The following is a 54,729-nucleotide window of genomic DNA, read 5'->3' on the forward strand; positions in this document are numbered from 1 at the left end:
AAATCGGGGGGACGTCGGTGGCACGAGACATTTTGCTGCGCGCGGTCATGGGTACGAGTGACGATTTTGACAGCCGCTATTTGAGTCAGATGGACAGTGATGAAACTCGCCAGTCTGCGTTGCAGTTTCTTTCGGACCACAACGTAGTGACACCCGATGGCATGCTTTATGAGGTGTTTGCTTCGGATGCTGACCGTGCAAACTCTTCACTGGGAGCGTTCGACCTGATGAAGGACGAAAACGCCTATGCTGATGTGATGCATGCGATGAATCCCACAAACGATCCAAGTACCGCTAAAGCGCTGACTGATTACTTTGATGAGATCAGTTTTGATGAAAGTTTCAAGGATTGGAGGAACAAGGATGCATTGAACTTCCTTTCGTTCCAAGGTCAGATAGCTTTGGCGGGTGGCAGTGGTGGTTTGGCCGGTGGCGTTCCCTTTTTGGGAGCAGCGAATGCGGTACGGAACACCAAAACAGTTGGGTCTATCGCCGGATACGCGCTGGCCTCCCGCGGAGGTGCGGCTGCCATCAGTGGCGCGACCGACGTGGTATCCCAACTTCTTCAAGGAGACAAGTTTCGTTGGACGAATGTGGGTGTGGCCACTGCGGGGGGGCGCCTTGGGTGTGGGCGGTGGATTGAGGTGGAATATGGCGGTTGGCGCTGGAGGCGGTTTCGTGCAATCCGAAGCGAACAACTTGCTTTATGGAGATAAAAATAATGTATTTTTTGACACAGTTTTTTCTGGATTTACTAACGGCTTGGGGTATCTGGGTGGCGATGGGGCGACGAAATTTATCGATAAAAAAATGCCCAGATCTCTTGTTCCATCTATTGTAGGAAATACCGTGGGACCAATTATATCTGAGGGTGTCGGAGAGGTGGTTAATGATCCTGGTCATGAAATTAAGAATAAAGAAGATAACCATATTAAAGGCGATAAGTAATGATCAGGTCGCTTAAGATATTTTTTGTTGGTTTCTCTTTTTTCCTTTTTGTATTCTTGGCAATAATCCTTCTTTCTTTCATCCAATGCTGGATAATTGGATTGAAGTTTAGTTTAAGTGTTGCTCTAACCCATGGCGTAAGAGGAGGGGTGCTCGCTGGCGTGGTCGTAATGATTATTTTCTCCATCGGATGGCCTCGGTCTCGGACCTAGCAGGCTGTTGAGAATGACCCTCCCAGCCTCGCTTTCATAGCCTTGCTCTATGAAGCACGCCGAAACAGGGGTCAGTGTGAACTATCCGACGAATGCATTACGCCCGCACTTAATACCTGAGGAAATCCCCCGGCTCTGCCGGGGGACTCCCAGGGTTTGACCTATACAGCGGTCGTCGTGAATCTGAAATCTCGACCAAGAGATGAGGATTCACGATGAAAGAGTATCAGAGCCTTAGCCACACCCGTTGGGACTGCAAGTATCACGTGGTGAAGAAACAGGGGTCAGTGTGGACTTTCCGACGAAGGCATGCGGTGGGATCCGACAGACCCGTGCGCGCCCACGCGGCAATCTCGGCTGGATTTTTCCATATGGACCGCCAGATGCCTCGCCAACCGAGACTCGATCTTGCCGGGGTACCACAGCATGTTGTGCAGCGAGGCAATGATCGCCAGCCTTGCTTTTTTCAGGACGTCGATCATGTCCGCTACCTGGATGAGCTGCCCGAGGTTTGCCTTCGTGAAAAGTGCGCTGTGCATGCGTACGTGCTGATCACCAACCACGTGCATCTGTTGATGACGCCTTCGACGCAGGGACAGGTGGCACGGGTGATGCAACCGCTAGGGCGGCGCTACGTGCGTTATGTCAATGGCCGCTATCGCCGTACCGGCACGCTGTGGGAAGGCCGTTACAAAGCATGCCTGGTCGATAGCGAGACCTACCGGTTGCGCTGCTATCGCTACATGAAAACAGGGTCAGTGCGAGTTGGCCCCTCTTTTTGTGGGCGAGGCCATGGATGATTACATCAACAGCAATGCCGGCTACCAGTCGGGCATGTCGGTCGAAACGTCTGTCCTGTTGGCGGCGCCAAGGTGAAGTATCAAACGGAACGGCAATGTGCACTTTCCGCGCCCCGACGTCCCCAAGCTATTTGCTTGCATTCGTGCTCGCGGAGCCGTCGCTGACCGTGATGTCGGAGCTGCCGCGGCTCTGGTAGCCCTCGGTCGCCAGCACCTGGTAATCAGGGGTGCCCAGGGTCAGCCCTTTGCTTGCCCAGAACTTGACGTGGTTGGCGAAGGTGATGGTGCCGGAAATGGCGCCGAAGCCCTTCTTGGGATTGCGCACGCTGAAATACTGGTAGAAGGTCTGGGTGCCGTCGATGGACGGCTGCTGGACGCGCTGGCAGCGGCGCACGTTGTAGGTGGCGCCATCGCTCTGGAAGCTGCCGTAGTCGGTGCCGCCTTCGCAGTTGGCCGGGTTGTACGAGCCGTAACTTTCGATCACGTAGTATTCGATCAGCGGGCTCCGGGTCCAGCCGTAGAGCGCCAGGTACGAGTTCTGGCTGTCATCCACGCCGAAGGTGCCCGAGTAATGGACCACCCGGTGGGTGCTGCCGGTTTCCCAGCCCTTGCCGCCGACCCAGTTATTGGTGCTTTTGGTCCACCGGGAGGTATAGCGACCGCCAGCCTTCAGGCCGAACGAGGCGTCGCCGGAGTCCTTCCAGAACGAGTAGTAGAACCCGTCGTGGGTTCCCGTCGCATTCGATGTGAGGGTTTGCGCGCTCGCACCCAGCGCCAGGCCAACCCCGATCATCCCGGTTAGAACGCTCTTGCCGATGTTGCGCCATTTCATGGCTGGATCTCCGCAATTTGTGAACCAGGGAGCGGCCTGCACTTTCGCAGCCGTGTCGCCTGAGGAGGTGCAACCAGGGAGGTTCGGCATCAGGCAACCGTTTCATCCACGGCCGCCAACCGGGCCGCGGCGCTCAAGACGGCCAGTATGGATGCGGTGGCCATGTTCGGATGCATGCCGACACCGAAGCGCGAACCGGCTACGTCAGGTCTTGCCATCTCCACGACGGCCAGCGCGGAGGCGCCCGCGCCGGCATCCAGGCTGCGTTCTTCGTAACTGTCGACGCGAAGCGGAATGCCCAGCGCGGCCACCGTGGCGGCGATGGGACCGTTTCCGGTTGCCTGGTAGGTCTGCATCACGCCGTCGGCCTCGGCCAATTCCAACGCGATACCCTGACCCTCGGGCGCGTCGAAGAGTCGGTGGGAGCGGTAGATGAAGCCGGGCTGTTCCTTCAGTGGAGAGAGATACGTCCGCTCGAATATTTCCCAGATCTGCGCGCTGCTCAGCTCGGCCTCGCTGGCATCGGCCAAGGCCTGCACGATGGCGCTGAATTCGACCTGCATGCGGCGTGGCATGACGATGCCATGGTCGCGCTGCAGCAGGTAGCTGATGCCGCCTTTGCCCGACTGGCTGTTGACCCGCACGATGCTGTCGTAGGTGCGGCCCAGGTCCTTCGGGTCGATCGGCAGATAGGGGACGCGCCAGAGTGCGTCGTCCTTCTGCGCGGCGAAACCCTTGGCGATGGCGTCCTGGTGCGAACCGGAGAACGCGGTGAATACCAGGTCGCCCACGTAGGGATGACGCGGGTGGATCGGCAGGGCGGTGCTTTCTTCGGCGATGCGGGCGACGGCGGTGATGTCGGAGAAATCCAGCCCCGGGGAAACGCCCTGCGTGTACAGGTTCAGCGCCAGGGTCACCACGTCCACGTTGCCGCTGCGTTCGCCGTTGCCGAACAGGCAGCCTTCCACGCGCTGCGCGCCGGCCATCATGGCCAGCTCGGCGCAGGCGACGCCGGTGCCGCGGTCGTTGTGCGGGTGCACGGAGAGCACGATGTGCTCGCGCCGGTCCAGCCGCCGATGCATCCACTCGACCTGGTCGGCGAAGATGTTGGGCGTGGCCACCTCGACGGTGGTGGGCAGGTTGATGATCATCGGCCGCTGCGGGCCGGCATCCCACGCCTTGATCGCCGCGTTGCACACCGCCAGCGAGACATCCAGCTCGGCCATGCTGAAGGTTTCGGGCGAATACTGCAGCACCCACTCGGTCTGCGGCTGCTGCGCCGTGAGCATCTTGAGGTAGCCGATGCGCTGCTCCACCATCTCCACGATCTGCGGCAGGCTCATGCCGAACACGATCTCGCGCCAGGCCGGCGCGATGGCGTTGTACAGATGCACGATCGCGCGCCGCGCGCCCTGCACGCTGCGCACGGTGGTTTCGATCAGGTCCTCGCGCAGCTGGGTGATGACCATCGGCGTGACGTCGTCCGGAATCAGGCCGTCATCGATCAGGTGGCGCACGATCTCGAAGTCGGTGGTCGAGGCGGAGGGAAAGCCGACCTCGATCTCCTTGAACCCGATGCGCACCAGCTCCCGGAACAGGCGCAACTTGCGCTCGCGGTTCATCGGCTCGAACAGCGCCTGGTTGCCATCGCGCAGGTCGGTGGAAAGCCAGACCGGCGGCCGGGTCAGCGTACGCGAAGGCCATTGCCGATCCGCCAGGTCAATGGCGGGGAACGCACGATAGCGGGTGCCGGGATTTGCCAACATGATGAAGCCTCGAACAGGGTGAATGACCGGATCCGGTGTTTCGACAAATACGTCAGCGTCGGGATCAGGGCGAAGCAGCAGGGCTGCGCAAGCCGATGCGCCGGAATCGCCGGCATGGACTCGCGCCAACATTCCATCGGAGATTCGAAGAATACACGCCGCTCAGCGCAGAACGGTTGGTCCTTGGGAATATAGGCTTGTTCGATATGGCCATCCATAAAATAATGGACAACCGCTCTATCGAAATGGACACCGCCCGCCGATGGGATTTGCGTCACCGCAGGATGGCAGCCGGGCGCTGGACCTGAGCGACCACGAGTCATCGGGCTTGCCGGTGACGGGCGTTGTCGAAACGTACCCAGCGCATCATGTGGTGCCTTCGCACCATCACGGTCGGGCCCATCTGCTGTATGCGGCCGAGGGCGTCATGCTGGTGCAGGCTTCCACCGGTCAATGGCTGGTGCCGCCGACTGCGGCGGTGTGGCTGCGCCCGCATGTGGAACATCGGCTGGTCATGCACACGCCGGTGCGCGTCTACGGCATTTTCGTGGACGAGGAGGTGGCCGATGGCCTGCCTTTCATGGATGGCGTGCTGCACGTTTCGGCCCTGCTGAAAGCGCTGATCGTCGAGCTGGCGCAGCCGATAGCGGGCCGTTCCGATTCGCGGCGCGAGACACTGCTGTCGGCGCTGTTCCTGGAAGAACTGGGCGGCCAGCGCCCGCTGCCTTTTCACTTGCCGTGGCCGGTCGACGGCCCGATGCAGCAGGTGTGCGCCAGCCTGGTCAGGGACCCGGCCCAGGTCTTCTCCGCCGACGACTGGGCGGCATCGCTGGCCATGAGTTCCAAGACGTTTCACCGCCATTTTCGCAAAGGCACCGGCATGACCTTCGGCCGCTGGCGCCAGCAGCTGCGGCTGATGTCATCGATCACCACGCTCCTCGGTGGCGCGCCCATCACGCAGGTCGCGTTGAGCAGCGGCTACGAAAGCCACAGCGCGTACGCGGCAGCGTTCAAGAAGCACTTCGGTGTCCCGCCATCGAAGTTTCTCTCGACGGTTTACCGCCCGTAACCCCGCCACACCCACTCCAGTGCCGCGGGCAAGGTCTGTTCGCGCACCTTGCGGTCGCAATGGCCCGAATTGCGCGCGAACACGTACTGATACTGGTAGCCCTTGTCGTTCAGCACGGTGGCCATGCGGTGGTTGGCCGTGACCCAGTCGTGCATGCCGTCGCGCATGATGTTGGGATTGAACAGGTCGCGATCGCCAACATCCATCCACAGCCGGATGGGTTTGGTGGCGCTCTTTGCGATCAGGCCGTCCTTGCCGTGATAACCCCATGCGCCATCGGGCGTTTGCAGGTTGAACGGCCACTGCTGGTTCACGAACGTGCCCGAGTAGCTGATGACGCGGTGGTACCACTGCGGGTGATACCAGGCCATGGTGAAGGCGGCCGCGGCGCCGGAGCTGCAGCCCATCGTGGCACGGCCATCCGGGTCGTTGGTCAGCTTCAAGCCGTAGCGTTTCTCGACCTGCGGCAACACTTCCGCCTGGATGAACTCGGCGAACTTGCCGGACAGGGTGTCGTACTCGAGGCCGCGTTCGCTGCCCTGCGCGTCGCCGCCACCGTTCTGGATCATCACGGCGATCATCACCGGCACGCGCTTGTCGGCGATGAGGTTGTCGAGGACGTGGGGCAGCATCATGTCGGGCGCGCCGAGCTTCGGCCCGTCGTGCGTGACGATGAAGGGCGCCGCGGTGCCGCGCCGGTACTGCTGCGGAATGTAGACGGTGATGGTGCGCTGGTACGGCGCGGCATGGGTGGTGACGATCAGGGCCTTCGGGTTCGCGGGGTTGATGGTGCCGAACACGTCGCGACCGATGCCCGGGTAGAACCTGCTGTCCTTCGAATCCATGACGAACTGCTGTACCGTCCCGCGCGGCACACCCGGGCGCACCGCCAGCTCGGGTGCCGGCACGTAGTCGGGGCCGATCACGAAATTGCCATTTGCATCCACCGGTGCATTGGCTCCGCGGCCGTCGACCACCGTGAAAGGCGGTGCGCCGGGCGCGTCGAACAGGCGGGTCGGTGGCGGCGCAGGCGCGGCATCCACGGCATTCGCGGCCATGGGGCAGAGCATGGCGAACAGGGCGCCGATGGCGGTGACACGGACGAAGCTCGGCGTTCTCATGGATTCCTCATCGCTTGCGTTGCGGCGGAAACGGGGGTCATCCCGCGTGGTCGCCTGGGAGCTTTCGGCGCAGGGGTGCGGCCGCTCAGCCTTGTTCCATATAGCCCAGCCCGGCCATCCAGCGGGCCAGCAGCTCGGGCCAGATGCTCAGCAACGGCTCGTGCTGGCCAAGGCTGCTGCCGTGTTTGCCCGTGCGGAACACGTGCAGTTCGGCCGGCACATGCTGCCGATGCAGCGCCAGGTAATACGCGATGCTGTTTTCCGGCGGCACCAGGGTGTCGGCGTCGGTGACATAGATGAAGGCCGGCGGCGTCTCGGCGGTGACCTGCGTCTCGTTGGACAGCTCGTGCACCAGCGCCGGTGACGGGTGCAGGCCGATCAGGTGTTGCCGTGAATCCAGATGGGTGAAGGCCTCGTCCATGGTGATGACGGGATAGGCCAGTATCGTGAAATCCGGTCGCGCCGACGCCTGCCCCACGGCGTCGTGCAACAGCGCCGTGGTCGGGTCGTAATGGGTGGAGACGGTGGCGGCCACATGTCCGCCGGCAGAGAACCCCATGATGCCGATGTGCTGCGGGTCCAGCTGATAGGTCTTCGCGTGCTCGCGCACCCAGCGCACCGCGCGGCGGCCATCGTCGATCGGCTGCGGGTAATGGTGGCCGTCGCCATGGCGATACTGCAGCACGAACGCCGCCACATGGTGCTGGTTGAACCACTGCGCGACGAGCACGCCCTCCCAGTCCAGCGTCATCGCGTGATACGCGCCGCCCGGGCAGATCACCACCGCCGTTTTCGTGGGATTGGACGCGGGGATATAGGCCGTCAACGCCGGCAGTTGTCCCTGCCTCGCACCGTCGGGCAGCGCGCCGCCGGGCCACAACGGCACCGCCGTACCGGTCGCGTGGGCGGCCGTAGCCATCGAGAGCAGCGCAAGCAAAGCCAGGCAAAGCGACGGAAGGCGCATCGGCGTTGTCTCCTGAAGGCCGGAAAAAAGCATAGCAGTGGCCGGCGGCCTGGCGAGCCGGTTCGCGATCAAATGAAGGCGAAAAAAAGGGAGGGCGATCAGTCCGTGGACTGACCAGCCTCCCCGCGGGAAACGGTGGAGCCGGAACGGCCAGGTTGCCTACCGTGCCGGCCGGTTGCCCTCGACCAGGGTGTCGGCGGCGTTGGCCAGGTAGATGTAGTACGCGCCCAGGTCGGTGACGTATTCGTTCTCGCCCCAGAAGAAGGGCCAGTTTTCCTTGTTCTCCGGGAAGTCGGGTTTCACGATCAGCACGCCCGGCACCACGCCGCCGGCGATGAAGCTGAAGTCGGCGCGGTTATGGCCGTAGGCCACTTCCTTCGATCGCGCGCCGACGGCCGACACGAACGACAGGTTCGAGCCGGGGTGGGTGCCGTAGAGATAATCCAGCCCGCGGAACACGCCCTTGTCGTCGACGATGTCCGGGAACGCCTTGTGCAGCGCGTAATCGGTGATGGCCAGACGCACGACGGCGCCGTTGCCGGCCCAGCCGCCGTCCGTGATCGGCACGCCGTACGGGTTGGCCTGGCTGATCGACGCGCGCTGTTTCGCATACGCGCGGACGGCCGTTTCGAGCTGGCCGCGGTAAGCAGCCGGCATGTGCGGCAGCGCGCGCACGGCTTCAGTGGCGTTGAAGACGAAATGCTCGGCGACCCACGGCCACAGGGCGTTGATGCGTGCGGCGTACTTCGCGTCGCCGGTGGCGATCAGCAGCTCGACGGCCGCGTTGAATTCCTCGCCCTCCAGCGGGCCGCCGGTGGTGTTGCCGTGGCGGTAGAGATCCGGTGCATGCGACTGTTCCTGCGCCCACACCTTCTGCGCGACGGCCAGCGATTTCTTCGCCAGCGCCGGGTCCATGTCGTGCAAGGCGCGCGAGGCGGCGGCCAGTGCCCCGATCGAGCCGTAGTTGAGCGCACTCGATTTGCTGGTGAACGCCCAGCGGTCATCCGGCGTGCCGCTGCGGTCGCCCTCGACCTCGCCCTCCTTCAGCGACGGGTCGTAGACCAGGCCATCCGTCTTGGTCACCGCATCACCCAGGTGGCGGTACTGGACCAGATCCGGCTCGACGATGCCGTGGATGGCATGGCCGACCGCATCGAACTGGGCGACCAGTTGCACGGTGCCGTGCTTGATCTGCTGCAGGATATCGGGGACGCCATCGGGACGATGCATGTCGACGCGGCGGGTGGCCCAGTTGACGCTGGTGGTGTCGCGGTCGGGGTGGAAATCCTCCCAGGCGTGGACCAGCGTGCGCACGATCGCGTATTGCGTCTGCGTGCGGATGTCGTAGTCACCCGCATCCAGCCAGCCGCCCACGTTCAGGCCGGGAATGTGCTGGCCGGGTTTGAACGCGGTGTCGGTCGTGGGGCCCTGGGCGTAGAGGTCGAAATGCTCGTGGTTGACCGGTGCCTGCCGCGCGTCGTCGCGGTGCGGGTCGCCGTGCCACACGCGATAGGCCTCGGTCACCCGCATGTGGTCCATCTGCTGGGGGAGGTAGATGTCCAGCGTGGGATGCCAGGCCGCCGAGAAAACGTCCTTGGCGATGGGGAACGGCGCGGTGCGCTGGCCGTCGTAGTCGATGACGTAAAGGCCGGGCTGGGTCACGCTGCTGAAATCGAAGCGGGCGTAGCCGTAGCGCAGGTAGTTACCCCAGGGCTTGGGCGCGGCGCTGAACACGGCCGTTTCCTTGCCATCGGGCGTGACGCGCAGCAGCCGCGCCTCGCCACTCATCGGCGCCTTCGGGTCGTGTTCCAGCACGGCGATCTTCGGCTGAGCGGGCGCGTAGCCCACCTGCGAGTGGCCGATCACGGTGGGGCGTATCCAGTTCGGGTTGGTGCTGCCGGACAGCGTCCATTGCAGCACCGTGCCGGTCTTGCCGGTGGGAATCATCTGGCGCAACACGAACCAGCCGTTCTGCGCCTGGTTGCGTCCGTCGAAGAAGCTCATCGTGCCGTTGGCGGCGCTGACCGTCACCCGCTGCTGCGGGTCGGTCGGCGCCAGCACGAAGCGCTGTCCGCTGGCCATGGGCAGCGGCTCGGCGCGCTGGCCCTCGGTCGGCTGCGTCATGGCGCTTTCGGGGTAGAGCGGGAACGGATGCGCGACGCCATCGGCGAAATAGCTGTGGTGGAAATACGTGGCGGGCAGGAACTCCAGGTTGAACCCCGCCTTGCCGTCCAGCGCCGCCGGCAGCGGCTTGTCCAGGATCACGCTGATGACGACCTTGTCGCCGTCCTTGCTCGCGTGGATGCGGTAGTCGAAGTGGTAATCCGGATAAGACAGGTAGGTGTCGATCGTGCCCTTGGCCTGATCCACCTTGCGGCTCACCAGTTTGCCGATCGGGTCCCACTGGTCGGGCGTGGCTGACAGCCGGATATCGCCGTTGGTGGCCGTGCGCTGGTCGTGGTGGATGATTTCCACGCCGCTCATCTTGGCGTCGCTGAACAGGCCGTCGTACCAGTTGCTGTACACCAGCACGTCGAAACCGCGGGACGCGAAGTAGCCCTTGTCGTTCAAGGTCAGGGTTTGGCCGTCCGTTTCAGCGGGCTGCGCCAGCGCTGGAAGCGCGGCGAAGGCGGTCAAGGCGCTGGTCGCCAGCAGGAGCAACCGCGCACGAGGGATCAGGTTGGATCGGTGGATGGGCATACGGTTCCCCCAGAATGTTAGCGGTAACCGTAGCAGTGTCAGGGGCGGTTCGGAAGAGCCGAAAGCGCCGGGCGATGGCATGGTGCAGCGCACCGTGCGGCAAGTCGCACCGCACAAGGATTGGTGCGCTGCGTCGACGATCAGCCGGCGGCGTCGACATCCTTTTTTCCGGCCCGGAACGGAAACACCTGCTGCTTCACGAAGCCATCGGGCATGTAGTCACCGACCACGCCATAGCGCTCGGGAAACTTGTTCTTCGACTTCACCGCGGTGCCGAACAGGTAATCGAGGAAGGCGTAATGCGCGGCGTAGTTCCGGTCGATCGCCTCATCGTCCGAAGCGTGGTGCCAGTGGTGGAAATCCGGCGTCACCAGCAGGTACTTCAACGGCCCCCACGGCAGGTGCACGTTGGCGTGGTTGAACACCGCCTGGAAACCCACGATCAGGATGTAGCCGTTCATTGCCGCCTCGGAAAAGCCGAGGATGTACAGCGGCGCCAGCACGCAGACGCGGGTGACGACCAGCTCCAGCATGTGCTGGCGCGAGCCGGCCAGCCAGTCCATCGTCTTCACGCTGTGGTGCACGGCGTGGAAGCGCCACAGGAACGGCACCTCGTGGTACGCGCGATGCGTCCAGTACTGCGCCAGGTCCGCCACCAGCACGCACAGCAGCAACTGCGGCAGGAACGGGATGTGCTGCACGGTCTGCTGGAAATCGCTGCTGACCAGCCAGCCGAACAGGTGGTGCAGCAGGAAGTTCACCGTCAGCAGCGCCAGCCCCACGATGAAATGATTCACCGCGAAATGCTTCAGGTCGGTCTGCCACTCCTTGCGGAAAATCGCCTGGCCCTTGTACAGCGGGAACAGCTTCTCGATCACCACGAAGATCAGCGTGGAACCGAGCAGGTCCAGGATGAACCAGTCCAGCCCGATGTACGGCGTGTGGTCGGGAAACGCACCCACTTGCACCCGCGAACCGCCCAGCGCCACCGCCGCAATCACCAGCACGAACGCCATGATGTTGAGGTTGCGCTGGCGGCCCAGGATCACATTGCCCAGCGACATCCCACCGGCCACCAGCAGCCCCACCAGCAACACCTGGCGCAACACGTCGACGGAATACTTGTGGCGCAGGTCCGGCGTGGTCAGGTATTGCGGAAAGTGGAAGGCCGCCACCGCCAGCAGGCACAGAAAACCCAGCGACAGCGCGATCACCCCGCTGATCTTGCCCAGCCCCGGCTTCAGCTCGCCGTCGCGGTGCAGCAGTTCCCGCGTTTCAGCCACCGGTTGGACGACGCGCCCCATCGCGTCGCGGGCCGCATCGCGCTTCGAATGTTTGCTCATGGTGATCCTTCACTGAAAGCGCCGGCTGGCGTCGGCGCATGGTAATCGAACAGCCGCCCGCGGGTTTTCGATGCTGCCGTTGCGGGCCGGCAAGGTCGTTTTCGATGCCCCCGCAGAAGGCGGCCATGGCGCGGCTCCGGCGCGGACGGCCATTTCCATGCGACGATTGACGGGTACCTGTCGCGTCACACCCGCTCCACTCACCGTCAATCCGGGTCGCGGATGCTTTCCATCGAAAGCGTCCGCCAAGGCCCGCGCTTTGCCCGGAAAGCGGTTTGGTGGGAGTCGTCGCGATAAAGCTGCGGTCGCGGAAGCGGCCGAAACGCGGTTGCACCTTCAAGGCATCAAGCATCGGGAGACGTCAGCGTGGCGCAAACAGAGCACCAGTTAGCCAGTGTGAGAATCGGCCTGAAGGAGAAGATCGGCTACGGCATCGGCGATGTCGGCTTCAACTTCTACTGGGCCAATATCTCCGCGTTCCTGCTGATCTTCTATACCGACACCATGGGACTGCCCGCCGCCGCGGTCGGCACGATGATCCTGATCACCAAGATCATCGACGCCTTTACCGATCCGGCGATGGGCGCCATCGCCGATCGCACCAAGTCGCGCTTCGGCAAGTTCCGTCCCTACCTGCTGTTTGCCGCCGTGCCGATGGCGGCGGCCGGCGTGCTGACCTACACCACGCCCGATCTGGGCGAGGGCGGCAAACTGATCTGGGCGTATGGCACCTATTCGCTGATGATGCTGATGTACACCATCCTCAGCACGCCTTATTCCGCGCTGTCCGGCGTCATCACCGCCAACAGCCAGGACCGCACCACGCTGATCAGCTTCCGCTTCATCGCCGCCTTCACCGGCACCACGCTGGTGAACTACTTCACGCTGGACATGGTGAAGTGGTTTGGCCATGGCGACGACAAGCTCGGCTGGCAGCTGACCATGGCGGCGTACGGCGTGGCCGCGGCCATCATGTTCATCACGGTGTTTTTCACCACCCGCGAGCGCATCTCGCCGCCGCGGGAACAGAAGTCCGCGGTGATGGGCGACATCAGGGACCTGCTGGACAACCGCCCCTGGCTGGTCCTGTTCGCGCTGGCGCTGATCATCATGACCACGATCGTGATGCGCGCCGGGGCCTCGGTCTACTACATGAAGTACTACGTGGGGCAGGCGGACCTGACCGGCGCCTTCCTGGCCGTCTATTCCATCGCGCTGGCCATCGGCGCCGCCTGCACACCGCTGATGACCCGCTTCATCGACAAGAAAAAGCTGATGATGCTGTTGATGGCCGCCGTCGGCGTGCTCAGTTGCGTGATGGTGTTCGTGCCGAAGGACGCGATCTGGCTGATGTTCGGCATCAATACGCTGATCGGCTTCTTCCTCGGGCCCAAGTCGCCGCTGGCTTTCTCGATGTTCGCCGACACGGCCGATTACACCGAATGGAAAACCGGCCGTCGCGCCACCGCGATGACGTTTGCCGCGGCCACGTTCTCGCAGAAACTGGGCGGCGCGATCGCGTCGGCGGTCATTGCGTGGATGCTGGCGGCGATGGGCTACGTGGCGAACGAAGCCCAGTCGGGTGCGTCGCAGCTGGGCATCGTGCTGCTGCTGACGGTCATTCCCGGCGCCATCGCACTGATCGCCGCGTTCGTCATGCGTCTGTACACGCTGGACGACGAAACGCTGGCGCGCGTGCAGACGGAATTGCTGGCGCGCAAATCCAAGGTTTGACTCTTCATTGATCAGCGGAGCGGTTCCACATGCTTAACCCCAGCGCCGATGGCGAACGTTTCGAATTGCACAGCGCGGTGGCGATGCCGCGCGCGGCCGGCTTCCTGTGGAACCGGCGCATGATGATGCAGATGAATTGCCGCGGTTATGCCGTGGCGCAGTTCATGCAGCCGGAGCCGGCCAAATACGCGCATGCGCCGAACCTCGAAGCGAAGACATTCATGCAGCCGGAGCAGCCGTACTACGCGCATCATCCGGGGCGCTTCTTCTACATCAAGGACGAAGATTCTGGCGAGGTCTTCTCGGCGCCGTACGAGCCGGTGCGCGCCACGCCGGAAAGCTTCACGTTTTCCGCGGGCAAGGGCGACATCGCGTGGCGTGTCGTCTGCGCGGGCATCGAGGTCGGGATGACGGTATCGCTGCCGGTGAACGACGTGGTGGAGCTGTGGACGCTCACGGTGCGCAACGTGTCCGGCCGCGCGCGCAAGCTGAGCATCTACCCGTACTTTCCGATCGGCTACATGTCGTGGATGAACCAGTCGGCGGAGTACCGCGCCGACCTGGGCGGCGTGGTGGCCAGCAGCGTCGCGCCGTATCAAAAGGTGGCCGATTATTTCAAGCAGAAGGACTTCAAGGACAAGACGTTCTTCCTGCACGAACGCGCGCCCGACGCGTGGGAGGCGAAGCAGGAAACCTTCGAGGGCGAGGGTGGCCTGCATCATCCCAGCGGCGTGCAGCAGGAGACGCTGGACGGCGGCGACGCGCGCTACGAAACCCCGGCGGCGGTGCTGCAGTATCGCCACGGCTTTGCGCCGGACGAATCGCAGCAGTACCGCTTCATTTTCGGACCGGCCTTCGACGACGCGGAAATCCGCGCGTTGCGCGAGAAGTATCTGAGCGAGGCGGGTTTTGCCGATGCCCAGCGCGAGTACGCGGATTACGTGAGCCAGGCGCGTGGCTGCATCCAGATCGACACGCCCGATGCGGCCCTGGACAACTTCGTGAACCACTGGCTGCCGCGCCAGATGTTCTACCACGCCGACGTCAACCGGCTCAGCACCGACCCGCAGACCCGCAACTATCTGCAGGACAACATGGGCATGAGCTACATCCGCCCGGCGGTGACGCGCGGGGCCTTCCTGCATGCGTTGAGCCAGCAGGAGGAAAGCGGCGCCATGCCCGACGGCATCCTGTTGATCGAAGGCGCCGAGCTGAAATACATCAACCAGATCCCGCACACCGACCATTGCGTGTGGCTGCCGGTCTGCCTGCAGGCCTACCTCGATGAAACCGGCGACTACGCGCTGCTGGACGAGCCGGTCACCGGCGTTGACGGCCGCACCCTGAGCGTGTTCGAGCGCATCAGCGCCGCGATGCGCTGGTTGCTGGACGTGCGCGACGAGCGCGGCCTGAGCCTGATCGCCCAGGGCGACTGGTGCGACCCGATGAACATGGTCGGCTACAAGGGCAAGGGCGTTTCCGGCTGGTTGTCGGTGGCCACCAGCTACGCCCTGAAACTGTGGGCCGCCGTGTGCGACATGCGGCAGCAGCCCGAGCTGGCGCAATCGTTCCGCGAAGGTGCGCAGCAGCTCAATGACGCCGTGAACGGCCAGCTGTGGGATGGCGAATGGTTTGCCCGCGGCATCACCGACGACGGCGTGATCTTCGGCACCGCCAAGGATGCCGAGGGCCGCATCTTCCTCAACCCGCAAAGCTGGGCGATCCTGGCCGGCACCGCCGATGAAGCGCAGCGCGGGAAGATGCTGCACGCCATCGAGCAGCAGCTCGAAACGCCGTATGGCGTGATGATGTTCGCCCCCGCGTATACCGCCATGCGCGACGACGTGGGCCGCGTGACCCAGAAATATCCGGGTTCGGCGGAGAACGGCGCGGTCTACAACCACGCGGCGATCTTCTACATCTACAGCCTCTACGACATCACCGAATCCGAGCGCGCCTACCGTCTGCTGCGGCAGATGATCCCCGGCCCGGATGGCGACGACTACCTGCGGCGCGGCCAGTTGCCGGTGTTCATCCCCAACTACTACCGCGGCGCGTATTACCAGTTTCCGCGTACGGCCGGCCGCTCCAGCCAGCTGTTCAACACGGGCACGGTGTCATGGGTCTACCGCTGCCTGGTCGAAGGCCTGTTCGGTTTGCAGGGCCAGGCCGACGGCTTGCGCATCGCGCCGCAGTTGCCCGCGGACTGGCCGTCGGCGCAGGTGGTGCGTACGTTCCGCGGCGCGGAATTCGTGATCGGGATGGCGCGTGAGGCAGGGCGAAAGGAGACGTCCATCGTCGTGGACGGCAAGCCACTGGACGGTGCCGTCATTCGCGCTATCGAGGCCGGCCGGCGGTATCAGGTTTCGGTGCTTCTGCCCGCCTGAGTTTCGCTTGCAGGACGCCTGTGGGAGCGACTTCAGTCGCGATGCTCTGGCTTGGTTTTTTTGGGCCTCAGAGCAGGAGCATCGCGACTGAAGTCGCTCCCACAGTCAGCTGTTGGCATCGGCCTGTTGGTGATGGCCCGCATATTGCAGCGCACCATGGCCCCGGCGGCCGGACCGCATTCTGCGGATCCGGCGGGAGCCCGGGGCAGCTGGAAAAGCGGGAGTCGCAACGATGAAACGAACCAGGCAACTGATCCACCTTGGTGCAGCAGCGCTGGCCCTTTGCACCGCACCGACCCTCATGGCGGCCGAAAGCGCCACCATCGGCAATGTCACCGTCGTCAATGATTACCTGTTCCGCGGCCTCTCGCAGAGCGATCGCGACCCGGCCTTGCAGGCCGGCCTGGAATACGACCATGCCAGCGGCTGGTACGTGGGCGGCTGGGGCAGCAGCATCAGCTGGCTGTCCGATACCTCCGCGCCAGGTGCGAAGGTATCCAGCAGTGTGGAACTGGACGTCTATACCGGCTACCGCACCAAGGTCGGCGACGACTGGACGGTCGACGGCGGCCTCTACGAGTACTACTACCCGGGCAGCTACCCGCACGGCTACACCCGGCCGCACACGCTGGAGGCCTACGCCGCGGTGGGCTGGCGCACGCTGACGCTGAAATATTCGCAGACGCTGGGCAACGCGTTCGGGGTGGCGGACAGCCGCAACAGCAGCTACGTGGATCTTTCCTGGAACTGGGAGTTCACCCCGGGCTGGCTGGTCAACGCCCATGCCGGCCGCCAGCGGATCGCCGGCACGAGCGCCGCCAGCTACAGCGACTGGAAGCTTGGCCTCACCCGCAACTTCGACCACGGCTACGCGGTGGCGCTGGGTTATTACGACACCAACGCGCGGCGGTCGGTCTACACCAACGCGCCGGGCCACTACCTGGGCCGGGCCACGGCCGTGGTCAGCGCCAGCAAGGCGTTCTGAATCGGGGACGCCGCGCCACGTCGACATCGGCGTGGAACGGCGTCGGCAGCAGCACGTGCACCAAGCTGGTGAAATGAGGCACCATGCTGCACCGTTAAGGGACTTTGCCGTCGGCGCCAAGGCGCGCGAAGCCCCACGGCATGCGGTTTTCCCGCTACCGTCCGTTGGCACACCGTTTGCTAAAGCCCATCCGTCCATTCCATTCGAGGTTGCTCCATGACTGCTCAGAAAGTGCTCGACCTGATCCAGGAACACGATGTCGAATTCGTCGACCTCCGTTTTGCCGACATGCTCGGCGTGCATCACCACGTCACGTTCCCGGCGCATCAGATCGATGAGTCCACCTTCGAAGACGGCAAGATGTTCGACGGCTCCTCGATCACGGGCTGGAAGGGCATCAACGAGTCGGACATGATCCTCATGCCCGACCCGGACACCGCACACCTGGACCCGTTCAGCGCGCATGTGCAGCTGATCGTGCATTGCGACGTGCTGGAGCCCAGCACCATGCAGGCCTACGGCCGCGACCCGCGCTCGATCGCCAAGCGCGGCGAGGCGTTCCTGAAATCCACCGGCATCGCCGACACCGCGTTCTTCGGGCCGGAGCCGGAATTCTTCATCTTCGACTCGGTGCGTTTCCAGAACGACCCGGGCCGCGTGTTCTACGAAATCGGCTCCGAGGAAGCGGCCTGGTCCTCGCGCTACAAGTACGACGGCAACAACACCGGCCACCGTCCGGGCGTGAAGGGCGGCTATTTCCCGGTCAGCCCGGTCGATTCGCTGGGCGACCTGCGCGCCGACATGTGCAAGGTGCTGGAGTCGCTGGGCCAGGTGGTCGAAGTGCATCACCACGAAGTGGCGAACGCGGGCCAGTGCGAGATCGGCGTCAAGTTCAACACGCTGGTGAAGAAGGCCGACGAGCTGATCACGATGAAGTACGTGGTCAAGAACGTGGCGCACCAGAACGGCAAGACCGTCACCTTCATGCCCAAGCCGCTGGTCGGCGACAACGGCAGCGGCATGCACGTGCATCAGTCGCTGTCGAAGAACGGCGAAAACCTGTTCGCCGGCGACCTGTACGGCGGCCTGTCGCAGACGGCGCTGTGGTACATCGGCGGCATCTTCAAGCACGCCAAGGCGATCAACGCCTTCTCCAATTCCACCACCAACAGCTACAAGCGCCTGGTGCCGGGTTTCGAGGCGCCGGTGATGCTGGCCTATTCGGCCCGCAACCGTTCGGCCAGCTGCCGCATCCCGTACGTGGCCAGCCCCAAGGGCCGCCGCATCGAGGTGCGTTTCCCCGATCCGATGCAGTCGGGCTACCTGGTGTTCACCGCGCTGATGATGGCCGGCCTGGACGGCATCATCAACAAGATCGACCCGGGCGCACCGGCCGACAAGGATCTGTACGACCTGCCGCCGGAAGAAGAGAAGAACATCCCGCAGGTCTGCTCCAGCCTCGACGCCGCGCTGGAAGCGCTGGACAAGGATCGTGACTTCCTGAAGGCCGGTGGCGTGTTTACCGACGACTTCATCGATGCCTACATCGAAGTGAAGATGAAGGAAGTCACCAAGTACCGCGCCAGCACCCACCCGCTGGAGTTCCAGATGTATTACTCGCTGTAACCGCGCTTACATCCAAAGACAACGGGCGCTGCGGCGCCCGTTGTCTTTTCTGTCGTTTCGTTTTGGGGTCGGACAGGCATGCGTCGGCCGCTGTGCCTCACGGCATTCGACAGGCGCTTTCCAGTGAAGGTCAGAGCGTCGAAGCCATCGATCAATGGGGCGCGCCACCCTCGACGAACTCAAGCAATCCCTGCTCGCCCGCGCGGCCGGCGACGGCCTCCGGTCGGGCTGATACCTCGCAGCCGTTGCGACGATGAGCGGCTACAGTGGCGTTATCCCGATCGTCATGAGCCCGGCCAAGGAGCCGCCGATGCAACAGCTGCCCACCCAGTTCGAAGACCACGCAATCCGTCGTGTCTACGACGAAACCAGCGAAACCTGGTGGTTTTCGGTCGTGGACATCGTGCAGGTGCTGACCCAGCAGCCGGATTACCAGTCAGCGCGCAAGTACTGGAACAAGTTGAAGGAGCGGCTGGGCAAAGAAGGCAGTCAACTGGTGACAAATTGTCACCAGTTGAAACTGACAGCCGGTGACGGCAAACAACGCGTCACTGACGTGGCCACCGCCGAAACCCTGCTGCGCCTGGTGCAATCCGTGCCCAGCCCCAAAGCCGAGCCGATCAAGTTGTGGCTGGCCAAGGTCGGTTACGAGCGCATGCAGGAGCTGGCCGACCCGGCCCTGGCGCTGGATCGCGCCCGCGCAACGTGGCAGAAGCATGGTCGCAGCGAGAAATGGATCAACCAGCGCATGATGGGACAGGAAACCCGCGCCAAACTGACCGACTACTGGGCCAGCCATGAGATCAAAGCCGGCCAGGAGTTTGCCATTCTCACCAACTTGATCCACGAGGAGTGGACCGGTCTTGGCGTGAAGGATCACAAGCAGCTCAAGGGGCTGAAGACACAGAACCTGCGCGACCACATGAGCGAGGCCGAGCTGATCTTTACCGCGCTGGCTGAACTGTCCACCCGGCAGATCGCCGAGACGACGCAAGCCACCGGCCTGCCGGCAAACAAGGTCGCGGCGAAAAGCGGCGGCACCATCGCGAAGCGCGCCCGGTTGGAGCTGGAAAGCCAAACCGGCAAGAAAGTGGTGTCTGGAGAAAATTACCTGCCACCACCACGCCAGAGGCGTTTGAAGAAGCCGGACGAGTAGCGTTGCTTTGTCAGGGCTGCTTTCCTGAACTCGTCGAAGACATGTTTGGGGGCCTGGGTGACGTTGCATGCTGTGCTGCCATGGTGGTCGGCGCAGGGCGCACGTTTGCGTTCGCCGTGCCGGTGTTGCCGCTCGGTGCTTTCTACTGGCGTGCGTCGCTCCGGATGGCTGCGTGTAACACTTTCGCCCGCGTTTCATGCGGTCGGCGTAATCTTGGCGATTGCCGTTGGCCGCATTGCGCGGCGCGGCGATCTTCCACGTCCCCGCAGGAACAACGTCATGGCCAACACAAACGCCGCCTCATCGGGCACCTTCAAGATCGGCGGAAGCACCGCCATCCATCGCCTCGGTTTCGGCGCCATGCGCATCACCGGCAAGGGCATCTGGGGGCCGCCGGCGGACAAGGCCGAATGCCTGCGCACGCTGCGGCGGTTGCCCGAGCTGGGCGTCAATTTCATCGACACCGCCGATTCCTACGGGCCCGATGTGTCCGAAGGGCTGATCCGCGAAGCGCTGCATCCGTATCCCGGCATGCTGGTGGCCACCAAGGCCGGGCTGACTCGCAGCGGGCCGGACGAATGGCAGCCGCTGGGCCGCCCCGAATACCTGCGCCAGCAGGCGCTGAAAAGCCTGCGCTGGCTGGGCGTAGAGCAGATCGGCCTGTGGCAGCTGCACCGCATCGACCACAAGGTGCCGCGCGACGAACAGTTCGGGGCGATCAAGGCGCTGCTGGACGAGGGCATCATCGCCCACGCGGGCCTCAGCGAGGTGTCGGTGGATGACGTGGTCGCGGCGTCCGCCGTGTTTCCGGTGGCCACCGTGCAGAACCGCTACAACCTGGTCGATCGCGGCAGCGAGGATGTGCTCGACCATTGCGAAAAACACGGCATCGGCTTTATCCCCTGGTATCCGCTGGCCGCCGGCAGCCTGGCCGGCCGTGGTGGCTTGCTCGATCGCATCGCGAACGCGCATGGCGCCACGCCGAGCCAGGTCGCGCTGGCGTGGTTGCTGCGGCGCAGCCCGGTGATGCTGCCGATTCCCGGCACCTCGAAGGTCAGCCATCTGGAGCAGAACGTGGCCGCGGCCGGCATCACGCTGTCCGACGCGGAATTCGCGGAGCTGGACGCCGGTGGCAAGGCGGAGTTTTCGTCCGCCAAGCCCGACTGATCAGCGGCGTCGGCGCGAGCGCCGCCAGCGCAGCCAGCGGCGCTCCACCCACAGCAGGGTGCGCAACATCGGGCGGCGCAGAAAGGGCAGGTCCTCGGCCAGCAGCAACAGTCCCAGCGGCAGCATCCACAGGCCCAGCACCGGCAAAACGCTGAATATGCCGCCGGCGATCAACAGCAGGCCCACCGGCACGCGGACCCAGCGCGACGAGGGCACGCGCAGCCAGCGTATCGGTCGTGCAATCCACTCGGGCAGCTGGGTTTCCATGCGGTGGAAATGGCGGTTGAGCCGTGTCTCGTCCTTGTCGATCATGCGGCGCGGCCATCGGCGTTCATCATGCCGGCATTGTATGTCGCGACCTGTGCGGCGGCCGCGTGCGGAGGGGATGGCGGGCGTCGCGGTTCATCCGGCAGAGTCTTGCGAGCGCCGCTATTCCTCCTCATCGACCCCGTTGCCGCGTGCCTGGTAGGAAGGGTCCGCCGCATCGCGCACATGACGTGTCGCCTCGCGCAGCCGTGGCTCCAGTCGCGTGACATCCAGCACCACCTTGCCCGAGTGCACGCCGCGCACCGCCGACAGCGGCAGCTCGAAGTCGCCGGCATTCTCGATGTAGATCACCAGCTCCGGTGGCTCCGGCCGGATTTCCCGCACCGAGCCGATACCTTCGCCCCCGTCCGAGACGAAAACCATGTCGCCCAACTGGATGGATTCGTGCATGTCGGAGGCCCTCTTTCGTGGCGTCGATTCACGCTCGCCGCGTGTCCAGCCACAGTGCCCGCTGCAGGGTGAATGCCCGGTATAAGCGGCGCCAAACCGATGTTCCACGTCGGAATTTTCCCTACGGTGCGGTAAGCCGGAACGCCGTATGCCCTAGGCTATTGCACCAAATGTAAACAACACCCACAATGGTGCAATGAGCGACCGCGACTGGCAGGCGTATGCGGAGCAGATGGCGACGGGGCTGGCCCTGGTCGACGCCGATCTGCGCCTGCAATGGCTCAACCCGGCGCTGGCGGAATGGCTGGAGTGGGGGCCGCGCAGTGCGCTTGGCCAGCCACTGGCCGGCTTGCTGGGCGACGCCTCGCGGCAGGCGCAGCGGAGTCTGGCGCAGCAGCGGCCGGTGCAATTGCGCGGGGTGATGCTGACCGCCGTGAGCGGGAGGCAGACCCGGGTCGACATCACCCTGCAGCCGCTCGATGGTGGTTTGTTGCTGGAGGCGCACGCGCTGGCTGAATCACCGTCCGGCCAGTCGCCGCTGTCGGCCACGCTGCGGGGCTTCGCACACGAAATGAAGAACCCGCTGGCCGGCCTGCGCGGTGCGGCACAACTGCTGCAGCGACGCGTCGCCAGCGAGGACCTGCAGGCGCTGGCCGGCCTGATCATCGATGAAGCCGATCGCCTCGGCGCGCTGGCCAGCCGCCTGCTGCACAACGACGGCGCGCCGACGCTGGCGCCGGTGAACATCCACCAGCCGCTGCAGCGCGTCGCCGACCTGCTGCAGGCCGAGCCGCAGCCGCCGCGGTTGCGACTCGATTACGACCCCAGCCTGCCCGACCTGCACGGCGACGCCGACCGCCTGCAGCAGGCGTTGTTGAACCTGGCCCGCAACGCGCTGGAAGCCGGCGCCGGCACGCTCACCCTGCGCACCCGCGCCGAATACGGCCTGCGCCTGGGCGAGGGCGTGGCGCGGATGGCGCTGCGCGTGGACGTGGCCGACGACGGCCCCGGCGTCCCCGCCGCCTTGCGCGACACCTTGTTCGAACCACTGGTGTCCGGCCGCGTCGACGGCACCGGTCTGGGCCTGGCGCTGTCGCGCGAAATCGCCCACGAGCACGGCGGCGAACTGCGCTACACCAGCCGCGCCGGCGACACCGTGTTCTCGCTGTACCTGCCGTTGGAGTCTGGCCATGACTGACTCCCCGACCTGCCGCACACCGCTCCCTCCCCTGCTTTGCAGGGGAGGGCTGGGGAGGGGTTCGCACTTGATCTCCCTCGCTCAGCCGAGCCACCCCCTCCCAACCTCCCCCTGCGCGCAGGGGGAGGAGCAAAAGCGGAGTGCGCCGGGCCGAAACACTCCGCCTCGCCGCACACCGCTCCCTCCCCTGCTTTGCAGGGGAGGGCTGGGGAGGGGTTCGCTCTTGATCTTCTCCGCCCATCGGAGCCACCCCCTCCCAACCTCCCCCTGCGACCGAAGGAAGTCCCTTTGGGGCGCGCAGGGGGAGGAGCAAAAGACAGCGAGGCACGACCATGACTGAAGAAATCTGGATCGTCGACGACGACCGCGGCGTGCGTTTCGTGCTGGCCGAGGTGTTGCGCGACGCGGGCCTGGCGGTGCGCGAGTTCGGCGAGGTGGGCTCGGTCCGCACGGCGCTGCTCGACGCCAGGCCCGCGCTGCTGCTGACCGACGTGCGCATGCCCGGCGAGGATGGCTTGAGCCTGCTGCGCGAGCTGCAGGAGCGGGGCGTGGGGCCGGTGATCGTGATGAGCGCCTTCACCGACGTGGCCACCGCCGCCGCCGCCTACCGCGCCGGCGCGGTGGATTACCTGGCCAAGCCGTTCGACCTCGACCACGCCGTGGCGGTGGTGCAACGCGCGCTGGCCAGCGCCGCCGCACCGGCCGAACTGATCGTCGAAGCGGTGGCGTCCAACCATGCCCTGCTGGGCGAAAGCGCGCCGATGCGCGAAGTCTTCCGGCTGATCGGGCGCGTGGCCGCCAGCGACCTCAACGTGCTGATCACCGGCGAAACCGGCACCGGCAAGGAGCTGGTGGCGCGCGCGCTGCACGAGGAAAGCGCGCGCCGGCAGAAGCCCTTCGTGGCGCTCAACACCGCCGCCATCCCCAGCGAGCTGCTGGAAAGCGAGCTGTTCGGCCACGAGGCTGGCGCGTTCACCGGCGCGCTGCGCCGCGTGGCCGGCCGCTTCGAACAGGCCGAGGGCGGCACGCTGTTCCTGGACGAAATCGGCGACATGCCGCTGGCGTTGCAGACGCGCCTGTTGCGCGTGCTGGCCGGCGGCGAGTTCTACCGCGTGGGCGGACGCGAGCTGATCCGCGGCAACGTGCGCATTGTGGCGGCCACCCACCAGGACCTGTCCGCGCGCGTGGCCGCCGGCCTGTTCCGCGCCGACCTGATGCACCGGTTGGACGTGGTACGCATCGAGCTGCCCGCACTGCGCAACCGGCGCGGCGACATCCCGCTGCTGGCGCGGCATTTCCTGACAGCGATGGCGCAGGATCTGAAACTGCCGCCGAAGCGGTTCTCCAAGGCCGCGCTGAAACTGATCGCGCAACGGGAGTTTCCCGGCAATGTGCGCGAGCTGGAAAACCTGTGCCGGCGCCTGGCGGTGATCGCCCCCGGCAGCGAGATCCTGCCCACCGACCTGGACGGCATGCGCGGCGCCCCCAGCGGCGGCGACTGGACCGACGCCCTGCGCGACTGGGCCGCCGAAGCCCTGGCCGCCGGCGAAGTCGAAATCCACGCCCGCGCCCGCGAAGCACTCGACCAGACCCTGCTGCAGGCCGCACTGCAAGCCTGCGACGGTCACCGCCAGAACGCGGCGCAAGCGCTGGGCGTGGGCCGCAACACGCTGACCCGCAAGCTGGGGACGTCGCGTGCGCGCAAGTCGTCTTGAGGGCGGCTTCCCCGCAAGCACCGTCCCCTCTCCTGTGTCCTCTCCCCCATGGGGAGAGGAGATCACGGTAGCTTCGGGCTTCTGCGCTCATCGCCCCGGAACCCGACAACGCCGTAAAAACGTCTTACCTCAGCACCGAAAGAAACCGTAATCCCCTCTCCCCTGCGGGGAGAGGGCAGGGAGAGGGGGCACACGCCGCGGGGAAGCTCCAAGCGAAGCCGATTGCGCCGCGGGAAAGCTCAACGAAGCTACCCACGGCGCCGAACAGCTTCGCTTCGCCTTCCCCGCAAGCACCGACCCCTCTCCTGTGTCCTCTCCCCAATGGGGAGAGGAGATTACGGTAGCTTCGGGCTTCTGCGTTCATCGACCCAGAACCCGACAACGCCGTAAAAACGCCCTACCTCAGCATCGAAAGAAACCGTAATCCCCTCTCCCCTGCGGGGAGAGGGCAGGGAGAGGGGGCACACGCCGCGGGGAAGCTCCCAACGAAGCCGACTTCACCGCGGGGGAAGCTCAACGAAGCTGTCCGCGCGGCGGGAAAGCTCAAACGAAGCTGCTGCGCCGCTGAAACCGCCAGCTTCTCCGCAAGCACCGCCCCTCTCCTCGGTCCTCTCCCCAAAGGGGAGAGGAAGCAGAGCGTCGCCACAAACACCGCCCCGCTCCTCAATCCTCTCCGCCAACGTGAAGAGGAGGCGGCGCGCCCAGTGTGACCCGCAACCGATGCGTCCCCCCATCATCTACCAGCACCACGGCTTCACGGGCATTCAGCGTTTGGCCGTCCATTTCCACGGCCTGCACACCGCCGCAGACGCGCCGCGGGTTCTCCACGCTGATCTCGTAACGGCTCACATGCTTCTTGCCGCGATGCCGATAGCTGAGCGTGAAGCCGGGCCAGTTTTTGGGTATGCACGGCGCGATGCGCAGCCGATCGCCGCGCAGCTGAAAGCCCAGCAACGCCTCCAGCCCGGCGCGATACAGCCACGCGGCGGAGCCGGTGTACCAGGTCCAGCCGCCGCGGCCGACGTGCGGAGGCTCCGCGTAGACGTCGGCGCAAACGACGTAGGGTTCGACCTTGCAGCGCTGCACGGCCTCGGCGCTGGCGCTGTGGTGGATCGGGTTGAGCAGGCCGAACAGCGCGCCGGCGCGATCGCCGTCGCCCAGGCCGGCCCAAGCGAAGATCGACCAGATCGCGCCGTGCGTGTACTGGCCGCCGTTTTCGCGCACGCCCGGTGGATAGCCCTTGATGTAGCCGGGGTTCTGCGGGCCGCCGTCGAACGGCGGCGTGAACAGTTTCGCCACCTGATCGGCGTGGTCGACCAACAGGCCATCGACCGACTCCATCGCTTGCGTGGCGCGTTCGCGGTCGATCGTGGCCGGGTCGTCCGCGCCGGCCATTACGCTCCACGATTGCGCGATCGTGTCGATGCGGCATTCGTCGTTCTGCGCCGCACCCAATGGCGCACCGTCGTCGTAATAGCCGCGCCAGTACCACGCGCCGTCCCACGCCTGTGCCAGCGCCTGGCGCAAGGCGTCGGCATGCTCGCGCCAGCGGCGGGCGCGTTCCTGGTCGCCGCGGCGTTCGGCGACCGGTGCCAGCGCCGCGATGGTGGCCAGCAGGAACCAGCCCTGCCAGCTGCTTTCGCCATGCCCGTCGGCGCCCACCGCATTCATGCCGTCGTTCCAGTCGCCGGTGCCGATCAGCGGCAGGCCATGCGCGCCGATGGCGAGGCTGCTGTCGATCGCGCGCGCCGCGTGTTCGTACACGGTCGCCGCCTCGTCGCTGCGCCCGGGCAGGAAGAACGCATCGTTCGCACCGTCCTCGATTGCCGGACCGGTGAGCCATGGCAGCGTTTCTTCGAGCAAGCCCTCGTCACCGCTGACGCGCACGTAGTGCATGGCCACGTAGACCAGCCAGAGGCGATCGTCGCTGATGCGGGTGCGGATGCCCTGGCCCTTCGGTGGCAGCCACCAGTGCTGCACGTCGCCCTCGGCGAACTGGCGGCCCGCGGCGCGCAGCAACTGCTCGCGCGCCACATCGGGGCGGCTCACGCACAACGCCATCACGTCCTGCAATTGATCGCGGAAACCGTATGCGCCGCTGGCCTGGTAATAGGCCGTGCGCGCCCACACGCGGCAGGCCAGCACCTGATACAGCAGCCAGTCGTTGAGCAGGATGTCGAGGGCACGATCGGGCGTGCGCACCTGCACCGCGTCGAGCACGTCGCCCCATTGCGCGGCCACGGCGGCCAGCACGTCGTCGATGTCGATACCGCGGTAGCGCTCGATCAGCGTTTGCGCCTCGGCTTCGGCGCTGGCGTCGCCCAGCAGGAACAGCAGGTCTATCCGGGTGTGCGGCGGCAACTCGATGCGTGTCTGCAGCGCGCCGCAGGGGTCCAGCCCCGCACCCACGCGACCGGACAGCGGCGCGCCGTCGTGCAGCGCGGCGGGGTGTTCGACCGTACCCAGTTCGCCCAGGAATTCGCGCCGGTCGCCGCTGATCGATTGCTGCTGCCCGGCCATGTCGAAAAACGCCACCCGTTCGCCGAAGTCCGGCCGCCACGGGTTGCGCGCCAGCATGGCGCCGGTGGCCTCATCACGCGCGGTGATCACGAATGGTGCAGGCGTGGTGCCGTTGGCGCCCAGCGCCCACTGCACGTAACCGGTCACCGCCAATTGCCGCGTGCGCGCCGAGCGGTTGCACAGGCGCAGCCGCGACAGCTTGACCGGATCGGCCGGCGGCACGCATTGCACGAGCTCGGCTTCGATGCCGTGGACGTCGCTGCGGAAGCGGCTCCAGCCCTTGCCGTGAGTGGCGATGTAGTGGGCGCCGGGCACGCGGATCGGCAATGCCGTGGCGCTCCACAGGTCGCCGGTGGCCTGGTCGCGCAGGTAGATCACGTCGTGCGGCATGTCGCTGACCGGATCGTTCGGCCACGGCGTCAACGGGTTCTGCTGGCTGTTCAGCGACCACGCGTAGCCGCCACCCTCGGCCGACACCAGAAAGCCGAACGCGGGGTTGGCGATCACGTTCACCCACGGCGCCGGGGTGGTGCGGCCGTCATCCAGATCGATGCGATAGGCGCGGCCGTCGTCGACGAAGGCGCCGCTGCCGTTGGCGAATTCCGATCGTTCGGCGCTGTCGGCGGACGGTGGTGCGGCCGGGGTGCTGGCACGGATCGGCGGTGGCGCGACGGCGGCGGCCGGTGCGTCGGGCACGTGCGGTGTCGGTTCGGCGGCGTCCAGCACCAGTCGTGCGACGGTCAGCAAGCCCTGGCGAAGTTCCGCGACGAGGGTGTCGTCATGCAACACGAACAGCTGCGTCTTCGGCCCGCCGTCGTCGGTCGCCAACCGCGCCTGCTGCGCCTCGACCAGTGGAGTCAACGCTTGTTGCAACGCGCTGTCGCCGGAGGCGGTATCGAGCAGCACCACGTCCACCGCCAGTCGCTGGCTGCGCCAGAAGGCCTGCGCCTGCAACAGCTCGCGCACGCGCGCCAGCGTGTCGGTGCCGCGCACGTACAGCAGGGCGATCGGCCGGTCGCCGGAAATGCCGGCGGCCCACAACGTGGGCGGGCCGCCGTGACCAAGGGGCAATTGATCGACGGGCGCGCGTTGTGCGGTGTCGGCCACCAGCAGCGCGCTCAACCAGTGGACGCAGTGGGCCGCGCAGGCGGCGTCGATGCCGTGTCGCGCGCGTTCCGCCTCGGCCTGGCGGGCAGCGCCGGCGAACAAGGTGGCGGCGGCGCCGACGTCGGTCAGCCGCGTTGCCAGCGCCAGTGCGCCCTCGCGGGTGTCGGCCAGCGTGGTCCACAGCAACAGGGTCACGCTGCCGCGCGGCGCCAGGGTGAGCGGCTGGCGTAGCGCGAAAACCGGATCGAGCACGCAACCCACCGTGCCGGACAGCGCGGCGCCGGGCGCCATCGCCAGCGCGTGCGCCAGCGTGCGGCCACGTCCGAGAAAGCGTGCGCGGTCGGTTTCGTAGCCGGCGCCGTCCGCGCGCTGGCCTTCGATCTGCAGCGCCTGCGCTGCCCACGCCGCCGGGGGCGCGGCATCGCGGGCGCGGCGGTGGGCCAGCAACAGGCCATGCGCCGCGTCCCATTCGGTCTGCACGAACATCTTCGAAAACGCCGGGTGCGCATCGTCCGCCGCTGCCGCGCCCAGCACCAGTTCGGCATAGCTGGTGAGCGTGAGCGTGCGTGTGCGATCGCCGTGATTGCTCAGCGTGATGCGGCGCAGTTCGGTGTCCGCGTCCGGTGCCACCGCGACCTCCAGCTCGCTGTGCACGCTGTGGTGGCGGCGGCTGAAGCGGGCGTGGCCGATGCCGAATTCCACCGCGTCGTCGGGCGTGCGGCTGGCGCCGGGTTGTTGCGTCAGCGACCACACCTCGCCGCTGTCCTCGTCGCGCAACAACAGGTAGCTGCCCCATGGGTCGCTGACCGGGTCCTCGCGCCAGCGGGTCACGGCCAGGTCGTGCCAGCGGGTGTAGCCGGAACCGTTCGCGCCCAGCATCACGCTGAGCCTGCCGTTGGACAGCAGGCAGCGCTGGCGTGGGTCGATGGTGCGGGAAGAAGGCGACATCGGGATTCCTGTGATGAACAGGTCCACGATGATGCGCCGGCCACAGCATCGACCGCGTCAACCTGCGTTTCATCGCGGTCGGGGGTACCATGCCGTGCTCATCGGCTGGCGATCCGCCGCCGACCTCCTGCAGCGAGACAGGCCTCTTCCCGATCCATGCGTTCGTCCCCGTCCAGCCCACCGCTCCAGCCCGACCCGTTGTTCCAGCAGCTGCAGAGCAAGGCGTTTGCGTACTTCCAGTACGAAACCAATCCGTTGAACGGCCTGGTATCGGACAAGACCGCACCGGACTGGCCGTGCAGCATCACCGCCACCGGGCTGGCGCTCAGCGCGTATCCGGTGGCGGTCGAGCGCGGGTTGATCGGTCACGCAGAGGCGTTGCAGCGGGTGCTGACCACGTTGCGTTTCTTTCGTGACAGCCCGCAGGGGCCGGAACCTGATGCCACCGGCTACCGCGGTTTCTACTACCACTTCCTGCACATGCAGACGGGTCGGCGCGCCTGGCAATGCGAGCTGTCCACGGTGGACAGCGCCTTCCTGTTCGCCGGCATGCTGACCGCGGCCGCGTATTTCAACGACGACAGCGCCGAGCAGAAGGAAGTACGCGACATCGCGCACGCCTTGTACGAACGCGCCGACTGGCGCTGGGCGCAGGCGGCCGATGGCACCATCGGCCACGGTTGGCATCCGGAAAGCGGCTTCATCCCGCACCGCTGGCAGGGCTACGACGAAGGGCTGCTGCTGTACGTGCTGGCGCTGGGTTCACCCACCCATCCGCTGCCGCCCGGCGCGTACGCGGCGTGGGCCAGCACCTATGAGTGGAAGCACTGCTACGACCTCGATTACCTGTATGCGGGGCCGCTGTTCACCCATCAGCTGTCGCATGCGTGGATCGATTTCCGCGGCATCCAGGACGCGTTCATGCGCGACAAGGGCATCGACTATTTCGAGAACAGTCGCCGCGCCACCCTGGTCCAGCAGCGCTACGCCATCGACAACCCGCTGGGTTTCAAGGGTTATGGCGCCAACTGCTGGGGCATCACTGCCAGCGACGGCCCCGGCCCGGCCACGCTGAAGGTCAACGGCATCGAGCGGCACTTCTACGATTACCAGGGCCGCGGCGCGCCGTTCGGCATCGACGACGGCACGCTGGCGCCATGGGCGGTGGTGGCGTCGCTGCCGTTCGCGCCGGAGGTGGTGCTGCCCGCGGTGCACCACTTCATCCACACGCTGCAGCTGCACGATCAGCATCCCTACGGCTTCAAGGCCAGCTTCAACCAGAGCTATGTCGACAAGCCCTGCATGGCGCTGGAGGGTTGGGTGTCACCGTACTTTTTCGGCCTGAATCTGGGGCCGATCCTGCTGATGGTGGAGAATTACCGCAGTGGCCTGCCGTGGCAGCTGATGCGTGGCTGCCGCTACATCATCGATGGCCTGCACCGCGCCGGTTTCAGCGGCGGCTGGCTGGATACCGATCGGCATACGCGATAATGCCTTCCCGGGTGCTGCCGTGTGGCGCGCCCTTTTTTGTTTTCTGTGACGGAGTAGTGCGATGGAACTTGGCATGGTGGGTTTGGGGCGCATGGGCGCGAATATGGCCGAACGGTTGCTGCGTGGCGGCCACAAGGTCACCGGCTTTGACCCCAACGCCGACGCGCGCAAGGCGCTGGAAGGCAAGGGTGCGGCCAGCGCCGATTCGCTGCAGGCCCTGGTGCAGGCGCTGCCAGCGCCGCGCGTGGTGTGGCTGATGGTGCCCGCTGGCGCGATCACCGATGACACCGTCAACACGCTGCTGTCGCTGCTGTCCCCCGGCGACACCGTGATCGACGGCGGCAACTCCAATTACAACGACACCCTGCGTCGCGCCGCGCTGTACCGCGAGCACAAGCTGAACTACGTCGACTGCGGCACCAGCGGCGGCGTGTGGGGCCTGGCCGAGGGCTACAGCATGATGGTCGGCGGCGACGAAGCGGTGGTGAAACGCCTGCAGCCGATCTTCGAGACACTGGCGCCGGCCAAGGATGCCGGCTGGGGCCGCGTGGGTCCGGTGGGTTCCGGCCACTTCACCAAGATGGTTCACAACGGCATCGAGTACGGGATGATGCAGGCCTACGCCGAAGGCTTCTCCATCCTGGAACACAAGCAGGAATTCGGCCTGGACCTGGCGCAGATCGGCGAGATCTGGCGCGAAGGCAGCGTGGTGCGCTCCTGGCTGCTCGACCTCACCACCGACGCGCTGACCAAGAACCCGAAAATGGAAGGCATCGCGCCCTACGTGGCCGATTCCGGCGAAGGCCGCTGGACGGTGGACGAGGCGATCAAGCTCAACGTGCCCGCGCCGGTGATCACCCTGTCGCTGATCGCCCGCCTGCGCTCGCGCGACACCGAGTCGTTCACCGACAAGCTGCTGGCGTCGATGCGCAACGAGTTCGGCGGGCACGCGATCAAGAAGGAATGAGTGTGTCGCTGTGGGAGCGGCTTCAGCCGCGATGCTCTTGCTTTGGAGCACCAGAGCAGGAGCATCGCGACTGAAGTCGCTCCCACAGGCGGCTTACAGCAGATCCGCTTGTGCCGGCGCGTAGCTCAGCTTTCCATCCACGATGCGCGCGGGCGAGGTGTAGGGATGCTCCACGCTGTGGGTGGCGTCCATGATGTGGATGACCTCGATGCCGCGCAGTTTGAGCACGTCGGAAACCAGCGAACGGTGGCAGCGCCACCACACCGCCTCGGCGCACATCATCGCGGTGCGTCGTTGCGCGGCCAGCGCCAGCAGCGCATGCAGGCCTTCGGCGAATTCGTCGGTGGCGGTGTAGTCGGCGTAGCCCTGGAACGAGGCATTGCGCCATGCCGTATTCGGCGAGCCCGGTTGCACCTTGCGGCGGCCACCGAGCTTGGGCATCCACTGATAGGCAACGCCGCAGGTGGGCAGCGATTCGGCCAGCGCTTCGCTGGCGAAATGGGGATAGCGGCGTGAGCCGGGAAAGCGGCGCACATCCGCGATCGCCTCCACCCGATAGGTGCGCAGCAGGTCGGTGAACTCCTCCAGCGTGCGGGTGGAGTGGCCGATGGTCCAGACAGTGGCGGGCGCAACCGCCATGCTCAGTCGATCTTGTGCAACGCGGCGCCCTTGTGCATCGCCACGTGGTCGGTCTTGTCGCTCTTGATCTCGTACTGCGGGTCGTCCTCGCTGCAGCGGCGCATGTGGCCTTTGTATTCCGTGTCGCGCGTGTGCACCTTGGTGATCGTGCCGCTGACGTGGCCAGCCTCGGAATTCCAGCGCACGTGGTCGCCGACTTTGAATGCGTGGGTCATGGGTGTTCCTCCAACGGATACCACGCATGAAAGCAGGTGCGGTTTGATGCGCCCGTGAATGCGTGCGCAGGGCGCGTCGAAAAGCACAGAAGCCTCTCCTCTCCCCATTGGGGAGAGGACACAGGAGAGGGGCCGGTGCTTGCGGGGAAGGCGAAGCGAAGCTGTTCGGCGTCGTGGGGTAGCTTCGTTGGGACTTCCCCCCGGCGTGTGCCCCCTCTCCCTGCCCTCTCCCCGCAGGGGAGAGGGGATTACGGTGCTTTTGTGGGCTGAGGGTTGGCGGCGGTCTGCTCCTGCTTTACCGATAAACGGGGAAACCCGAAGGCGCCGTGATCTCCTCTCCCCATTGGGGAGAGGACACAGGAGAGGGGGCGGTGCTTGCGGGGAAGGCGAAGCGAAGCTGTTCGGCGTCGTGGGTAGCTTCGTTGGGACTTCCCCGCAGCGTGTCCCCCTCTCCCTGCCCTCTCCCCGCAGGGGAGAGGGGATTACGGCTTCTTTCGGCGTTGAGGCGCGGCGCTCGCAAGCCCACGCCATCCCGCATCACTTCGCCAGCAACGCCTTCGCCCGCTTCACCACGTTGTCCACCGTGAAGCCGAACTCGCGCAGCAGCACGTCCGCCGGGGCGGAGGCACCGAAGTGGTCGATGGCCAGCACGTCGCCGTGGTCGCCCACGTAGCGGTGCCAGCCCTGCGAGCAGCCCAGTTCCACCGCCAACCGTGCGCTTACGCCCGGCGGCAGCACTTCATCGCGATAGCCTTGCGGCTGCGCGTCGAACAATTCCCAGCTGGGCATCGACACGCAGCGCACCGCGATGCCGTCGGCCTGCAGCTTGTCGGCGGCGGCCACGATCAGGCCGACTTCCGAACCGGTGCCGATCAGGATCAGCGCGGGCTTGCCGTCTTTCGCGTCGCTCAACACGTACGCGCCCTTGCGCAGGCCGTCGGCGCTGGCGTAGCGCTGGCGATCCAGCGTGGGTACGTTTTGCCGCGTCAGTGCCAGCAGCACGGGAGCTTCGCGCGTTTCCACGGCCACTCTCCACGCCACCGCGGTTTCGTTGGCGTCGGCGGGGCGGATCACCACGAGGTTGGGGATGGCGCGCAGGCTGGCCAGTTGTTCCACCGGCTGGTGGGTGGGGCCGTCTTCGCCCAGCGCCACGCTGTCGTGGGTGAACACGTGCACCACGTGCAGCTTCATCAGCGCGGCCAGGCGGATCGCCGGGCGCATGTAGTCGGAGAAGATCAGGAACGTGGCGTCGAACGGGATGAAGCCGCCGTGCGCGGCCAGGCCGTTGCTGATCGCGGCCATCGCGTGCTCGCGCACGCCGTAGTGGAAGTTGCGCCCCGCGCGGCTCCAGCCGCCGCCGTCGGAGCCTTCGGTATCCTCGCCCGGCACCTGCGCGGGGTTGAAATCGCCCAGGCCCTTGAGCGCGGTGTGGGTCGACGGGTCGAGGTCGGCGGAGCCGCCGCACAAGGCCGGCACCCTGGCCGCGAAGGCGTTCATGATCTTGCCGCCGGCCACGCGGGTGGCCATGCCCTTGGCGTCGGTGGGGAATACGGGGATGTCCGCGTCCCAGCCCGGCGCCAGCTCCGCGCGCAGGCGGCGATCGAGCTCCTTCGCCTGGTCGGGGAAGGCCTTGGCATAGCCGTCCATACGGCTATTCCATTCCGCCTCGACCTTGGCACCGCGCTCCAGCGCCTGCCGGAAATGCGCCAGCGCCGGTTCGGGCACCAGGAAATCGGGCTCGGTGGGCCAGCCCAGGTTTTGCTTGGTTTTCGCCACGTCCTCGTCGCCCAGTGGCGAACCGTGCGCCTTGTAGCTGTCCTGCTCGGGCGAACCGAAGCCGATATGCGTGCGCACCAGGATCAGCGTGGGCCGTTCGGTATCGGCGCAGGCGGCTTTCAGTGCGGCGTCGATCGCAGCCACGTCGTTGCCGTCGGGCACGGTGAGGGTCTGCCAGCCGTAGGCTTCGAAGCGCCTGGCGCGATCCTCGGAAAACGTCATGTCGGTGCCGGCGGACAGCGTCACGTAGTTGTCGTCGTACAGGCACACCAGCTTGCCCAGCTTCAGGTGGCCGGCCAGCGAGGCGGCCTCGCTGGCCACGCCTTCCATCAGGTCGCCGTCGCTGGCGATGGCCCAGGTGCGGTGGTCGATCACCGTGTGCCCGTCGCGGTTGTAGCTGGCGGCCAGCTGCGCCTCGCCGATGGCCATGCCCACTGCATTGGCCAGGCCCTGGCCCAGCGGGCCGGTGGTCACCTCCACGCCCGGCGTGTGGCCGTATTCGGGATGCCCGGCGGTTTTGCTGCCCCACTGGCGGAAGTGCTTGATGTCATCCAGCGACACGCCGTAGCCGGTGGCGTAAAGCAGGCTGTACAGCAGCGCCGAGCCGTGGCCGGCGGACAGCACGAAGCGGTCGCGGTCAGTCCATTGCGGGTTGGCCGGGTTGTACTTCATGTGCCGCGTCCACAGCACGTAGGCCATCGGCGCGGCGCCCAGCGGCAGTCCGGGGTGACCGCTGTCGGCCTTCTGCACCATGTCCACCGACAGGAAGCGAAGCGTGTCGATGCATTGCTGGTCGAGGTCTTTGGACATGGTTTTCTCCGGAAGAGGTGGGGGGCTGGTGGGAGCGACTTCAGTCGCGATGCTCTTGCTTTGGAGCCCCAGAGAAAGAGCATCGCGACTGAAGTCGCTCCCACATACAGTGGGGTTTCAGGCCAGCGCGGCGTCCACGATGTTCTGCGCCTCCGTCAGCAGCGCCTGCAGATGCGCCTCGTCCTTGAAGCTTTCCGCATAAATCTTGTAGATCGCCTCGGTGCCGGACGGCCGCGCCGCGAACCAGCCGCTGGCGGAAACCACCTTGATGCCGCCGATGGCCGCATCGTTGCCGGGCGCGCGATCCAGCACCTGCTCGATCTTTTCGCCGGCCAGTTGATCGGTCTTCAACTGCTCCGGCGACAGCTTCGACAACTTCGCCTTCTGCGCCGGCGTGGCCGCCGCTTCGACGCGGTTGGCGAACGGCTTGCCCAGCTCGTCGGTGAGCCGCGCATACAGCTCACCTGGGTCCTTGCCTTCGCGCGCGGTGATCTCGGCCGAGAGCAGCGCGGGCACCAGGCCGTCCTTGTCGGTGACCCAGGCCGTGCCGTCGCGGCGCAGCAGCGAGGCGCCCGCGCTTTCCTCGCAGCCGAAACCCAGCGAGCCGTCGAACAGGCCCGGCGCGAACCACTTGAAGCCCACCGGCACTTCATACAGTTTGCGATCGAGGCGCTTGGCCACGCGGTCGATCAGCGCGGTGCTGACCACGGTCTTGCCCACGGCGGCCTGCGCGTTCCACTGCGGCCGGTGACGGAACAGGTAGTCGATCAGCACCGACAGGTAGTGGTTGGGCTCCAATAATCCGCTGGAGCGGGTGACGATGCCGTGGCGGTCGTGGTCGGTGTCGCAGGCGAACGCCACGTCGTAGCGGTCCTTCAGCCCGATCAATCGCTGCATCGCGTATTTCGAGGACGGGTCCATGCGGATCTTGCCGTCCCAGTCCACGCTCATGAAGGCGAACTGCGGATCGACCACGTCGCTGACCACGGTGAGGTCGATGCCGTAGCGTTCGGCGATCGGCGCCCAGTAATGCACGCCCGCGCCGCCCAGCGGATCCACGCCCATGCGGATGCCGGCGCCGCGGATCGTGTCGAAATCGATCACGTTGGCCAGGTCGGCCACGTAATGGTTGAGGAAGTCGTGCTCGTGCGTGGTGGCGGCCTTTTGCGCCTGCGCCAGCGGCATCCGCTTCACCTCGCGCAAGCCGCCTTCCAGCAGCGCATTGGCGCGGTTTTCCACCCACTTGGTGATGTCGGTGTCGGCCGGGCCACCGTTGGTCGGGTTGTACTTGAAGCCGCCGTTGTCGGGCGGATTGTGCGACGGCGTGATCACGATGCCGTCGGCCAGGCCCGAGGTGCGGCCCTTGTTGTAGACCAGGATTGCGTGCGAGACCGCCGGCGTGGGGGTGAACTCGCCGCCGGTGGACACCATCGTCTCCACGCCATTGGCGGCCAGCACCTCCAGCGCGTTTTCCAGCGCCGGCTGCGACAGCGCGTGGGTATCGGCGCCGATGAACAGCGGGCCGTCGATACCTTTGGCCTTGCGGTATTCGCAGATCGCCTGGCTGATCGCCAGGATGTGCCACGCATTGAAGCTGTGATCGAACGAGCTGCCGCGATGGCCGGAGGTGCCGAACGCCACGCGCTGGGCCGGCACAGACGGATCGGGTTGCAGGTCCACGTAGGCGGCCAGCAGCTTCGGCACGTCGACGAGTATCGACGCGGGTGCCGGCTTGCCGGCGAGTGGGCTGATCTGCTGGCTCATGGGTCCTCGAAAAATGTTCGTGGAAACGCTCGAATTTGCCACCGGCGAAGCGACGATTGTGTGAGCAGCTGTTGTGGGAGCGACTTCAGTCGCGATGCTCTTGCTTTGAAGCTCCAGAGCAGAAGCATCGCGACTGAAGTCGCTCCCACAGTCGCTTCCGCAAACTTTACGGCTTGCCGTCGCGCAGCTGGCGGTAACGCCGGATCAACGCGTTGGTGGAGCTGTCGTGCGAGAGCTGCGGCAGCTCGGCCGCGGTGAGTTCGGCGATGGTGGCCTTGGCCAGCTGCTTGCCCAGTTCCACGCCCCACTGGTCGAACGAGTCGATATTCCAGATCACGCCCTGCACGAACACGCTGTGCTCGTACAGCGCGATCAGCGACCCCAGCGCGTACGGCGTCAGCTCGGCGGCCAGCAAGGTGCTGCTGGGCCGGTTGCCGTCGAAGGTGCGGTGCGGCACCAGCGCCTCGGCGGTGCCTTCGGCGCGCACTTCGTCGGCGCTCTTGCCGAACGCCAGCGCCTCGCCCTGGGCGATCAGGTTGGCGATCAGCAGATCATGCTGGTCGCCCACCGGGTTGCGTGTCTGGCCGAAACCGATGAAGTCGCACGGCACGATGCGCGTGCCCTGGTGGATCAGCTGGTAGAACGAGTGCTGGCCGTTGGTGCCCGGTTCGCCCCAGTAGATCGGACCGGTGGCGTAATCCACCGCCTGGCCGTCGATGGTGACGCTCTTGCCGTTGCTCTCCATCGTCAGCTGCTGCAGGTAGGCGGGGAAGCGCTTCAGGTACTGCTCGTACGGCAGCACCGCCACGGTGGCCGCGTCCAGGAAGTTGGTGTTCCAGATGCCCAGCAGCGCCATCGTCACCGGCAGGTTGCGTTCGAACGGCGTGTCGCGGAAATGCACGTCCATCGCGTGGAAACCGGCCAGCATGTCGCGGAAGTGCTGCGGGCCGATCGCCAGCATGGTGGACAGGCCGATCGCCGATTCCATCGAGTAGCGACCGCCCACCCAGTCCCAGAAGCCGAACATGTTGGCGGTGTCGATGCCGAACTTCGCCACTTCGTCGGCGTTGGTGGAGACCGCCACGAAGTGCTTGGCCACCGCGCTGTCATCGCCCAGCGCCTGCACGGCCCACTGCCGCGCGGCCTGCGCATTGCTCAGCGTTTCCAGTGTGGTGAAGGTTTTCGAGCAGACGATGAACAGCGTCTCGGCCGCGTCCAGATCGCGCACGGCCTCGGCGAAATCGGTGCCGTCCACGTTGGAGACGAAGCGGAACACCATCTCGCGCTGGCTGTAGTCGCGCAACGCCTCGTACGCCATTACCGGCCCCAGATCCGAGCCGCCGATGCCGATGCTGACCACATTGCGAATGCGCTTGCCGGTATGGCCGCGCCAGCTGCCGTCGCGCACCTGGTCGCTGAACGCGGCCATGCGGTCGAGCACCGCGTGCACGTCGGCCACCACGTCGTGGCCGTCGAACAGGATCTTCTCGCCGACCGGGGCGCGCAGGGCCACGTGCAGCACGGCGCGGTCTTCGGTGGTGTTGATGCGCTCGCCGGCGAACATCGCGGCGGTGCGCTGGCGCACGCCGCGGTCTTCGGCCAGCTGGCGCAGCAGGTCCATGGTGTCGGCGTTGACGCGCTGCTTGGCGTAGTCGAGGTACAGGCCCACATCCTCGATCACCAGCCGTTCGCCGCGCTGCGGATCGGCGGCGAACAGCTCGCGCAGGTGGCGTGAGCCGACCTGCGCCGCGTGCTGTTTCAGCGCCAGCCAGGCAGGACTGCGGGTGAGGTCAGCGCTCATGCCTTGGCGGCGCCGAGGCTGCCCACCTTGTCCGACAGGCGCTGCAGCAACTGGTGCCACGACTTCACGAAGGCCTGCGCGCCATCCTGCTGCAGCTTCAGCGCCAAGGCTTCGATGTCCACGCCAGCCTTGGTGATCTGCGCCAGGGTGGCGTCAGCGTCACCGCCGTCGGTGGGCATCACGCCATGCAACTGGCCGTGGTCGGCCAGGGCCAGCAGGGTTTTCTCCGGCATGGTGTCGATGGTGTCGGGTGCTGCCAGGGCGCTGATGTACAGCGTGTCGGAGGCGCTCGGGTCCTTGGTGCCGGTGCTGGCCAGCAGCAGGCGCTGCGGCTGGGCGCCGGCGGCGGCCAGTTTCTGCCAGCGCGGCGAGGCCAGCAGTTCGCGGTAGGCGCGATAGGTCTGCTGGCACACGGCGATGCCCAGCTTGTTGTGCAGTTCCGGCGGCAGCTGCTTGTTGCTGGCCACGTCCCAGCGGCTGACGAAGACCGACGCCACCGAGCCCACCTTCGGGTCCAGTCCGGCGGCGATGCGGCGCTCGATGCCGCGCATGTACGCCTCGGCCACGGCCAGGTACTGCTGGCAGGAAAACAGCAGGGTCACGTTGATCGGGATACCGGCGAAAATCGCCTCCTCGATCGCCGGCACGCCCTCGGGGGTGCCGGGGATCTTCACGAACAGGTTGGGGCAGTTGCCCTGGTCGTGGATCAGCCGGGCGGCCTCCAGCGAGCCGGCGGTGTCGGCGGCCAGCAGCGGGGAAACCTCCATCGACACCCAGCCGTCGACCTGCTTGGTGGCGTCGAAAACGGGCTTGAACAGCTTGGCGGCGCGGCGCAGGTCTTCCAGCGCCAGCTCGGTGAACAGCGCTTCGCCGGACAGGCCGGCCTGGGACTTGGCCTTGATGCCGTCGTCGTAGGCGTCGCCCTCGGCCATCGCCGCTTCGAAGATGCTGGGGTTGGAGGTGAGGCCGGTTACCGAGAAATCGGCGATGTAGCGGGCCAGCGTGCCGTCGTCCAGCATCGTGCGGGTGATGTTGTCCAGCCACAGACTCTGGCCGAGTTCATGCAATTGTTGTGTCGCTTTCATGCGGACTCCATGGTGCCTTGTTGCGGATTGATCGGATGGGGCATTCATTATGGACGTATGGACGGCTCAACCGGATGGCAAGCTCGTCGATGGCAGATTGATGACCGCCCCGGTGGGCAGGAAACTTCCAAGCTTACGCCCGCGCAGGTCACCGATGCACGCAATGGTGATGTCGGGGGCCGGATCGACGGTGTCGCCGGCGGCATTTTCCGCGTAATGGCCCTGGCGCACGAACACGGTGGTCAGCCGGCTGCCCATGTGCTGTTTCATCCGCGCCAGCAGGTGCGGCTTGTCATCCACCATCACGTAATGCGCCGCCGGGTAGCGCTGCTGCATCGCTACCAGCATGCGGTCCTTGTGCAGGTAGACCATGACGTGGCCGCCCAGCGCCTGCCACAGCCCGGCGCGGTGGATCTTGCGTGGCTGGAACACGATGTCGCCGTCGGACAGCAGCGCCGTGGGGCCCAGCGACTGCAGGTGCGCCACCGTTTCCAGCGCCTGCGGGTACAGCCGCTCGGCGAACGGGTAATCCAGCAGCCAGCCGGACATGTCCAACAGTTGCGGGTCGTTGTCCAGTCCGGCGCGGAAGCATTCCAGCGTGCCCAGGTAATCGGCGTAGCCCAGCTCCTGGCGGCGCTGGTCGTAGATCTTCCAGTAGCGTTCGCGCGCCGCGGCGCCGAACAGGCGCTCCAGCTCGTCGCCCAGGTCGTCGCGAAAGCGGTCGTTGTCCAGCAGGGTGTTGTCCACGTCGCACAGGAAAACGACGGCCGGGGTGGCGTTGTCGGTATCGGTCAGCATGGTTCACTGGTCTCCGCTTGCGGGTCGTGCCAGCCTTCGGCGCTGGCGACGACGTCAGCGGCGGCGGCCGGCCCCCAGGTGCCCGGTTCGTAGGGTGCGACCGGGCTTTCATGATTCAGCACGCGGTCGACCACGGCCCAGGCCGCCTCCACGCATTCATCGCTGGTGAACAGCGAGTTGTCGCCGCGGATCGCGTCGCCCAGCAGCCGTTCGTACGGCGATTTCTCCGGCGTCGTGTCGTGCCGCGCCACCAGTTCCACCGGGTTGCCGCGCATCGCCTCGCCCGGCCGCTTCACCCGCGCGCCCTCGGCAATCACCACCTCCGGGCTAAGCCGGAAGCGGAAGTAATTGGATTCCGGTGCGCGGATATCATCGAAGATCGACATCGGCGGTGTCTTCATGTCGACCATCACCTCGGTGGTGGTGATCGGCAGGCTCTTGCCCGCGCGGATGTAGAACGGCACGCCGGCCCAGCGCCAGGTGTCGATGTACAGGCGCAGTGCCACGAAGGTTTCCACGTCCGAATCGGGCGCCACGCCGTCAACGTCGCGGTAGCCGGTGAACTGGCCGCGCACCACGTCGGCCGGCTGCAGCGGACGCATCGCGCGGAACAAGCGCAGCTTCTCGGCGTTGAGCGAGGCCGGGTCGTTGCCCACCGGCGCGTCCATCGCCAGCAAGGATGTCACCTGCAGCAGGTGGTTCTGCAGCACGTCGCGGATCGCCCCCACGCCCTCGTAGAACGAGCCGCGCCCGTCCACGCCGAACTGCTCGGCCATGGTGATCTGTACGCTGTCCACGTAATGGTGGTTCCACACCGGCTCGAACACGGTGTTGGCGAAGCGGAAATACAGCAGGTTCTGCACCGGCTCCTTGCCCAGGTAATGGTCGATGCGGAAGATCGACGGCTCCGGAAACACCTCGTGCAGCGTGGCGTTGAGCTTGCGCGCCGACGCCAGGTCGCGGCCAAACGGCTTCTCCACCACGATGCGCGCTTCGTCGGCGCAACCGGCCTGCTTCAGGCCGCGCGCCACCACCCCGAACAGCGCGGGCGGTATCGCCAGGTAATGCAGCGGCCGTCGCGCCTCGCCCAGCGCCTGCTTCAACAGCGTGAAGGTGGCCGGGTCGTTGTAGTCGCCGTCGACGTACTGCAGCTTCGCCGCCAGCTTCGCGAACGCGGCCTCGTCCACCGTGCTGCCCTGCGCCTTGGCCGCATGCACCAGGCTGTCGTGGGCGCGCTGGCGCAATTGCTCCAGCGTCCAGCCCGAATGCGCGATGCAGATGATCGGCAGATCCAGCCCGTCGCGCTGGATCATCGACTGCAGCGCGGGGAAGATTTTCTTGTAGGCCAGGTCGCCAGTGGCGCCAAAGAACACGAGGGCATCCGAGCGGGAAATCGGCATAACGGGAACTCACTCCATGCGGGTGGGAATGCAGCCGGCCGGCTGCACGGCGTGGAAAACGCCATCCGCCGATGGTTGCACTCCCGCGGCGGCAACTCCACTGCCGAGCCTGCGCGAGGCGCGGTTAAGGTGGTGCATAGGCCAGGTTGGCGCGTGGCTCGTGGCGTGCGAGTGGGCGACGACCGGGGCGGGGCCGGATCACACGCGGCGCACATGGCATGCCGACCGCACGGGCGCACGGAACACCTGCGCCGAGGGTTACCTTCCCGCGGCGACAACGACGCCACTCAGCCCGAGCAACGCCCGCAGGCTTCTGCTCCTCCCCCTGCTTGCAGGGGGAGGTTGGGAGGGGGTAGCGCTTTTCGCTCTGGCGTGACGAAAGAGCAACCCCTCCCCAGCCCTCCCCTGCGAGCAGGGGGGGAGCGGCTCCCGCGCCGCTTGCTAAGACATGGCGCGACGGCAGGCGAACCGTCGAATCGCCCACGCCAGCAAGCCGGCAACACCTCCCAGGACAAACGCCCAGAACGGGATAAAGATGAAAGCCAGTGCGGAGGTGGAGGAGCCGGTCTTGGCGCCGCCCCAGTCGAACAGCCATGCGAGATGAAACCAGACCACGAAAAGCGTGGCGACAACCGCGAAAGCTGTACGCCCCCACGGGGGCGCGGTACGGGTGCGATGCCCGATCAGGATCATGCACAAGCCCACGATCATGGGCAGTGCATTCCACGCCGCGAACCCGACGGAGTCGCCGCCCTGGACGTAAATGGCCAGCGCAATCGCCAACAGGAATGGGGCCGCCAGAAGCATTGTTTTCATGCGCGTCTTCCGTCAGGCGTCGGGCTAGCAGGTCCAGTAGACACGGTTCACAAGATCGACCACCTCGGGCCCTTCGCTGCAGCCACCGGCTTCGTGCGTGGAACGATCCGCCGCATCCGTGCCGATGACCCACTGCTTGATCGCCACGTTCCACATCAGGGTGCCTTCGGCCACGACGCCGTGCGGAAACACGCGGTTTTCGCCGGGATTGATCAAGACGATGTGATGGCCGCGGATTGTTGCCGTCAAGGAAATGCTCGGCAGGTCGGGCTGTTCGGCGAACCGGTGCCGGAACGTGTATTGGCCTGGCTGGATTGGCAGCGGTGGCGCCGAACCCGCGATGGCGCTGAACGCCGCGAAAAGCGCGAGGCAGGGAAGGTGCCTCATGCGAAGTCCGAAGATCCGATTCATGTGTCCGACTCCGCCGCCTTTGGTGCGCTTAGGCCCTTGCTGTAGAACCCTGACGGATCGAAACAACAAACACGCCGCTGCCCGGAGCCGAGCTTGTCGCAGGCCTCATCCACCCGCTTCTGCCGCGTTTTGGCCTGCTTGGCCGACTCGATCCAGTGGATCCAGTCCACCCGCGCCAGCGTCGTGGTGTCGTCCCAAACCGCCCGGGCTTCCGGGCATGCCGCCAGCGCGTCGTGCAGATCGGATGGCAACGCGGGTTCCGGTTCCTGCGCCACCGGGTTGATCGTCACCGTGACCTTGTCGCCCACCTGCACGCCGGCCGCCTTCCGCAGCGCCTCGCCCACTTTCAGCCAGTGGCTCAATTGGCCATCCGGCTCCAGCGTGGCCTGAAAGGCGCGGCCGTCGAGGGTGCCGGTCACCGTCGTCCGGCCGCGTCGCGGAAGCCGGTCGCTGGCGCTTTTGGGCAGGACCAGAAACGCCCAGGTCGCGTCCTTGCCGGCACTGGCGGGGCCAAGCAGCTCCGCCTCGAACACGGATGTTCCAACTTCTTCACTCATGGGATCGTCCCGCGGACGTCGATGGGATTGACGTCGATGGGATTGGCTGATCACCGGCGTCGGCGCGGCGAAGCTCATGCCGCGACTGCGACAGCACCGTGATGGCGGAGCGGGTGAAAAGCGCCGCAATGGCAATGCCCACCACCATGTCGGGCCACCCCGAATGCGTCAGCAGCACACCGCCGGCGGCGGCGATGACCGCCACGTTGGCCATCAGATCGTTGCGCGAGCACAGCCACACCGAGCTCATGTTGATGTCGTCGGCGCGATGGCTCCACAGCAGGGCGAAACACACACCGTTGGCCAGCAACGCCAGCAGGCCCACGGTGCCCATGGCCTCGAAGGCAGGGACCTGCGGCACGAGCAGCCGATAGACCACCTGGCCAAACGCCGCCAGCGCAAACGCGGCCATGATGAGGCCTTTGATGCGGGCCGCGACCGCCTTCGTCCGCAGGCTCTCGGTCACCGCATAAAGGCTGAAACCGTAGACCAGCGCGTCACCGAGCATGTCCAGCGAATCGGAGACCAGCGCGACCGACCCCGCGGCCAGCCCCGCAACGAACTCGGCGAAAAACATCGCCGCGTTGATCAGCAACACGATCTTCAGCGTCGATGTCTGCCGCCGGCGCAATGCGTCGAGCTGGCATGCCTTGCCGGAGCAGCAATCACTCATGGGGTTTTCCTCCTGGACCGGCGATGGATCCTGTGGACGGCAAACAATGCGATGGCCAGCAGCGCGAACCCGCATGCCGGCAGCGCGAGCAGCGCGGCCTGGGCGTGATGCACGACCAGGTCGTGCGGGTCGAGGTAGCGTCCGTCCTCATTGAACAACTCGCGATAGCGCCAGTAAAGCGCGTAGTAGAAGAATCCGAACAGCATCGACGCCATGGCGCACGCGCCGGACGCGCCAGGCAGGAGTCGCGGCGGAAGGCGTGGTCTGTGCATCGAACGTCGGAACCGTGCCGGCACGCGCATCGCGTCACCGATGGCCTTCGACGTACCGGACAAAGTTGTCCAGGATCGCCTGCCAGCCCTGGCGCTGCATGTCGGCGGGGTGTTCCGTCTCCGCATCGAAAGTGACGCGCACCGTGATGCCCTGCGGCACCGCCACGAACTCGACCAGGCCTACCCGGTCGCCGAACGTGTATTCGATCAAGGCGTGCGGCTCGACCCGGGTGTAGGTACCGGCGAAATCGAAGCCGGCGCTGCCGTCCCTGGCTTCCATGCGCGACGAGAACTCGCCGCCCACGCGCAGGTCGACGTTGGCCCGGGTGGTGTGCCAGTCGTCGGACGCGGCGTTCCACTGCCTGATGTCCTGCGGCGTGGTGTAGGCCGCCCAGACCTTGGCGACGGGCGCGTGGGCGAGGGCTTCAACGGTGAGCTTCATCGTGGGGTTCCTGTTCAATGCAAGCGACGATCGGGTCGTCGCGCGCCACCGAGGCTAGAACATGCCGAGCCGGTTCGGGGAATCCCGCGGGATTTCCTGGCCGACGTCCCACATCTCGGCGATTTTTCCGTCTTCGAAACGAAGGATGTGGACCACGGCGTATTCCAGGTCGACCTGCGCGCGGCGCAGGTGGGACAGCGTCGCGACGCGATCGGCCGACTCCATCGTCTGCCGCACGGTGAACGATTTGTTCGGCTCCGATTGCGCGCTTTGCTCCATCGCCGTCAGCAGCGAATCGCGGTCCCCGGGAAAATAGGCGTTGTGGTGCCGGAAGTTTTCGGCCACGTGGCGGTCGTAGGCCTCCCGCACCCTTCCGGATGCGCACAGGGACAGAAACTCGACGGCGATATCGGTTTTGCTGGGAACGGCCATGGCGTGCTCCTCGTAAAGGCGATTTGAACGGTCAGGCGTGGAACGGTACGCGCGTCCGGGCCTTCGACGCGATGGGTCGCCACCCTTGGCGTACCGACAAGGCCGAACGCCGCGCCTGATGCTGGACCCTCAGTGTCCCGGCGGTGGCGTCACCACGGTATTTTGATCCTGCATGATCAACCAGCGCGCGCCGCGTCTGGTCAGGACGAACGTGCGTATGTGCTGCTCGTTCACGTGCCTGATGCCGTCGGGGCTGGTGAACGTGCTCATGCGGCTGGTCACGGTCGCGACCGCGGCGTCCTTGCCCGCAAACCGCACGTCCAGCTGCTCGATGTTGTCCGAGACGCCCTTCAGAAAGCTGCCGTGTACCTGATGCAGTTCCTTCAGAACCTGCGCGCGGCCGCGCGTCCTGCCGCCATACGGATTGATGTGGTTCCAGTCGTCGGTGGTGAAATCCGCCGCATGGTCGAACCCGTGGGTGTTGAAGGCCGCATAGAAGGCTTGCACCGTCTGCCGCACGGCGGCTTCGGCTTTCAGCGGTTGTGCCGAGGTCGCCATGGATACGGCCAGCAAGACGATTCCAGCGATCAACGCTTTCATGGTGCCTCCGTAGCTCAGTGGCCAGACGCTGCAACGAAGCGGCGGCGAGCCGCCCATCGCACGGAGACTACGCCAGCGCGCGCTCGACTTCCTGCTGAATCTGATTGATGACCTCCGCCAGTTCTGGCATGTGGCCGTACATGTCCAGCTCGCGCGCGGCGATCAGCCCCATGGAGAACGGGCCGGGCCGCTCCTGGCCGGGCTGGCCGGACGCAAACGCCACGCACCAGCGCAACTGCCGGGCGATGCTTTGCGCCGGCGCCCAGCCTTGTGCCGCGAGCGGTTCGACCTGCTCCAGGGCCGACCGGGCCATCGTCAACAGCGGCTCGCGCATGGCCAGCGTCATGCTTGCGGTACGCCGCGTCCCCTGCGGGTATACGGCAGCGCGAACAGGTACAGGCCGGTAAACAGCTGCAGAAAAAGCGGTGGCAGCGGCGAGTAGGTGAGCCACGATGGCGGCTCGCCCGGTGCCAGCGCACGGGCGATGAAGTTGGCGGCCACGGCTGCCGTGAAAACGATGGACAGCCAGCGATGGCTCTGCCGCATCCAGCCGCCCCGGTTCATTGCGCCTCCCGCGACGGCGAGCTTTCGATCATCTTCCATCCATTGCCGGACGGGTCGCGGAAACCGGCATCCACGGTGCCGTAGCGATCCACCGGCTCCTGCATGAACTCGACGCCGCTGGCACTCAGCCGCTCGTACGCCGCACGGCAGTCGTCCACCGCCAGCACCAGGGGCGGCATGGCGCCTTTGGCCACGGCCTCGCACAGCGCTTGCGCGGTGGCCGCATCGTGCATCGGCGGCCCCGGTTTGAACAAGCCGAGCTGGAACGAGGGCTGTTCCGGATGCTGCACGGTGAGCCACCGGTAATCGCCGTTGCGGGCATCCGTGTGCACGCGAAAACCCAGCTTGTCGACATAGAACGCCAGTGCCTCGTCCTGATCCCGCACGTACACGCCCGCTACATTTATGCCTTGATTCATAGAGCCTCCGCTGATTGGATCTATGTTTTACCGTCTGCCTCCCGCCGCCGCTTCTCCAAAACTGCGGTCTTGAGATCCGGGCGATGCGCGGCACGCATCAGGCATTCTGGCGTCTGCTGCCCGTGCGGGGCCGGCCGCTCGCGGGCGCGACGTTCGCCGGGACTTTCGCCGGTGATGTCGCGAAAAATGCGCCCGAATGTGCCCAGGCTGTTCCAGCCGGTCTGGTACGCGATTTCCGTAACCGGCAGATCGGTATCGCGCAGAAGGGCGATGGCGCGCTCGATACGGAGTGTCAGCAGGTAGCGGTGCGGCGGCATGCCGAAGGCCTTTCCGAACTGGCGCGCAAAGTGTGCTTCGGAAACCGCGCTGACCTGCGCCAGCCGGCTGATGGGCCACGGCTCCTGGGGAGCGCCGTCCATCCGATCCTTCGCGCGCAGCAATCGCCGCAATAGTTCGGGACTCTGACTCATCGTGTCTCCGTGCCCGGCGCCGGAGTCGCGCGGCGCTGGCCTTCGCGCGTTACACCGGCATGCCCATGATGTTGTCGTCGTAGCTCTGCCCGCCCACGTCGAACTGGCGGCTGCCCAGTTTGCCGAAACCCATCCGCTCATAAAACCCGATCGCGTCGTCATTGCCCGCATATACGCCAAGCAACAGGCGTGCGGCGTGGCGGGCGCGCGCATGCACCAGGGCTTCGGCCACCAGTTTTTTCCCCGTGCCGCCGCCCTGGAACTTGCCCAGCATGTAGATGCGCTTGATCTCCCGATCCCGTGGGGAGAGATCGGGCAGCGGCAGCCGCGCTGGCGCCACCAGCATGAAGCCGACTGGCGCACGACCCTGCTGCGTCTCGACCAGCCACAGCTGGCAATCGGGATCGGCCAACCAACCTCGATACAACGCCACCGCGTGGGCGCTGGTGCAGTGGGCGATGATGTCCGGGCCGGCCAGCAGGCCCGCAAAGGTTTCCAGGAACGTGGCCTGGCCCACAAGCGCAAGCGCGTGCTCGTCGCCGGGCAGGCAGGGTCTGATCAGTGTCTCGGGCGGCATGGGTCTCCCGCGGTGTCGGATGATAGGGTGAGCAGCCGCGAACCGGCCTGCCGGAATCACGGTCAGGCCTCGTCGTGGGGCCTTGGCGTGCTAACGACGCCCGGCCCGGGCCACGCGGGAAGCACCGATAGCGATGAAAGCGGCCGCGATTCCATAGAAGGCGACCTGCGTGCCGAGGTACGCCGCCAGAAAGAACACGCCACCGGCCGCCATGAAAAGATAGCCACTCCGTTTTGCTCCGCACATGTCGTTCTCCTGTTGAAAGCCCGGCCCGGATCGGGATATGGCTCGAGGCATCCGTGCCGTGCAAATGATGCAGGGATCCCCGGAGCTATGCCGCCGGCTTCAGCCTCAAGGACAGCAGCAACAGAAAGACGGTAGCCAGGGCGGTTGCACCGCCGCCCAGCCAACGATGCAGCACCAGCGAAATGGCGATCGCAGGGATGAACCACAGCGCCACCGACGCGAACCTCACCCCGAGCGTGACGCCCTCACCGCAGTGGGGACAGAGCTTGCGTTTTCCGAAGCGGTTCATCTCTTTCGAGAACACGCTGATCGAGGTATGGCAGTGAGGACATTTCATCAGGGACCTGCTCCATATGGTCTGGGATGGGGACGGATATTGCGCGCGCTGCTCGTGGTCGGGTCGGTGCCATTCAAGGCAATAGTTCCTTGACCGTTTTGCCCGTGGCATCCAGAACGGAAATGCTGGACTCGCCATTCTCCGCGACCTTCATGACGATACGCTTGTTGCCGGCGCCATCGAGGAGTGCCAACGAGGCTTCGCCATCATCGCCGCGCCCGAGCCAGATCCTGCGCCGAACATCGTTGCCGGACGGGCTGTCGGAGATCGCCAGCCCGGCGAAGCGGTCGTCCGAATCGTCGACGCCCAGCAGTTGCACCACCTGGTTGGCTTCATAGCGATCGAATGAAAGGCTGCCGCCAGAATCACGCACCTTTCCATCCTTGTCTTTTCTTCCGCCGAAGATCAGTCCGCCAATTTCGGATCCCTCGTCATTGAGGAAAATGAGACCGGCCTGCGGTCGATCCAGCGGCTTCTCCTTGCCATGTACCAGTACGCCGGGCAGCTTCGCGTGGTTGGAAATAATCAGCCGTGGCGTGCCATCCGGCTCGACGATGTTGATGCGTTGAACCGTTATCTCATCGGCCGTGACGGCATGCTTTCCAGCGCCATAAGCCAGGCCGCCCAGCAGCAATACGGTCAGCAGGCCGGCGTATACGGAAAGAAATCCATTTGTTTTCGACATGGGCGCGTCCTGGTGTGGGGTGTCGGGTGCAGCGAATCGTTGTTGGGCATCACTGGCGCACATAGCGCAAGTGGGTGGCGGCCGGGTCGTCCAGAACGCGGTCGATGCGAAACGCCGGGCCGGGCTCGTGCAGGTTCTCGAACAGGCGCCGCCCGCTGCCGAACAGCACGGGTGCCAGCGCGATTTCCAGCTCGTCGACCACACCGAGGTTCAGGTACTGCTGGATCACGTCCGCCCCACCCGAAATCCGGATATCGCGGCTGCCGGCGGATTCCCTGGCCAGCTCCAGCGCACGCTCCGGCCCGTCGTTGACGAAGTGGAACGTCGTTCCGCCAGGGCGTACCCACGGCTCGCGCTTCTGGTGGGTAAGCACGTAGACCGGCGTGTGGAACGGCGCCTCCTCCGGCCAGGCGCTCTCGCCCTGGTCGAACATGCGCTTGCCCATGATGTTGGCGCCGCTGCGCTCGGCCGTGTGGCGGACCAGATCGTTGACCGGGCCGGTCTCTCCCCCATCGAGCTTGAGCAGCTTCTCGCGGAAGTACCGCTGGTTGAGGATCCAGGCCATCATCGCGCCCCATTTGGCGCCCCAGTTCTTGTACTCGGGCCTGCCCATGGTCATCCCTTCCGGCGCCATGTAGCCATCGAGGCTCAGTCCGATGTTGACGAAAACCTTGCTCATGATTTCCTCGCGGGTTCGCGTGCCGGGCCAGCGTGGACCAGGTCCGGGTTTGTCGCATCGACGCGTCAGCCGATCAGACGCCCGGGCCCACCGGTGAATATTTCAGGAACTCGGGCGTGCGCTCCATGCGGGCGGACAGCGCCACCAGGCCCGGATAGTTCTCCGCAGCCACGATCGGCGCCAGCATGGATTGCGTGAACTGCCAGACGACAGCGGCGGTGATGCTGGCCTGACGGCGCGGCTCCGCAAAAACAGGCTGACGAGTCTGCACCTCGCGCTCCAGGCCGGCGTAGGCTTGCAGCAACTGCCCCTGCACCCGCTGCACCCACGGCTCGTGCTGCGCGGACGATGGTCGCAGCTTGCGCTCATAGACGATCTGCGCGCTCTTCTCGCAGGCCGCCAGGGCCAGGCTGACGGCGCGCATCTCGTGCTGCATGCGCGTTGCATCGCCGAGGCTCCAAAGCGAATCGCCGCCCGTTCGGGTCGCTTCGACGAACTGCAGGATCAGCGAGGAATCCATCAGCACCTCGCCGTCATCGCACACCAGCGTTGGCGCCTTCACGACGGGGTTGACGCGCTGAAACGCCTCGTACGTGCTGAATACCGAGATCGCGTCCTGCTCGAACGGGACGCCCAGAAATTCCAGCGAAATGGCGACGCGCCGCACATAGGGCGAATCGAGCATGCCGATCAGTCGCATCACTTTTCCTCCGTATGGGGTGGCGTCGTGCCTGGCAGGTTGGTGCGGTCGCCGGCCGTCGTGGGCGACGATATGACGAGAAACACCACATCGGCGTCCGAACGGTTGACGAACCGGTGCGGCGTGCCCGGCGGGACATGCAGCCCCCGGCCGGCAGCGAACGTCACCGCCTCATGCTCGAACTCCATCGTCGCCGTGCCGGAAAGCACGTAGAAGAACTGGCGTGCGCGCGAATGAAAATGCGCCGCCTCGCCCGCGCCCGGCGGGACGCGCTCCTGGATCACGCTGAGCGTCGCATCCTTGAGCAGGTGCCAGCCGTCGCAGACGCCGCCCCAGGTGTAGTGTTCCGCCGTGTCGGTGCCCGAAATACGATGATCCATGATGCGGTCCAACAGTGGAGTTGAGCGGCGCCGGAACCGGGCCTTGAACAAGCCGTCAGCGTGCAGCAGCCATGCCGTTACCAGGCGAAGCCTGCGCGCCAGCACAACCCGGGGCGCTCGCGGCGAAGGCCTGGCAGCATCATACTTTTGCGGCGCCACGGCAGGTGATGCAGGCCGTTTGGCAGGTCCTTTCGGATCGCGATGCCCGTGCCCCGCGTCTCCTTGCACTGCGTGTCAACTCGCGGCAACGGCCCCTGCAGCGCTCATGGATGGATTCTCTCGTGCCGCTCCAGCATCAGCACGAACTGCGAAATGCGTTTGGCGCGCGTTTCGGCCTTCCTGGCGGTTTGAATCCGGTACAGAACCGCGTACCGATTCCGGCTGTCGAGCGTGTCAAAGAATGCCTTGGCCCGCGCATTGTCATCCAGCGCGGACTGGAAATCGCCCGGCACCGTGGCCTTGCCGGACGAGTCGTAGGCGGCGTCCCAGCGCCCGTCGAGCTTTGCCCGTTCCATCTCCTTGAGCCCGGCCGGTTTCATCTTCCCGGCCGTGACCAGGGCAAGCGCCTTGTCCCGGTTGATCTTCGACCAGACGCTCTTGTCCGAGCGTCGGGTGAATTTCTGCAGCCAGAATCGATCGTCGTGCGCCTTCTTCTGGCCGTCTATCCATCCAAAGCAAAGTGCAACGGCGATGGCTTCGTCATAGGACACCGACGTCGCGTCGGCGCCTTTCTTTGCGATCTGCAGCCACGCGCCGGGCGAGGAGGCGTGATTTTCATCCAGCCAAGCCGCCCAGTCCGATGGCTGCTCAAAGTGAAGCATCGGCAGGTCGGCAGCAAGCGCGGGTCGGGCTTTCATTCGCGGTGCTTCCCTTGTCCATCTTTCGGTTCGCGAGGGGCTCGCCAGTTTGCTGGATATCGCCCTCGCGTTCGATATGCAGTCTGTAGGCCATGGCCACAGCAAGTGCACACGCTAGGGCGCGGCTGCATAGATATCCGGGACATAACGCTCCATGAGCGTCTGCGGATGCGCTGGCGCCGTAAACCCGAACCGGGCATACAGCCCATGCGCATCCCCGGTGGCGAGGGTGAACCGGCGCAGCCCCTGAAGTTGCGGGTGGACAAAGACCGCGTTCATGAGCGCCTTGCTGTAGCCCTTGCTGCGGTGCTCGGGCAGAACGAAAACGTCCACCAGGTTGGCGAACGTGGCGTAGTCGGAAATGACGCGAGCGAATGCGATCTGTCGCGTGCCGAGAAAGCCGCCAAAACAAAGGGAATGGGCAACGGCCCGCTCGACCACGGCGAAGGGAATGGCCTTGGCCCAGTAAGTCTGCTCCGAGAGAAAGCGGTGGATGAGCGGCAGGTCCAGCTCGGCCGTTTCTGTGGTGATCCGAAGTTCTTCCATAGGGGGTGGAATGCTTGAGGGGTTGATGTCCAGATCGAGCCGCGCGCGCAGGAGCGTGGGCTTGAGTGAATGGTCAGGCCGTGCCCAGATCGAGCGCCAGATGATGGCAATTGAACTGCAGGCCCTTGCGAAGATACAGCCGGTGAGCCGCATGCCGCGTATACCCCGTGTCCAGATGCAGCCCCTGACACCCATTGGCTTTGGCGTGAGCCATCAGCCAGTCCATGAGCGTACCGGCAAAGCCCCGCGACGTTGCCTCGGGCAGCGTCGTCAGGTCGTCTATGTAAAGGACTTTTCCCCACGCCAGGAACTCGGCGAATGGGAAACCGGCGGCGCTCTGAACCATGCCGTCATGCTTCAACGCAACGATCCGGTAGGACTGGGCCTGTTGCCGCCGTACCTGGGACAGGAACGACTGTTCCTGAAGGTGTGGCCGCAGCGCGCTGAAGGCTGGAAAGCACGACAGGATCTCCTCGTCCGAATCGGCCACGAATATCTCGCTAGTCATAGGAAATCCCTCATGCCATGCCCGATGCCTGAATTGAACGTCGACGCAGCCGGTCGCCTGTATGAACGGTCAGGTGTGCACCTTGCGAAATACCCACCAGCCGAGCCCGCCCAGCGTCAGGACCCACAGCGTAACAACGAGTACCGCCATGACGCGGCTAGTTGGCCGGCGGGAAGCGGCCAAAGCCTGTTCTTTTGCGGACGCCGCGACATCGGCGGGAATCAGGCGAACCACCAGCGCCAGTCCGAGCGGGACGATGATCAGGTCGTCCAGATAGCCCAATACCGGAATGAAATCCGGGATGAGGTCGATGGGACTGAGTGCATACGCCGCCACCGCCAGGGCGAGCAGCCGGACAAACCACGGCGTGCGAGGGTCGCGGGCAGCGTAGTAAACCACCATGGTCTGATGTTTGAGGCGCTTCGCCCATTTCCTGATCGACATCATCGGCATGTAGTCCCAACGCGGGAATCAGGCGGCGGCAGAGCCGTCCACCGTGGCTGTGCGGTTAGGCTGATCGCGTATACCGGGCGATAGCGGAGTTTTGCACTGGATCACCGCGGGCCTCGCCTTGGACGAACACTACCCCGGATAAACGCGGGCCGCGATGCGCTACCACAGCCATCGGGCCAGGCGCATCAGGAGGTCGCAGAGCCAGCCAAAGACGTTCGGGGCGAGGCGAGGAAAAGCGAAGGACAGAATGACAAACCCGGCGATGGCTCCGCCCAGCGCCCAGACGGGTAGTGCACTGTCCGAGAGGGGAGCGATCTGGCTGTTGATGAGCAGCCAGAGCAGGCCCATGAGAGGCGCGGAGAAGAACAGCGACCCGGCGGCCGCCGCCGCGCGGCCACCAAGGGTGAGATCCGAATCGGTGCTTCGATGTGCCTTGGTATGCGACATGCGATCTGACGCTGGAGTTGGGTGGCGGCAAAGCCGGAGCGTTCCTGCGCAAAACGGGACGCCGGTGGGGCTAGTTGTCGCCGAGCAAGCGGCAGCTGCCGCCACCGATGGTGCCCGCAGACCACGAGCCGGCGCCGCAAGCGTCAAGCGAGACAAGGAATGCTATGTCAGGCGTCACCGCGAAGGAAATCCGACCGCCCGAATCCGCGCCGATCAAGTCGGCCCTGAACTCGGCATGCCTGAACTTCTGCAGGAAAGTCGCGATCGGCGAAGCAAGCCGGGATGGCAAAGCCATGAGCACAACGTCACGCGCACCAGAAGCAAAGATGGCCTCGCTCCCGGCGACGAGCAGGAAACCCTGATCCTGGTTTCCGTGGTCGCATAACACAATCGTTGGCATGGATGGCTGACCCCCTGAATAACGTGCGTCATGACGTGGCGCCCACCTGGACGGACCATCAGGCGCCATCGTCGATGATGACCGGTGTGCCATGGCTGCCTTCCGCTACGGCACCAGGCCAACGAAACGGGCGTATGCGGCCATCATCGAATTCCAATGCGCCAGCCGACCAGCCGACGCTGGGTTCACGCGGCCGCGAGGCCGTCCGCCTTGAACGAGATGTTGGAGCGCACCAGAAGCACCAGCGCGACAACGGCGAACAGGTTAACGCCGACGGCGAACTCCGTTACGTCCGTGCCCAGGAAGAATTGCCCATTGGCTCCCAGGTTGGCGCTGAAGCCCAGTCGACTGGAGCCGCCACCAAACTGCATGGCTACCCCCAGCTCGGCACCGGTGAACCACTGGTATTTGAACCCGGGGAGAGCAAGCACCGGGATCTGCGACGCGAAAAGAACAGGCGCCCACTTGCGACCGTAAGGGATGCTCTGATCTATTCC

At 65.5% G+C, this 54,729-nt stretch carries 55 protein-coding genes and 2 pseudogenes; 16 read left to right on the plus strand and 41 right to left on the minus strand.

Going from position 1 to position 54,729, the window contains the following annotated elements; all coding sequences use genetic code 11:
* The 4 genes and pseudogenes from UU9_RS08995 to UU9_RS17520 form a co-directional block, all read left to right on the plus strand.
* Positions 1–716 (plus strand): hypothetical protein (locus tag UU9_RS08995; protein ID WP_007081432.1); only part of this gene is annotated, 716 nt, incomplete at its 5' end.
* Positions 679–948, plus strand: a complete 270-nt coding sequence (locus tag UU9_RS17905) for a hypothetical protein (RefSeq protein WP_156804246.1) — start codon at positions 679–681, stop codon at positions 946–948. The genes UU9_RS08995 and UU9_RS17905, both read left to right, overlap by 38 nt.
* Before the next feature lie 427 nt (positions 949–1,375).
* Positions 1,376–1,471, plus strand: a pseudogene (locus UU9_RS18600) (IS200/IS605 family transposase); the annotation flags it as partial.
* Positions 1,472–1,543: 72 nt separating this feature from the next.
* A pseudogene (locus tag UU9_RS17520) lies at positions 1,544–1,924 on the plus strand (transposase); the annotation flags it as partial.
* Positions 1,925–2,087: 163 nt separating this feature from the next.
* Here the strand turns inward: UU9_RS17520 and UU9_RS09005 are convergent.
* Both UU9_RS09005 and UU9_RS09010 read right to left on the minus strand, forming a co-directional pair.
* Complete coding sequence (locus UU9_RS09005; RefSeq protein ID WP_007081434.1) at positions 2,088–2,792, minus strand: glycoside hydrolase family 11 protein; 705 nt, start codon at positions 2,790–2,792, stop codon at positions 2,088–2,090.
* Between the two features lie 89 nt (positions 2,793–2,881).
* A complete protein-coding gene (locus tag UU9_RS09010) occupies positions 2,882–4,558 on the minus strand; it encodes a 2-isopropylmalate synthase (RefSeq protein ID WP_007081435.1) in 1,677 nt (558 codons plus the stop codon).
* Positions 4,559–4,820: 262 nt separating this feature from the next.
* Between UU9_RS09010 and UU9_RS09015 the strand changes: the two genes are divergently transcribed.
* Entirely contained in the window at positions 4,821–5,627 is an 807-nt protein-coding gene (locus UU9_RS09015) for an AraC family transcriptional regulator (protein WP_007081436.1), read from the plus strand.
* On the opposite strand, the gene UU9_RS09020 is transcribed toward UU9_RS09015, so the two are convergent.
* The 4 genes from UU9_RS09020 to UU9_RS09035 all read right to left on the minus strand — a co-directional run bounded on the left by UU9_RS09020 (position 5,615) and on the right by UU9_RS09035 (position 11,755).
* Entirely contained in the window at positions 5,615–6,748 is a 1,134-nt protein-coding gene (locus UU9_RS09020) for an alpha/beta hydrolase (protein WP_007081437.1), read from the minus strand. The genes UU9_RS09015 and UU9_RS09020 overlap by 13 nt on opposite strands.
* 85 nt (positions 6,749–6,833) lie before the next feature.
* Positions 6,834–7,712: an alpha/beta hydrolase gene (locus UU9_RS09025; RefSeq protein ID WP_007081438.1), complete on the minus strand. Its 879-nt coding sequence runs from the start codon at positions 7,710–7,712 to the stop codon at positions 6,834–6,836.
* 159 nt (positions 7,713–7,871) lie between these two features.
* A complete protein-coding gene (locus UU9_RS09030) occupies positions 7,872–10,412 on the minus strand; it encodes a glycoside hydrolase family 9 protein (protein WP_007081439.1) in 2,541 nt (846 codons plus the stop codon).
* A gap of 140 nt (positions 10,413–10,552) precedes the next feature.
* On the minus strand, positions 10,553–11,755 hold the full coding sequence (locus tag UU9_RS09035) for a sterol desaturase family protein (protein WP_007081440.1): 1,203 nt from the start codon (positions 11,753–11,755) through the stop codon (positions 10,553–10,555).
* Between the two features lie 366 nt (positions 11,756–12,121).
* On the opposite strand from UU9_RS09035, the gene UU9_RS09040 reads away from it, so the two are divergent.
* The 6 genes from UU9_RS09040 (at position 12,122) to UU9_RS09065 (ending at position 20,810) form a co-directional block, all read left to right on the plus strand.
* Entirely contained in the window at positions 12,122–13,489 is a 1,368-nt protein-coding gene (locus tag UU9_RS09040; RefSeq protein ID WP_040670666.1) for an MFS transporter, read from the plus strand.
* Positions 13,490–13,518: 29 nt separating this feature from the next.
* Positions 13,519–15,876: a GH36-type glycosyl hydrolase domain-containing protein gene (locus UU9_RS09045; RefSeq protein ID WP_007081442.1), complete on the plus strand. Its 2,358-nt coding sequence runs from the start codon at positions 13,519–13,521 to the stop codon at positions 15,874–15,876.
* Positions 15,877–16,108: 232 nt separating this feature from the next.
* Positions 16,109–16,861 carry a TorF family putative porin gene (locus UU9_RS09050; RefSeq protein ID WP_007081443.1) on the plus strand — a complete coding sequence of 251 codons (753 nt, stop codon included), beginning with the start codon at positions 16,109–16,111 and terminating at the stop codon, positions 16,859–16,861.
* Positions 16,862–17,077: 216 nt separating this feature from the next.
* On the plus strand, positions 17,078–18,487 hold the full coding sequence (gene glnA, locus UU9_RS09055; protein ID WP_007081444.1) for a type I glutamate--ammonia ligase: 1,410 nt from the start codon (positions 17,078–17,080) through the stop codon (positions 18,485–18,487).
* 310 nt (positions 18,488–18,797) lie between these two features.
* On the plus strand, positions 18,798–19,643 hold the full coding sequence (locus tag UU9_RS09060; protein ID WP_040670681.1) for a BRO-N domain-containing protein: 846 nt from the start codon (positions 18,798–18,800) through the stop codon (positions 19,641–19,643).
* 279 nt (positions 19,644–19,922) lie between these two features.
* Positions 19,923–20,810, plus strand: coding sequence for an aldo/keto reductase (locus UU9_RS09065; protein ID WP_007081446.1), 888 nt, complete (start codon positions 19,923–19,925; stop codon positions 20,808–20,810).
* On the opposite strand, the gene UU9_RS09070 is transcribed toward UU9_RS09065, so the two are convergent.
* Together UU9_RS09070 and UU9_RS09075 are read right to left on the minus strand one after the other, a co-directional pair.
* On the minus strand, positions 20,811–21,122 hold the full coding sequence (locus UU9_RS09070; protein ID WP_007081447.1) for a hypothetical protein: 312 nt from the start codon (positions 21,120–21,122) through the stop codon (positions 20,811–20,813).
* Positions 21,123–21,239: 117 nt separating this feature from the next.
* The gene (locus UU9_RS09075; RefSeq protein WP_007081448.1) at positions 21,240–21,527 is read right to left on the minus strand and encodes a hypothetical protein; all 288 of its coding nucleotides are present in this window, start codon (positions 21,525–21,527) and stop codon (positions 21,240–21,242) included.
* Between the two features lie 196 nt (positions 21,528–21,723).
* Here UU9_RS09075 and UU9_RS09080 point away from each other — a divergent pair, with 196 nt between their 5' ends.
* Positions 21,724–22,725 (plus strand): two-component system sensor histidine kinase NtrB, encoded by a 1,002-nt coding sequence (locus UU9_RS09080; RefSeq protein WP_007081449.1) that lies wholly within the window; start codon positions 21,724–21,726, stop codon positions 22,723–22,725.
* A gap of 332 nt (positions 22,726–23,057) precedes the next feature.
* On the plus strand, positions 23,058–24,440 hold the full coding sequence (gene ntrC / locus UU9_RS09085) for a nitrogen regulation protein NR(I) (protein WP_007081450.1): 1,383 nt from the start codon (positions 23,058–23,060) through the stop codon (positions 24,438–24,440).
* 663 nt (positions 24,441–25,103) lie between these two features.
* Here ntrC and UU9_RS09090 read toward each other — a convergent pair.
* Positions 25,104–29,015: a GH36-type glycosyl hydrolase domain-containing protein gene (locus tag UU9_RS09090; RefSeq protein WP_007081451.1), complete on the minus strand. Its 3,912-nt coding sequence runs from the start codon at positions 29,013–29,015 to the stop codon at positions 25,104–25,106.
* Between the two features lie 156 nt (positions 29,016–29,171).
* On the opposite strand from UU9_RS09090, the gene UU9_RS09095 reads away from it, so the two are divergent.
* Entirely contained in the window at positions 29,172–30,506 is a 1,335-nt protein-coding gene (locus UU9_RS09095; RefSeq protein ID WP_007081452.1) for a glucoamylase family protein, read from the plus strand.
* 61 nt (positions 30,507–30,567) lie between these two features.
* Positions 30,568–31,473 (plus strand): phosphogluconate dehydrogenase (NAD(+)-dependent, decarboxylating), encoded by a 906-nt coding sequence (gene gnd / locus UU9_RS09100; RefSeq protein WP_007081453.1) that lies wholly within the window; start codon positions 30,568–30,570, stop codon positions 31,471–31,473.
* 93 nt (positions 31,474–31,566) lie between these two features.
* Here gnd and UU9_RS09105 read toward each other — a convergent pair whose 3' ends face one another.
* The 31 genes from UU9_RS09105 to UU9_RS09255 form a co-directional block, all read right to left on the minus strand.
* Positions 31,567–32,112 carry a DUF488 domain-containing protein gene (locus UU9_RS09105; protein ID WP_007081454.1) on the minus strand — a complete coding sequence of 182 codons (546 nt, stop codon included), beginning with the start codon at positions 32,110–32,112 and terminating at the stop codon, positions 31,567–31,569.
* Positions 32,113–32,114: 2 nt separating this feature from the next.
* On the minus strand, positions 32,115–32,327 hold the full coding sequence (locus UU9_RS09110; RefSeq protein WP_007081455.1) for a hypervirulence associated TUDOR domain-containing protein: 213 nt from the start codon (positions 32,325–32,327) through the stop codon (positions 32,115–32,117).
* A 537-nt stretch (positions 32,328–32,864) separates the two neighbouring features.
* Positions 32,865–34,913 (minus strand): transketolase, encoded by a 2,049-nt coding sequence (gene tkt, locus UU9_RS09115; protein ID WP_007081456.1) that lies wholly within the window; start codon positions 34,911–34,913, stop codon positions 32,865–32,867.
* Positions 34,914–35,030: 117 nt separating this feature from the next.
* The gene (gene pgm / locus UU9_RS09120; RefSeq protein WP_007081457.1) at positions 35,031–36,677 is read right to left on the minus strand and encodes a phosphoglucomutase (alpha-D-glucose-1,6-bisphosphate-dependent); all 1,647 of its coding nucleotides are present in this window, start codon (positions 36,675–36,677) and stop codon (positions 35,031–35,033) included.
* Between the two features lie 166 nt (positions 36,678–36,843).
* Complete coding sequence (gene pgi, locus UU9_RS09125; protein ID WP_007081458.1) at positions 36,844–38,478, minus strand: glucose-6-phosphate isomerase; 1,635 nt, start codon at positions 38,476–38,478, stop codon at positions 36,844–36,846.
* Entirely contained in the window at positions 38,475–39,563 is a 1,089-nt protein-coding gene (gene tal / locus UU9_RS09130; RefSeq protein ID WP_007081459.1) for a transaldolase, read from the minus strand. The genes pgi and tal overlap by 4 nt, the downstream gene beginning before the upstream one ends.
* Before the next feature lie 66 nt (positions 39,564–39,629).
* Positions 39,630–40,361 (minus strand): HAD family hydrolase, encoded by a 732-nt coding sequence (locus UU9_RS09135; protein WP_007081460.1) that lies wholly within the window; start codon positions 40,359–40,361, stop codon positions 39,630–39,632.
* Positions 40,355–41,761, minus strand: coding sequence for a glucose-6-phosphate dehydrogenase (gene zwf, locus UU9_RS09140; protein WP_007081461.1), 1,407 nt, complete (start codon positions 41,759–41,761; stop codon positions 40,355–40,357). The genes UU9_RS09135 and zwf overlap by 7 nt, the downstream gene beginning before the upstream one ends.
* A 441-nt stretch (positions 41,762–42,202) precedes the next feature.
* Positions 42,203–42,577 carry a hypothetical protein gene (locus tag UU9_RS09145; RefSeq protein ID WP_007081462.1) on the minus strand — a complete coding sequence of 125 codons (375 nt, stop codon included), beginning with the start codon at positions 42,575–42,577 and terminating at the stop codon, positions 42,203–42,205.
* 24 nt (positions 42,578–42,601) lie between these two features.
* Positions 42,602–42,988, minus strand: a complete 387-nt coding sequence (locus UU9_RS09150) for a hypothetical protein (protein WP_007081463.1) — start codon at positions 42,986–42,988, stop codon at positions 42,602–42,604.
* Complete coding sequence (locus UU9_RS09155; protein ID WP_040670671.1) at positions 42,985–43,545, minus strand: YdeI/OmpD-associated family protein; 561 nt, start codon at positions 43,543–43,545, stop codon at positions 42,985–42,987. Before UU9_RS09155 ends, UU9_RS09150 begins: the two co-directional genes overlap by 4 nt.
* Complete coding sequence (locus UU9_RS09160; protein ID WP_007081465.1) at positions 43,538–44,218, minus strand: cation efflux transmembrane domain-containing protein; 681 nt, start codon at positions 44,216–44,218, stop codon at positions 43,538–43,540. The genes UU9_RS09155 and UU9_RS09160 overlap by 8 nt, the downstream gene beginning before the upstream one ends.
* Positions 44,215–44,433, minus strand: coding sequence for a hypothetical protein (locus UU9_RS17315; protein WP_007081466.1), 219 nt, complete (start codon positions 44,431–44,433; stop codon positions 44,215–44,217). Before UU9_RS17315 ends, UU9_RS09160 begins: the two co-directional genes overlap by 4 nt.
* Positions 44,434–44,524: 91 nt before the next feature.
* Entirely contained in the window at positions 44,525–44,932 is a 408-nt protein-coding gene (locus UU9_RS09170) for an SRPBCC family protein (RefSeq protein WP_007081467.1), read from the minus strand.
* A 54-nt stretch (positions 44,933–44,986) separates the two neighbouring features.
* The gene (locus UU9_RS09175) at positions 44,987–45,364 is read right to left on the minus strand and encodes a nuclear transport factor 2 family protein (RefSeq protein WP_007081468.1); all 378 of its coding nucleotides are present in this window, start codon (positions 45,362–45,364) and stop codon (positions 44,987–44,989) included.
* A gap of 129 nt (positions 45,365–45,493) precedes the next feature.
* Complete coding sequence (locus UU9_RS09180) at positions 45,494–45,964, minus strand: YybH family protein (RefSeq protein WP_040670672.1); 471 nt, start codon at positions 45,962–45,964, stop codon at positions 45,494–45,496.
* A gap of 67 nt (positions 45,965–46,031) precedes the next feature.
* A complete protein-coding gene (locus UU9_RS09185; protein WP_007081470.1) occupies positions 46,032–46,310 on the minus strand; it encodes a hypothetical protein in 279 nt (92 codons plus the stop codon).
* Positions 46,307–46,528, minus strand: a complete 222-nt coding sequence (locus UU9_RS09190; protein WP_007081471.1) for a hypothetical protein — start codon at positions 46,526–46,528, stop codon at positions 46,307–46,309. Before UU9_RS09190 ends, UU9_RS09185 begins: the two co-directional genes overlap by 4 nt.
* Positions 46,525–46,947, minus strand: a complete 423-nt coding sequence (locus UU9_RS09195) for a VOC family protein (RefSeq protein WP_040670674.1) — start codon at positions 46,945–46,947, stop codon at positions 46,525–46,527. The genes UU9_RS09190 and UU9_RS09195 overlap by 4 nt, the downstream gene beginning before the upstream one ends.
* Positions 46,948–46,967: 20 nt before the next feature.
* Entirely contained in the window at positions 46,968–47,417 is a 450-nt protein-coding gene (locus UU9_RS09200; RefSeq protein ID WP_040670676.1) for a helix-turn-helix domain-containing protein, read from the minus strand.
* A gap of 49 nt (positions 47,418–47,466) precedes the next feature.
* Positions 47,467–47,994: a GNAT family N-acetyltransferase gene (locus tag UU9_RS09205; protein WP_007081474.1), complete on the minus strand. Its 528-nt coding sequence runs from the start codon at positions 47,992–47,994 to the stop codon at positions 47,467–47,469.
* 331 nt (positions 47,995–48,325) lie between these two features.
* Positions 48,326–48,577, minus strand: coding sequence for a hypothetical protein (locus UU9_RS09210; protein WP_040670678.1), 252 nt, complete (start codon positions 48,575–48,577; stop codon positions 48,326–48,328).
* A 73-nt stretch (positions 48,578–48,650) separates the two neighbouring features.
* Positions 48,651–49,262, minus strand: coding sequence for a hypothetical protein (locus UU9_RS09215; protein ID WP_007081476.1), 612 nt, complete (start codon positions 49,260–49,262; stop codon positions 48,651–48,653).
* A gap of 49 nt (positions 49,263–49,311) precedes the next feature.
* The gene (locus UU9_RS09220) at positions 49,312–49,941 is read right to left on the minus strand and encodes a dihydrofolate reductase family protein (RefSeq protein ID WP_007081477.1); all 630 of its coding nucleotides are present in this window, start codon (positions 49,939–49,941) and stop codon (positions 49,312–49,314) included.
* A 73-nt stretch (positions 49,942–50,014) separates the two neighbouring features.
* Complete coding sequence (locus UU9_RS09225; RefSeq protein ID WP_007081478.1) at positions 50,015–50,641, minus strand: glutathione S-transferase; 627 nt, start codon at positions 50,639–50,641, stop codon at positions 50,015–50,017.
* Positions 50,641–51,021 (minus strand): cupin domain-containing protein, encoded by a 381-nt coding sequence (locus tag UU9_RS09230; RefSeq protein WP_040670687.1) that lies wholly within the window; start codon positions 51,019–51,021, stop codon positions 50,641–50,643. Before UU9_RS09230 ends, UU9_RS09225 begins: the two co-directional genes overlap by 1 nt.
* Before the next feature lie 263 nt (positions 51,022–51,284).
* Positions 51,285–51,878: a YdeI/OmpD-associated family protein gene (locus UU9_RS09235; RefSeq protein WP_007081480.1), complete on the minus strand. Its 594-nt coding sequence runs from the start codon at positions 51,876–51,878 to the stop codon at positions 51,285–51,287.
* Between the two features lie 114 nt (positions 51,879–51,992).
* On the minus strand, positions 51,993–52,424 hold the full coding sequence (locus tag UU9_RS09240) for a GNAT family N-acetyltransferase (protein WP_007081481.1): 432 nt from the start codon (positions 52,422–52,424) through the stop codon (positions 51,993–51,995).
* Positions 52,425–52,497: 73 nt separating this feature from the next.
* Positions 52,498–52,932, minus strand: a complete 435-nt coding sequence (locus tag UU9_RS09245) for a GNAT family N-acetyltransferase (protein WP_007081482.1) — start codon at positions 52,930–52,932, stop codon at positions 52,498–52,500.
* 69 nt (positions 52,933–53,001) lie between these two features.
* Positions 53,002–53,385 (minus strand): YkvA family protein, encoded by a 384-nt coding sequence (locus UU9_RS09250; RefSeq protein ID WP_156804247.1) that lies wholly within the window; start codon positions 53,383–53,385, stop codon positions 53,002–53,004.
* A 159-nt stretch (positions 53,386–53,544) separates the two neighbouring features.
* Positions 53,545–53,832: a hypothetical protein gene (locus tag UU9_RS09255; RefSeq protein ID WP_007081484.1), complete on the minus strand. Its 288-nt coding sequence runs from the start codon at positions 53,830–53,832 to the stop codon at positions 53,545–53,547.
* 235 nt (positions 53,833–54,067) lie between these two features.
* Between UU9_RS09255 and UU9_RS17910 the strand changes: the two genes are divergently transcribed.
* Positions 54,068–54,217 (plus strand): hypothetical protein, encoded by a 150-nt coding sequence (locus tag UU9_RS17910; RefSeq protein WP_156804248.1) that lies wholly within the window; start codon positions 54,068–54,070, stop codon positions 54,215–54,217.
* A gap of 200 nt (positions 54,218–54,417) precedes the next feature.
* Here UU9_RS17910 and UU9_RS18170 read toward each other — a convergent pair.
* A partial coding sequence (locus tag UU9_RS18170; protein ID WP_007081486.1) for a hypothetical protein occupies positions 54,418–54,729 on the minus strand: 312 nt, incomplete at its 5' end.

The sequence above is a fragment of the Rhodanobacter fulvus Jip2 genome, assembly GCF_000264315.1.
Lineage (GTDB): Bacteria > Pseudomonadota > Gammaproteobacteria > Xanthomonadales > Rhodanobacteraceae > Rhodanobacter > Rhodanobacter fulvus.

Coding starts and splice junctions, on each gene's coding strand:
- UU9_RS09005 (WP_007081434.1), bottom strand. CDS start 2,792: ATGAAATGGCGCAACATCGGCAAGAGCGTTCTAACCGGGATGATCGGG.
- UU9_RS09010 (WP_007081435.1), bottom strand. CDS start 4,558: ATGTTGGCAAATCCCGGCACCCGCTATCGTGCGTTCCCCGCCATTGAC.
- UU9_RS09015 (WP_007081436.1), top strand. CDS start 4,821: ATGGGATTTGCGTCACCGCAGGATGGCAGCCGGGCGCTGGACCTGAGC.
- UU9_RS09020 (WP_007081437.1), bottom strand. CDS start 6,748: ATGAGAACGCCGAGCTTCGTCCGTGTCACCGCCATCGGCGCCCTGTTC.
- UU9_RS09025 (WP_007081438.1), bottom strand. CDS start 7,712: ATGCGCCTTCCGTCGCTTTGCCTGGCTTTGCTTGCGCTGCTCTCGATG.
- UU9_RS09030 (WP_007081439.1), bottom strand. CDS start 10,412: ATGCCCATCCACCGATCCAACCTGATCCCTCGTGCGCGGTTGCTCCTG.
- UU9_RS09035 (WP_007081440.1), bottom strand. CDS start 11,755: ATGAGCAAACATTCGAAGCGCGATGCGGCCCGCGACGCGATGGGGCGC.
- UU9_RS09045 (WP_007081442.1), top strand. CDS start 13,519: ATGCTTAACCCCAGCGCCGATGGCGAACGTTTCGAATTGCACAGCGCG.
- UU9_RS09050 (WP_007081443.1), top strand. CDS start 16,109: ATGAAACGAACCAGGCAACTGATCCACCTTGGTGCAGCAGCGCTGGCC.
- glnA (WP_007081444.1), top strand. CDS start 17,078: ATGACTGCTCAGAAAGTGCTCGACCTGATCCAGGAACACGATGTCGAA.
- UU9_RS09060 (WP_040670681.1), top strand. CDS start 18,798: ATGCAACAGCTGCCCACCCAGTTCGAAGACCACGCAATCCGTCGTGTC.
- UU9_RS09065 (WP_007081446.1), top strand. CDS start 19,923: ATGGCCAACACAAACGCCGCCTCATCGGGCACCTTCAAGATCGGCGGA.
- UU9_RS09070 (WP_007081447.1), bottom strand. CDS start 21,122: ATGATCGACAAGGACGAGACACGGCTCAACCGCCATTTCCACCGCATG.
- UU9_RS09075 (WP_007081448.1), bottom strand. CDS start 21,527: ATGCACGAATCCATCCAGTTGGGCGACATGGTTTTCGTCTCGGACGGG.
- UU9_RS09080 (WP_007081449.1), top strand. CDS start 21,724: ATGAGCGACCGCGACTGGCAGGCGTATGCGGAGCAGATGGCGACGGGG.
- ntrC (WP_007081450.1), top strand. CDS start 23,058: ATGACTGAAGAAATCTGGATCGTCGACGACGACCGCGGCGTGCGTTTC.
- UU9_RS09090 (WP_007081451.1), bottom strand. CDS start 29,015: ATGTCGCCTTCTTCCCGCACCATCGACCCACGCCAGCGCTGCCTGCTG.
- UU9_RS09095 (WP_007081452.1), top strand. CDS start 29,172: ATGCGTTCGTCCCCGTCCAGCCCACCGCTCCAGCCCGACCCGTTGTTC.
- gnd (WP_007081453.1), top strand. CDS start 30,568: ATGGAACTTGGCATGGTGGGTTTGGGGCGCATGGGCGCGAATATGGCC.
- UU9_RS09105 (WP_007081454.1), bottom strand. CDS start 32,112: ATGGCGGTTGCGCCCGCCACTGTCTGGACCATCGGCCACTCCACCCGC.
- UU9_RS09110 (WP_007081455.1), bottom strand. CDS start 32,327: ATGACCCACGCATTCAAAGTCGGCGACCACGTGCGCTGGAATTCCGAG.
- tkt (WP_007081456.1), bottom strand. CDS start 34,913: ATGTCCAAAGACCTCGACCAGCAATGCATCGACACGCTTCGCTTCCTG.
- pgm (WP_007081457.1), bottom strand. CDS start 36,677: ATGAGCCAGCAGATCAGCCCACTCGCCGGCAAGCCGGCACCCGCGTCG.
- pgi (WP_007081458.1), bottom strand. CDS start 38,478: ATGAGCGCTGACCTCACCCGCAGTCCTGCCTGGCTGGCGCTGAAACAG.
- tal (WP_007081459.1), bottom strand. CDS start 39,563: ATGAAAGCGACACAACAATTGCATGAACTCGGCCAGAGTCTGTGGCTG.
- UU9_RS09135 (WP_007081460.1), bottom strand. CDS start 40,361: ATGCTGACCGATACCGACAACGCCACCCCGGCCGTCGTTTTCCTGTGC.
- zwf (WP_007081461.1), bottom strand. CDS start 41,761: ATGCCGATTTCCCGCTCGGATGCCCTCGTGTTCTTTGGCGCCACTGGC.
- UU9_RS09145 (WP_007081462.1), bottom strand. CDS start 42,577: ATGAAAACAATGCTTCTGGCGGCCCCATTCCTGTTGGCGATTGCGCTG.
- UU9_RS09150 (WP_007081463.1), bottom strand. CDS start 42,988: ATGAATCGGATCTTCGGACTTCGCATGAGGCACCTTCCCTGCCTCGCG.
- UU9_RS09155 (WP_040670671.1), bottom strand. CDS start 43,545: ATGAGTGAAGAAGTTGGAACATCCGTGTTCGAGGCGGAGCTGCTTGGC.
- UU9_RS09160 (WP_007081465.1), bottom strand. CDS start 44,218: ATGAGTGATTGCTGCTCCGGCAAGGCATGCCAGCTCGACGCATTGCGC.
- UU9_RS17315 (WP_007081466.1), bottom strand. CDS start 44,433: ATGGCGTCGATGCTGTTCGGATTCTTCTACTACGCGCTTTACTGGCGC.
- UU9_RS09170 (WP_007081467.1), bottom strand. CDS start 44,932: ATGAAGCTCACCGTTGAAGCCCTCGCCCACGCGCCCGTCGCCAAGGTC.
- UU9_RS09175 (WP_007081468.1), bottom strand. CDS start 45,364: ATGGCCGTTCCCAGCAAAACCGATATCGCCGTCGAGTTTCTGTCCCTG.
- UU9_RS09180 (WP_040670672.1), bottom strand. CDS start 45,964: ATGAAAGCGTTGATCGCTGGAATCGTCTTGCTGGCCGTATCCATGGCG.
- UU9_RS09185 (WP_007081470.1), bottom strand. CDS start 46,310: ATGACGCTGGCCATGCGCGAGCCGCTGTTGACGATGGCCCGGTCGGCC.
- UU9_RS09190 (WP_007081471.1), bottom strand. CDS start 46,528: ATGAACCGGGGCGGCTGGATGCGGCAGAGCCATCGCTGGCTGTCCATC.
- UU9_RS09195 (WP_040670674.1), bottom strand. CDS start 46,947: ATGAATCAAGGCATAAATGTAGCGGGCGTGTACGTGCGGGATCAGGAC.
- UU9_RS09200 (WP_040670676.1), bottom strand. CDS start 47,417: ATGAGTCAGAGTCCCGAACTATTGCGGCGATTGCTGCGCGCGAAGGAT.
- UU9_RS09205 (WP_007081474.1), bottom strand. CDS start 47,994: ATGCCGCCCGAGACACTGATCAGACCCTGCCTGCCCGGCGACGAGCAC.
- UU9_RS09210 (WP_040670678.1), bottom strand. CDS start 48,577: ATGAAATGTCCTCACTGCCATACCTCGATCAGCGTGTTCTCGAAAGAG.
- UU9_RS09215 (WP_007081476.1), bottom strand. CDS start 49,262: ATGTCGAAAACAAATGGATTTCTTTCCGTATACGCCGGCCTGCTGACC.
- UU9_RS09220 (WP_007081477.1), bottom strand. CDS start 49,941: ATGAGCAAGGTTTTCGTCAACATCGGACTGAGCCTCGATGGCTACATG.
- UU9_RS09225 (WP_007081478.1), bottom strand. CDS start 50,641: ATGCGACTGATCGGCATGCTCGATTCGCCCTATGTGCGGCGCGTCGCC.
- UU9_RS09230 (WP_040670687.1), bottom strand. CDS start 51,021: ATGGATCATCGTATTTCGGGCACCGACACGGCGGAACACTACACCTGG.
- UU9_RS09235 (WP_007081480.1), bottom strand. CDS start 51,878: ATGAAAGCCCGACCCGCGCTTGCTGCCGACCTGCCGATGCTTCACTTT.
- UU9_RS09240 (WP_007081481.1), bottom strand. CDS start 52,424: ATGGAAGAACTTCGGATCACCACAGAAACGGCCGAGCTGGACCTGCCG.
- UU9_RS09245 (WP_007081482.1), bottom strand. CDS start 52,932: ATGACTAGCGAGATATTCGTGGCCGATTCGGACGAGGAGATCCTGTCG.
- UU9_RS09250 (WP_156804247.1), bottom strand. CDS start 53,385: ATGCCGATGATGTCGATCAGGAAATGGGCGAAGCGCCTCAAACATCAG.
- UU9_RS09255 (WP_007081484.1), bottom strand. CDS start 53,832: ATGTCGCATACCAAGGCACATCGAAGCACCGATTCGGATCTCACCCTT.
- UU9_RS17910 (WP_156804248.1), top strand. CDS start 54,068: ATGCCTGAACTTCTGCAGGAAAGTCGCGATCGGCGAAGCAAGCCGGGA.